Source organism: Paramesorhizobium leguminum (assembly GCF_003217235.1).
Taxonomy (GTDB): domain Bacteria; phylum Pseudomonadota; class Alphaproteobacteria; order Rhizobiales; family Rhizobiaceae; genus Paramesorhizobium; species Paramesorhizobium leguminum.
This window is the reverse complement of record NZ_QJTF01000021.1, coordinates 1-57,671: the sequence shown is the minus strand read 5'-3', so window position 1 is coordinate 57,671 and position 57,671 is coordinate 1. Positions and strand designations below refer to the sequence as shown.

At 55.9% G+C, this 57,671-nt stretch carries 52 protein-coding genes, 1 tRNA gene and 2 pseudogenes (1 of these 55 running past the window's edge); 21 read left to right on the top strand and 34 right to left on the bottom strand.

Annotated elements, in window-relative coordinates; all coding sequences use genetic code 11:
• The 4 genes in view from trbL to C7477_RS15390 are tightly spaced (each overlapping or abutting the next) and all read left to right on the top strand, a layout consistent with a single transcriptional unit that may run on beyond the window.
• Positions 1-10, top strand: the final stretch of a protein-coding gene (gene trbL / locus C7477_RS15405) for a P-type conjugative transfer protein TrbL (RefSeq protein WP_110753763.1). Its footprint begins 1,361 nt before the window's first position; the window shows 10 of its 1,371 coding nt (coding positions 1,362-1,371); its start codon lies beyond the left edge, outside the window; its stop codon occupies positions 8-10.
• Positions 7-696, top strand: a complete 690-nt coding sequence (trbF, locus tag C7477_RS15400; protein ID WP_110753762.1) for a conjugal transfer protein TrbF — start codon at positions 7-9, stop codon at positions 694-696. Before trbL ends, trbF begins: the two co-directional genes overlap by 4 nt.
• Positions 693-1,754, top strand: coding sequence for a P-type conjugative transfer protein TrbG (gene trbG, locus C7477_RS15395; RefSeq protein ID WP_110753761.1), 1,062 nt, complete (start codon positions 693-695; stop codon positions 1,752-1,754). Before trbF ends, trbG begins: the two co-directional genes overlap by 4 nt.
• Positions 1,751-2,956 carry a TraB/TrbI/VirB10 family type IV secretion system protein gene (locus tag C7477_RS15390; protein ID WP_110753759.1) on the top strand — a complete coding sequence of 402 codons (1,206 nt, stop codon included), beginning with the start codon at positions 1,751-1,753 and terminating at the stop codon, positions 2,954-2,956. Before trbG ends, C7477_RS15390 begins: the two co-directional genes overlap by 4 nt.
• Before the next feature lie 64 nt (positions 2,957-3,020).
• Here the strand turns inward: C7477_RS15390 and C7477_RS15385 are convergent, their stop codons facing one another.
• The 9 genes from C7477_RS15385 to C7477_RS15350 all read right to left on the bottom strand — a co-directional run bounded on the left by C7477_RS15385 (position 3,021) and on the right by C7477_RS15350 (position 11,420).
• Positions 3,021-3,728: an HAD family hydrolase gene (locus tag C7477_RS15385; protein ID WP_110753757.1), complete on the bottom strand. Its 708-nt coding sequence runs from the start codon at positions 3,726-3,728 to the stop codon at positions 3,021-3,023.
• A gap of 381 nt (positions 3,729-4,109) precedes the next feature.
• A complete protein-coding gene (locus C7477_RS15380; protein ID WP_110753756.1) occupies positions 4,110-5,171 on the bottom strand; it encodes a nucleotidyltransferase domain-containing protein in 1,062 nt (353 codons plus the stop codon).
• 52 nt (positions 5,172-5,223) lie between these two features.
• Positions 5,224-6,318, bottom strand: a complete 1,095-nt coding sequence (locus tag C7477_RS15375; protein ID WP_110753754.1) for a bis-aminopropyl spermidine synthase family protein — start codon at positions 6,316-6,318, stop codon at positions 5,224-5,226.
• Positions 6,315-6,731 carry an adenosylmethionine decarboxylase gene (gene speD, locus C7477_RS15370; protein WP_110753752.1) on the bottom strand — a complete coding sequence of 139 codons (417 nt, stop codon included), beginning with the start codon at positions 6,729-6,731 and terminating at the stop codon, positions 6,315-6,317. The genes C7477_RS15375 and speD overlap by 4 nt, the downstream gene beginning before the upstream one ends.
• Positions 6,732-6,756: 25 nt before the next feature.
• A complete protein-coding gene (locus C7477_RS15365; RefSeq protein ID WP_146226111.1) occupies positions 6,757-7,317 on the bottom strand; it encodes a hypothetical protein in 561 nt (186 codons plus the stop codon).
• Between the two features lie 52 nt (positions 7,318-7,369).
• Entirely contained in the window at positions 7,370-8,542 is a 1,173-nt protein-coding gene (locus C7477_RS18810; RefSeq protein WP_146226110.1) for a hypothetical protein, read from the bottom strand.
• A complete protein-coding gene (locus tag C7477_RS15360) occupies positions 8,535-9,449 on the bottom strand; it encodes a glycosyltransferase family 2 protein (RefSeq protein WP_245411859.1) in 915 nt (304 codons plus the stop codon). Before C7477_RS15360 ends, C7477_RS18810 begins: the two co-directional genes overlap by 8 nt.
• A gap of 431 nt (positions 9,450-9,880) precedes the next feature.
• Positions 9,881-10,321 (bottom strand): NUDIX domain-containing protein, encoded by a 441-nt coding sequence (locus C7477_RS15355; protein WP_110753747.1) that lies wholly within the window; start codon positions 10,319-10,321, stop codon positions 9,881-9,883.
• 43 nt (positions 10,322-10,364) lie between these two features.
• Positions 10,365-11,420: an aminoglycoside phosphotransferase family protein gene (locus tag C7477_RS15350; protein ID WP_110753745.1), complete on the bottom strand. Its 1,056-nt coding sequence runs from the start codon at positions 11,418-11,420 to the stop codon at positions 10,365-10,367.
• 758 nt (positions 11,421-12,178) lie between these two features.
• On the opposite strand from C7477_RS15350, the gene C7477_RS15345 reads away from it, so the two are divergent.
• The gene (locus tag C7477_RS15345; protein WP_181418444.1) at positions 12,179-14,293 is read left to right on the top strand and encodes a peptidase domain-containing ABC transporter; all 2,115 of its coding nucleotides are present in this window, start codon (positions 12,179-12,181) and stop codon (positions 14,291-14,293) included.
• A gap of 1 nt (position 14,294) precedes the next feature.
• On the top strand, positions 14,295-15,470 hold the full coding sequence (locus C7477_RS18805; protein WP_146226109.1) for a hypothetical protein: 1,176 nt from the start codon (positions 14,295-14,297) through the stop codon (positions 15,468-15,470).
• Between the two features lie 310 nt (positions 15,471-15,780).
• On the opposite strand, the gene C7477_RS15335 is transcribed toward C7477_RS18805, so the two are convergent.
• The 8 genes and pseudogenes from C7477_RS15335 to araD1 form a co-directional block, all read right to left on the bottom strand.
• Positions 15,781-17,739: a PhoX family protein gene (locus tag C7477_RS15335; RefSeq protein ID WP_110753739.1), complete on the bottom strand. Its 1,959-nt coding sequence runs from the start codon at positions 17,737-17,739 to the stop codon at positions 15,781-15,783.
• 247 nt (positions 17,740-17,986) lie between these two features.
• Positions 17,987-18,154 carry a hypothetical protein gene (locus tag C7477_RS19030; protein ID WP_181418443.1) on the bottom strand — a complete coding sequence of 56 codons (168 nt, stop codon included), beginning with the start codon at positions 18,152-18,154 and terminating at the stop codon, positions 17,987-17,989.
• 496 nt (positions 18,155-18,650) lie between these two features.
• On the bottom strand, positions 18,651-18,818 hold the full coding sequence (locus C7477_RS19025) for a hypothetical protein (protein ID WP_181418442.1): 168 nt from the start codon (positions 18,816-18,818) through the stop codon (positions 18,651-18,653).
• 156 nt (positions 18,819-18,974) lie between these two features.
• A pseudogene (locus tag C7477_RS19265) lies at positions 18,975-19,211 on the bottom strand (integrase); the annotation flags it as partial.
• A gap of 263 nt (positions 19,212-19,474) precedes the next feature.
• On the bottom strand, positions 19,475-19,636 hold the full coding sequence (locus tag C7477_RS19020) for a hypothetical protein (RefSeq protein ID WP_181418441.1): 162 nt from the start codon (positions 19,634-19,636) through the stop codon (positions 19,475-19,477).
• A 199-nt stretch (positions 19,637-19,835) separates the two neighbouring features.
• Positions 19,836-21,194 carry a tyrosine-type recombinase/integrase gene (locus C7477_RS15325; protein ID WP_110753737.1) on the bottom strand — a complete coding sequence of 453 codons (1,359 nt, stop codon included), beginning with the start codon at positions 21,192-21,194 and terminating at the stop codon, positions 19,836-19,838.
• A gap of 388 nt (positions 21,195-21,582) precedes the next feature.
• Entirely contained in the window at positions 21,583-22,002 is a 420-nt protein-coding gene (locus C7477_RS15320; RefSeq protein WP_110753735.1) for a hypothetical protein, read from the bottom strand.
• 108 nt (positions 22,003-22,110) lie between these two features.
• Positions 22,111-23,103: an AraD1 family protein gene (gene araD1 / locus C7477_RS15315; protein WP_110753773.1), complete on the bottom strand. Its 993-nt coding sequence runs from the start codon at positions 23,101-23,103 to the stop codon at positions 22,111-22,113.
• Positions 23,104-23,426: 323 nt separating this feature from the next.
• Between araD1 and C7477_RS15310 the strand changes: the two genes are divergently transcribed.
• From C7477_RS15310 to C7477_RS19260, 3 genes are all read left to right on the top strand, one after another.
• The gene (locus C7477_RS15310) at positions 23,427-24,572 is read left to right on the top strand and encodes an efflux RND transporter periplasmic adaptor subunit (RefSeq protein ID WP_110753733.1); all 1,146 of its coding nucleotides are present in this window, start codon (positions 23,427-23,429) and stop codon (positions 24,570-24,572) included.
• A 7-nt stretch (positions 24,573-24,579) separates the two neighbouring features.
• Positions 24,580-27,714, top strand: a complete 3,135-nt coding sequence (locus C7477_RS15305) for an efflux RND transporter permease subunit (RefSeq protein ID WP_110753731.1) — start codon at positions 24,580-24,582, stop codon at positions 27,712-27,714.
• Positions 27,715-27,784: 70 nt separating this feature from the next.
• Positions 27,785-28,177 carry a hypothetical protein gene (locus C7477_RS19260; protein ID WP_245411858.1) on the top strand — a complete coding sequence of 131 codons (393 nt, stop codon included), beginning with the start codon at positions 27,785-27,787 and terminating at the stop codon, positions 28,175-28,177.
• Positions 28,178-28,466: 289 nt separating this feature from the next.
• Here C7477_RS19260 and C7477_RS15295 read toward each other — a convergent pair whose 3' ends face one another.
• Positions 28,467-28,928 carry an SRPBCC family protein gene (locus C7477_RS15295; RefSeq protein ID WP_110753729.1) on the bottom strand — a complete coding sequence of 154 codons (462 nt, stop codon included), beginning with the start codon at positions 28,926-28,928 and terminating at the stop codon, positions 28,467-28,469.
• Between the two features lie 200 nt (positions 28,929-29,128).
• Between C7477_RS15295 and C7477_RS15290 the strand changes: the two genes are divergently transcribed.
• From C7477_RS15290 to C7477_RS15275, 4 genes are all read left to right on the top strand, one after another.
• Positions 29,129-30,928 (top strand): IlvD/Edd family dehydratase, encoded by a 1,800-nt coding sequence (locus tag C7477_RS15290; protein ID WP_110753727.1) that lies wholly within the window; start codon positions 29,129-29,131, stop codon positions 30,926-30,928.
• Positions 30,929-31,049: 121 nt separating this feature from the next.
• Positions 31,050-32,705 (top strand): glucose-6-phosphate isomerase, encoded by a 1,656-nt coding sequence (gene pgi / locus C7477_RS15285; RefSeq protein ID WP_110753725.1) that lies wholly within the window; start codon positions 31,050-31,052, stop codon positions 32,703-32,705.
• A gap of 147 nt (positions 32,706-32,852) precedes the next feature.
• Positions 32,853-33,914, top strand: a complete 1,062-nt coding sequence (locus tag C7477_RS15280) for a succinylglutamate desuccinylase/aspartoacylase family protein (protein ID WP_110753723.1) — start codon at positions 32,853-32,855, stop codon at positions 33,912-33,914.
• Positions 33,911-34,636 (top strand): HAD family hydrolase, encoded by a 726-nt coding sequence (locus C7477_RS15275; protein ID WP_110753721.1) that lies wholly within the window; start codon positions 33,911-33,913, stop codon positions 34,634-34,636. Before C7477_RS15280 ends, C7477_RS15275 begins: the two co-directional genes overlap by 4 nt.
• Positions 34,637-34,686: 50 nt before the next feature.
• On the opposite strand, the gene mazF is transcribed toward C7477_RS15275, so the two are convergent.
• The 3 genes from mazF to C7477_RS15260 form a co-directional block, all read right to left on the bottom strand.
• Complete coding sequence (mazF, locus tag C7477_RS15270) at positions 34,687-35,046, bottom strand: type II toxin-antitoxin system toxin MazF (RefSeq protein WP_110753719.1); 360 nt, start codon at positions 35,044-35,046, stop codon at positions 34,687-34,689.
• Positions 35,046-35,309 (bottom strand): type II toxin-antitoxin system antitoxin MazE, encoded by a 264-nt coding sequence (gene mazE / locus C7477_RS15265; protein ID WP_110753717.1) that lies wholly within the window; start codon positions 35,307-35,309, stop codon positions 35,046-35,048. Before mazE ends, mazF begins: the two co-directional genes overlap by 1 nt.
• Positions 35,310-35,431: 122 nt before the next feature.
• Positions 35,432-35,683, bottom strand: coding sequence for a helix-turn-helix domain-containing protein (locus C7477_RS15260; RefSeq protein ID WP_110753715.1), 252 nt, complete (start codon positions 35,681-35,683; stop codon positions 35,432-35,434).
• Positions 35,684-35,781: 98 nt separating this feature from the next.
• On the opposite strand from C7477_RS15260, the gene C7477_RS19015 reads away from it, so the two are divergent.
• Entirely contained in the window at positions 35,782-36,084 is a 303-nt protein-coding gene (locus C7477_RS19015; protein WP_181418440.1) for a hypothetical protein, read from the top strand.
• A gap of 125 nt (positions 36,085-36,209) precedes the next feature.
• On the opposite strand, the gene C7477_RS15250 is transcribed toward C7477_RS19015, so the two are convergent.
• Positions 36,210-37,940, bottom strand: a complete 1,731-nt coding sequence (locus C7477_RS15250; RefSeq protein WP_110753713.1) for a long-chain-fatty-acid--CoA ligase — start codon at positions 37,938-37,940, stop codon at positions 36,210-36,212.
• Positions 37,941-38,260: 320 nt separating this feature from the next.
• On the opposite strand from C7477_RS15250, the gene C7477_RS15245 reads away from it, so the two are divergent.
• Entirely contained in the window at positions 38,261-39,565 is a 1,305-nt protein-coding gene (locus C7477_RS15245) for an NAD(P)/FAD-dependent oxidoreductase (RefSeq protein ID WP_110753711.1), read from the top strand.
• Between the two features lie 444 nt (positions 39,566-40,009).
• On the opposite strand, the gene C7477_RS15235 is transcribed toward C7477_RS15245, so the two are convergent.
• Positions 40,010-40,303 (bottom strand): hypothetical protein, encoded by a 294-nt coding sequence (locus tag C7477_RS15235; protein ID WP_146226108.1) that lies wholly within the window; start codon positions 40,301-40,303, stop codon positions 40,010-40,012.
• A gap of 418 nt (positions 40,304-40,721) precedes the next feature.
• Between C7477_RS15235 and C7477_RS15230 the strand changes: the two genes are divergently transcribed.
• Entirely contained in the window at positions 40,722-41,318 is a 597-nt protein-coding gene (locus C7477_RS15230) for a peptide deformylase (RefSeq protein WP_210206156.1), read from the top strand.
• Between the two features lie 7 nt (positions 41,319-41,325).
• On the opposite strand, the gene C7477_RS15225 is transcribed toward C7477_RS15230, so the two are convergent.
• The 5 genes from C7477_RS15225 to C7477_RS15205 all read right to left on the bottom strand — a co-directional run bounded on the left by C7477_RS15225 (position 41,326) and on the right by C7477_RS15205 (position 44,574).
• Complete coding sequence (locus C7477_RS15225) at positions 41,326-41,991, bottom strand: disulfide bond formation protein B (protein ID WP_110753703.1); 666 nt, start codon at positions 41,989-41,991, stop codon at positions 41,326-41,328.
• Positions 41,988-42,236: a hypothetical protein gene (locus C7477_RS15220; protein ID WP_110753701.1), complete on the bottom strand. Its 249-nt coding sequence runs from the start codon at positions 42,234-42,236 to the stop codon at positions 41,988-41,990. The genes C7477_RS15225 and C7477_RS15220 overlap by 4 nt, the downstream gene beginning before the upstream one ends.
• A 128-nt stretch (positions 42,237-42,364) precedes the next feature.
• A complete protein-coding gene (locus tag C7477_RS15215) occupies positions 42,365-43,246 on the bottom strand; it encodes a hypothetical protein (RefSeq protein WP_110753699.1) in 882 nt (293 codons plus the stop codon).
• Between the two features lie 156 nt (positions 43,247-43,402).
• A tRNA-Thr gene (locus C7477_RS15210) sits at positions 43,403-43,478 on the bottom strand.
• Positions 43,479-43,611: 133 nt separating this feature from the next.
• A complete protein-coding gene (locus C7477_RS15205) occupies positions 43,612-44,574 on the bottom strand; it encodes an NAD(P)H-dependent flavin oxidoreductase (protein ID WP_110753697.1) in 963 nt (320 codons plus the stop codon).
• 194 nt (positions 44,575-44,768) lie between these two features.
• On the opposite strand from C7477_RS15205, the gene C7477_RS15200 reads away from it, so the two are divergent.
• Positions 44,769-45,806: a hypothetical protein gene (locus C7477_RS15200; protein ID WP_110753695.1), complete on the top strand. Its 1,038-nt coding sequence runs from the start codon at positions 44,769-44,771 to the stop codon at positions 45,804-45,806.
• A gap of 346 nt (positions 45,807-46,152) precedes the next feature.
• Here the strand turns inward: C7477_RS15200 and C7477_RS15195 are convergent, their stop codons facing one another.
• Both C7477_RS15195 and C7477_RS15190 read right to left on the bottom strand, forming a co-directional pair.
• Complete coding sequence (locus C7477_RS15195) at positions 46,153-47,778, bottom strand: cisplatin damage response ATP-dependent DNA ligase (protein WP_110753693.1); 1,626 nt, start codon at positions 47,776-47,778, stop codon at positions 46,153-46,155.
• A gap of 2 nt (positions 47,779-47,780) precedes the next feature.
• A complete protein-coding gene (locus C7477_RS15190) occupies positions 47,781-48,791 on the bottom strand; it encodes a ligase-associated DNA damage response exonuclease (protein ID WP_110753691.1) in 1,011 nt (336 codons plus the stop codon).
• A gap of 99 nt (positions 48,792-48,890) precedes the next feature.
• On the opposite strand from C7477_RS15190, the gene C7477_RS15185 reads away from it, so the two are divergent.
• The 3 genes from C7477_RS15185 (at position 48,891) to pdeM (ending at position 53,100) form a co-directional block, all read left to right on the top strand.
• Positions 48,891-49,808, top strand: coding sequence for a class I SAM-dependent methyltransferase (locus C7477_RS15185; protein ID WP_110753689.1), 918 nt, complete (start codon positions 48,891-48,893; stop codon positions 49,806-49,808).
• A gap of 62 nt (positions 49,809-49,870) precedes the next feature.
• Complete coding sequence (locus tag C7477_RS15180) at positions 49,871-52,396, top strand: ligase-associated DNA damage response DEXH box helicase (protein ID WP_110753687.1); 2,526 nt, start codon at positions 49,871-49,873, stop codon at positions 52,394-52,396.
• Positions 52,393-53,100, top strand: a complete 708-nt coding sequence (gene pdeM / locus C7477_RS15175) for a ligase-associated DNA damage response endonuclease PdeM (RefSeq protein WP_110753685.1) — start codon at positions 52,393-52,395, stop codon at positions 53,098-53,100. The genes C7477_RS15180 and pdeM overlap by 4 nt, the downstream gene beginning before the upstream one ends.
• 215 nt (positions 53,101-53,315) lie before the next feature.
• Here pdeM and C7477_RS15170 read toward each other — a convergent pair whose 3' ends face one another.
• From C7477_RS15170 to C7477_RS15160, 3 genes are all read right to left on the bottom strand, one after another.
• The gene (locus tag C7477_RS15170) at positions 53,316-54,152 is read right to left on the bottom strand and encodes a TIGR02186 family protein (RefSeq protein ID WP_110753683.1); all 837 of its coding nucleotides are present in this window, start codon (positions 54,150-54,152) and stop codon (positions 53,316-53,318) included.
• Positions 54,153-54,155: 3 nt separating this feature from the next.
• The gene (locus tag C7477_RS15165) at positions 54,156-55,037 is read right to left on the bottom strand and encodes a sulfite exporter TauE/SafE family protein (protein ID WP_181418446.1); all 882 of its coding nucleotides are present in this window, start codon (positions 55,035-55,037) and stop codon (positions 54,156-54,158) included.
• Positions 55,038-55,226: 189 nt separating this feature from the next.
• A complete protein-coding gene (locus C7477_RS15160; protein WP_110753679.1) occupies positions 55,227-56,519 on the bottom strand; it encodes an ATP-binding protein in 1,293 nt (430 codons plus the stop codon).
• Positions 56,520-56,808: 289 nt separating this feature from the next.
• On the opposite strand from C7477_RS15160, the gene C7477_RS15155 reads away from it, so the two are divergent.
• Entirely contained in the window at positions 56,809-57,219 is a 411-nt protein-coding gene (locus C7477_RS15155) for a tellurite resistance TerB family protein (protein ID WP_110753677.1), read from the top strand.
• Positions 57,220-57,465: 246 nt separating this feature from the next.
• Here the strand turns inward: C7477_RS15155 and C7477_RS15150 are convergent.
• Positions 57,466-57,671 (bottom strand): annotated as a pseudogene (locus C7477_RS15150) (IS110 family transposase); the annotation flags it as partial.

Sequence of the window (57,671 nt, the reverse complement as noted above, 5' to 3'; positions counted from 1 at the left end):
TCCATCATGAGCTTCTTCAAACGACCGGCAGCCCATTACGGCAAGACGCCACAACCCGAGACTCCCTATCAGAGAGCCGCGCAGGTTTGGGACGAGCGCATCGGTTCCGCGCGCGTCCAGGCCCGCAATTGGCGATACATGGCATTCGGTTGCCTCATTCTTTCGGCGGGTTTTGCTGCCGCGCTTGTATGGCAATCGGGCAGAGGAACAGTCGTGCCCTGGGTGGTGGAGGTCGACAAGCTTGGTCAGGCCCAGACTGTGGCCGCTGCCACGGCCAGCTATCAGCCAACCGATCCGCAAGTGGCTTGGCATCTGGCGAGGTTCGTCGAGCAGGTCCGGAGCATTCCCGCCGATCCGATCATTGTCCGCCAGAATTGGCTGCGCGCCTATGACTGGACGACCGACCGGGGCGCGGCGGCGCTTAACGATTATGCGCGCAGCAATGATCCTTTCACCAAGGTCGGCAAGCAGCAGATCGCTGTCGAAGTCTCATCCGTCATCCGAGCATCGCCGGACTCCTTCCGTGTGGCATGGATCGAGCGCCGTTATGAGAATGGCCAACTCTCCACCACCGAACGCTGGACGGCCATCCTGACCATCGTGATCCAGACGCCCCGCGACGCCGACAGGCTCAAGGCCAATCCGCTCGGCATCTACGTCAATGCCATCAACTGGTCGCGGGAGATGGGCCAATGATCGCTATGACCCGCATCTCCGCAATCCCGCCTTTCCGTAAATCCGCCTTCGCGCTTATCCTTCTTTCTGCGACTACTCTGGCCGGCTGCGCCACGCCGCAAAAGCCGCCGCAGATCAGCTATGACGCCAACGTCCCGCCCTTGCCGGCGGTGCCCACACCAGCCGTCGAGCACCGGCCGCGCCCGTTGCACGTTCCTCCGGCCTGGAAGGTGGCGCGGGGAGGGGCCGCGTCCGGCACGGCGACAGGCCGTGTCGAGAATGCTAACGCGGCGGCCCGCGTCGAGCCGCGCCGCGAAGGATACTACAACGCGATCCAGATCTATCCCTGGAGCGAAGGCGCGCTTTATCAGGTCTATGCCGCGCCGGGGCAGATCACCGATATCGCGCTCGAACCGGGCGAAAGCCTGACCGGCGCGGGACCGATCGCTGCCGGAGATACCGCTCGCTGGATCATCGGCGACACCGAGAGCGGCGGCGGCACGACGCGGCGCGTCCACATCCTTGTGAAGCCGACGCGGCCGGACATCTCCACCAACCTTGTCGTGACGACGGACCGGCGCGTCTACATGATCGAGCTGCGCTCAGGCGAGAAGCCCTATATGCCGTCGGTTGCCTGGGCCTATCCGCAGCCGCCCGCCAGCCAGCGCCGGGCCGTCCCCGCCACACCGGTTATCCCGACCGTCGCAGCAAGGAACTATCGCTACGGCCTGACTGGCGACAATCCGCCGTGGAGGCCCGTTTCCGTCTATGATGACGGGCGCCGCGTCTATGTCGAGTTTCCGCGCGGCATCGTGCAAGGCGAGCTTCCGCCGCTGTTCGTCATCGGACCGGAAGGCGAGGCCGAAATCGTCAACAGCCGCATCCATCAGAATGTCTTGATCGTCGACCGTCTGTTCGGTGCCGCTGAGCTGCGCCTGGGCGGCAAGCGGCAGCAGACCGTGAGGATCGTGCGCACCGATGGGACGGTGAGAGGCGGTCCACTCTCTTGGCTGCAAAGCTCCAGCGGAGTTTCGAAACCGGCGAACGCTTGGCATCATAGGGGAGGGCAGGGCAGATGACCGGCAATGATATTGAAAGGGAAGCCGTACCGACGCCAACCGGTTCAGTCGCGGACCCCGCCGCTCCTATGAGGCTGCGGGCCGAGACGCCGCGCGTCACCCGACTATCCCGCAAAGTGCTGACCGGCGTTGGTGTTATCGCTGGTCTCGGCATAGGCGGGGCATTGATCTACGCTCTTCAGACACGCAACTCGGGGTCCGGCGGTGAAGAACTGTATTCCACCGAGAACAGGCAAACGGCGGACGGGCTTGCAGCTCTGCCACGCGACTACACCGGTCCGGTACTCGGACCACCGCTGCCAGGAGATTTAGGACGGCCTATTCTCAACGCACAGAACCGTGGTCAGCCCGTGCCGCCGTCTCCCGTGACGACGCCCGCCGTAGATCCGGCCGAGCAGCGCAGACTGGCGGAGGAGGAAGCGGCCAGAACCTCCCGCGTCTTTTTTCAGACTGAAACCCCGCTCGCATCCGGCGGGACCGCACCGGACACCGCCACCCCATCGTCCAACCTCGCAGACCTCGATCTCACCGGCCAACTGGCCGCTATCCCGTCGGCGCAGGATCGTCAACTCGCGTTTCTCAATGCCGCCGCTGACCGCCGAACCGTCGCGCCCGATCGCGTCATGCCGCCCGCGTCTCCTTATGTGCTTCAGGCCGGCTCCGTCATCCCGGCCGCGCTCATCACCGGCATTCGCTCCGATCTGCCTGGGCAGATCACCGCGCAGGTCACGCAGCACATCTACGACAGCCCGACCGGCCGCATCCTGCTCGTGCCGCAGGGCACCCGCGTCATCGGCCAGTATGACAACAATGTCAGCTTCGGGCAGCGTCGTGTCCTTTTAGTCTGGAACCGGCTCATATTCCCGAACGGCCGTTCCATCGTCCTCGAACGCCAGCCAGGCGCCGACACACAGGGCTATGCCGGTCTTGAGGATGGCGTCGATTATCATTGGTGGGATCTGGCGAAGGCCGCCGGTCTCTCGACGCTGCTCGCTGTCGGTGCCGAGCTCGCCATGGACGACGAAGATCGATTGGTGCAGGCCATCCGCAATGGTGCGCAGGACACCTTCAACGACGCTGGCCAGCAGATTATTCGCCGCCAATTGCAGGTCGCGCCGACCCTGACGATCCGTCCGGGGTTTCCCATTCTCGTTGTCGTTACGCGCGATCTTGTCCTCGAACCCTATAGGAGCTTATTGTGATAATGTTGGCGGTTGCGGCAATCACTTTATAGGGGTGATGTTGCCAAGTTAAACGCTTGGTTCGTCAACAATTGAGTGTCGAAGCGTGTCTTCCAGAAGGAAGGAGTTCTCGAAGTGAACCAATAACGAAATCGGGGCGCATGGACAAGCACTGAATAGCATCGCCATATCCGTAGCTTACCCAACAACTTGCGATATTAGAAGCTCGCGCAAATGCGATATCAGCGAATGTATCGCCAATCATTATAAAACTTGAAAGCGGTATCCCCCCAAATAACGGGCGTACACGCCGAAAAAAAACTTCGGGGTTCGGCTTGGTGGGTTCATTCTGATCGGCTGGTAAAATTGCGGTAATAAGGTGCGTTAGATTAAACCTTTCGAGCCCTGTCTCCAGAGAGACACGCCCCTTATTGCTCAACACCACAATTTTACGGCCCTCGCGATGGAGCGCAGTAAGGGTCTCTTTCACGCCCTCGAATAAGACCGTCGTTTCTTGATCAATTTCGATATAAATTTCGCGATATCGAGAGACACAATTCCGAATATCTGTATTCGTGAATCCCGGCATTAATCTCGCAAATGCGTCTTCCAGTAACCCTCCACTTGCGATTACCGCTTCGATTGTTTCCATGGGGATAGTAGCAAACCGTTCGCGAAGCGTTTGAGAAAAACATTTAATGACTGCTGTTCTCGTAGCAGCTAAAGTTCCATCATAATCAAAAATAAATACGCCAAAACGAGATGTATATGAACTTTTAATTTTTGAAAGCATTATAACTGGCCTGTGTTAATCTGTAGTCACTTTACTGTAATAGAATTGGTGCGCAGTTTTTCTTCTGCTTCTCCCAATACATCACCTCATTTAGCGTTGCCTCGTACTTTGCGATTCGTTTATTTTTCTCGTTCTCGGGCAATGTTTGCCAGATAGCACTTCCAACATTCAGGTAAGGATGCAATGGGGGATGAGTGACTATTGTATTGACCATTTTACAGAATTCAGAATGGCGTTGCCGAAATAATGAATATAATTCCTGCGCATTCAACGGCAATATTAATGTATAACAGAATACGCACATCAAGCCTACAAGACGTCTCATTGCTTTGATCTCCCTATATATAGCAACGAAATATTCGCAGCGAATTCTATCAGAGGCTAGCTCGCATTTTTAGTTAGCAGCCCTAAATCAACCAGCTGATCGATACGAGAGGATAGAAACTTTATAGTATCGCTAGATGTAGCAAGAGCGGGAGAAATCAGCGAGAAGTAGTATGCAATATTATTAATATTTTGGCCGAGATGACAAATCATAAGTATAAACGACGATGTCTCGTCTATAACTCTGCTTTCTTTAGCGGTTTTCACGTACCATGTCTCATTTACACAATCCAAAAATAACAGACTTGGCGTAATAAAGGCCGAGCTATGAGTGTTATAGTCGGAGCAAATTAGATTTCCAATATCGGCATGATATTTCTTTATTAGAATTTGACATTGAATATACTGATGGAATCGCATGGCGTTCTCGATCCATTCAAAATTTGTAGAAAATTTATTGTTTATCATATTGAAATTATATTCAGTAAATCCGGACGTGACTTTCGGATCTAAATCCTTTATCAAGCCCGCACGGCGTAATAACCAACGTCTTCGGTCCCCAGTATCGCCAAATGTGCATAGTAGTGCCTCCAATTCAACCTGCAGGAGAAACCGGACAGCGTCTACTGCGTTGATATAATCGCCATCTACATAAAGTCCGACGAGATCGTCAAAAGACTTGGATGCAAGAGTTAAATTATCCCGCAACATCTGCGCAACGTACGTATCCCTATCGAACGATGTAAGGATGGCGTTCCATCGCTGCTCCCCAACGATGGGAATTGCTGTGGAAATCCTTTCGATGAATCTACGGTCTGAATAACCTAGATTATTGTACTTCTCCGCTTTTGTGCGAGCAAATCTCTCCTCTATAGTTCCAGGCGTTAAGATAAGAATTTCTGTTCTCCGACCAGAAATTAATTGTGTAAGGAAACTCATATCGCTCTGCGATAACCCCGAAGATGGCTTAATAAGCAGAACAAGATCTATATCAGATCGAGATGTGGCATATCCAAGAGCTTGAGAGCCGGCGAGGGCGATTGCCTCGCCCTCCTCGGAAAACTGTTCATAAAAAAAACGACGAATTTCTTCCGCGAATGGTGGATTGGAATTTAACATTTTGCCCCCCTCGTAGGAACGGCTCGCAGCCAGTCGTGACTGGGAGTGTTCATCAATCTTTTGGACTAAACTTCTCATACAGGCGGTTCCAGACTTCAGTTGGCTCTGTCTTCGATGCAGGGTCGTTCTCCAAGTTCTGGAGGCGCTGGAAGGCGCGATCTCCATAAAGGTCTTTTACCGAGGCATTGCTGTCGCCGACCGTCAAAGGATGTGTATCGCCAGTAGTGCCTAACCGAACAAGTGCCTCTACAAAGCTCACATCTTCACTTCCCCCGATCTCTCGAATAAGAGTATCTTGTCCCCCAACGAGTTCGGAATGTACCAACGCGTAACGGTTAAATGCTGGTATCATATCAAAAATTTGTAGTTTTAAATCCGTTGCAAGACGCTGGAATTCCAAGGTTGATGCCAAATAAGTTGGTCCGGCGAAGGTGTAGATTATTTGACCGGAACCAGGCTTTAGTAGCGTAACACAACGTGATAGGAATATTTGAAAAAGAGATGAGGACGGATCGCATAGAGCTACGTCGAAGGTACCCTTAAACGGTTCGGGAACGTCCTCTCTGCAGTTGTACTCCACGGTAGAGAAATGCGAGATCGCCAGCTGATCGGCTTGCCGCGCTAGGAATGAAACCAGCCGATCGTCGGCCTCGAAAACTACGATCTCACAATCTTGTCCGAGAAGTCCAATTGCCAAGCTTGTTAGATCATCATCTCCGAGAAGCGCAATTCGCTTTCCTATGAGATCTCCCCTCAACGCCATATAGAGCGCTCTATACCAAGACGTTTCGCGTGTAACTGGCCGTTGATTTAAAAGATATGTAAGCGTAGGTGCTGATGAACAGGCCTCGAGATAGCGTTCTTTAAGAGCATCTGCATGAGCAACCGGCACTGCGAGGCGACCTCTGCAACACGGACATTCAGGAACGACGGGTGCCGTTCCGTGGGGTGCCGCAACTAGCGAAATTTTATTCCCTATGCGCTCAAACTTTCCACTGCTCAGTCCTACAGAGATTGCGCTGAAAAGTGATTTGTCATAGGCGGGCACAATTTTTACTAATCCATCTAAATCCAAAGGGCCGAACATCGACAATGCTTTTACAATAGCGACGAATACCTCGTCCGTTCCAATTTTAATCTGCATCATTCTGCCGCTCCCTCGAACATCTTCTGTGACGATTCTAGATTTTGACCTTCTGTATAAATTAACCTATCAATTAGTTGCTCATTAATATCAGAGGGCGAAAGCAGTTTTATCACCTCCTCCGATACGCGTCGCGGGTCCATAGATAAGTTACATAATAAGACATCAATCGCGGCATACTTGTATTCGGGCCACGTCGTTATTATGACATGCGATTCTGCCAAAATATAAACTATCGTGGCGCCATGCGGCTGAAAATACTCTGTTGCCCTATTTCGGATTTGAGCGCCGACGCTCAAGATTCCCCGCTCGGCGACTGCTGCGATTTTGTCGACATCGGAAAGATCCATGTTACATCCATAAGCGTCGACGAAGAGCTGTCGGACACGAAACTCTCCTTCATTAACAAATTTCATCCTACTCCTCCTACTTGGATAGACTCTAATTTACGGCACGTTTAGCTGCGACTTTCTCGCTTAAATTGAGAAATTTACACACTTCGTCTACTCTTGACTTGATATCGCTGCTCGCTAAGCGGAGTTTTTTAATTTCCTTGCGTTCCCCAAACCAGGTCAGTTCTGGACGAAGGAGATCCTCATAGTATCGTTCATAAATCGCCAAAAATGACTCATCAAACCAAGGGTTTCCTTCAGCCGGCCACCCCCGTTTTCTGCTTTCTCTACGACTTGTAGCCACATCGGAAGGAATAATAATCAAGTGCGTTGGGCATTCTATTTCCTCTGTAAACAGAGTCCTATGCTGGTATTCATATATGGTGGGCGTGATGAATCTCTGCGTACGCGCGATGTCGTATGGCAAAGTGCTATAAATGAATCTATCGATGAACACGACGCTCTTAGCCGTCTTCATTGCAGAAGACTTCAGATAATCGTTACGAACAGCGGCGATCGTCCCATCGGTCGGGCATAGTTCATGTTGTGGTCTGACCCACTCTCTAACCGCCTCGCTGCCTGGGATATGCTTTGCCAATTCATTGATCAAGGTGGTTTTCCCGCCGCATGGGAGACCTTCAAAGACTACCGAAATTTTCCCATCAAGCATATTGTGCCCTCAGAGCTACATCCAAATCAAATACAGAACGGCTACGCAGTATTTTCGTTAAAGCCGGCTTCGATATACGTAAACGAAGGCACCTAACTGTCTTGGCAACTCTGGTCAGCACTTCGTCGCAATGAACCTGCAATTTTTCTGGATCGCGCCATGCACACTCCACAATTCCAAATGGATAGGTTCGATCTTCGGGGCACCGCAACTGTCGCTGAAATGCCGACATAGTTGCGGTAAATGGTTCTTCGGTAAACTCACAAAAGCTATCTGGGCCTTCTGCCAGCTCCGGAAAAATCACAGCAAAAAGTTCTTCTTTCGCCGATATTTTTACAGACAGTAGATTTTGGGCCTCTCCCGGCGTAAGGGCGTATTTGTCACTATCCAAAAAAGAGAGCTGCTCAGAAAATGTCTTACCGTAGTGCTGAAAGTATGCATTTGCCGTTTCCGGAAGGTGCTGCTCCCAAAAACCGTCGCTTGAATTAATTGCGCGGCAAGCGCCTAGGCCGATGTTAATTACCATTGGCCAAGGAATGATCTCATAGGTTCCATTGGTGGGCTTCAAAATTGCTCGGTCGCTGGATAGAAATCGACCGCCCAAACATCGAGCAACCGCTGTCGCAATAGACGTTTTGCCGGCACCGGAATCCCCAACAAACAAGTAACCTCGACCATCGATTGCCGCCGCACTGGCATGAAGAGAGAAGCCACCTTGCAGCTCTAGATTTCTCACGAACATCTCGCGAACTAGGCGTAACGAAGGTTTGTAAGATTCCGGAGCATCAGTGCCGTCGGTGACCACGACGAATTTGCCGTCACTGACAACAATGCAGTGCGGGCTTCCCTTCTTGGAAGAGAAAATTTTAAATGAATCAACGCATCGCAGATCGTAACTCGTATCAGGGTGATGTGTAATCTGTGTCCCGAGTGGAAGTTTATTGATCGCATTATATAATCCATCTGCGATATCTGCTCGATGAATTGCTTGTATAGTCGGTGTAACTTTTTCTATAATTGAATAACGGTATGGAAGGAAATATTCCGAAGCGATATTAATTTGCTCAGATTTATTGCTCTCAAGTCTAGCAGAGGTTGATGGAAGTGAAAAATTGTCAGCGTATTCTAACTGAATGCTGTAAAGTTTATCTAGGATGCTAAGCATTAGTCCATCTCTCCCTAGGATAACGTGTGCGAGAAAATACAAATTTTGCGAGGTACAGGAACGGACCGAAACAGTAATTTACTGCGTATAGAGGCGCCAAAAATGGTATTGCGAGTGCTACCGAGGGGCGAACCAATGCACTTTTTGTCCGTTCGGAGGAAGCAAAATCAGCCAGCGCCAACATAGTTATGTACATTAGCACTACTGGAAGAAGGTATGCGCTTATCGACAAAAGCAGCGTCACGGATGAAATCCCAAAGAGGAATGGCGCTAGTATCGAGACGGCAAGAACTGGGCCAGATGAAATCCAAAGAACACCCCGGAGAAGTCCCTGGAAGGCGAGAAACAAACGAGAAAGCGGAGAGCCAAATCCGCAGGAACCAGGATAGCGAAGATAGTCGAATAAGCCGCTGAACCATCTAGATTTTTGCTTAACATCCGTAATAAAGTCGCACGGATTACCGGTTTCCAGTGGCGGATTGAGGAGTTCTATGGGCACGCCAGCGGCGGATAGCCGGTAGCCAAGCTCGATATCCTCAGTCTGAAACTTTTCTGTAAAAAAACCAATCCGCTTCCATGTATCAAGCCTGATAAAAAACCCATTAGCGATAGACCACAACAAACAACGTGGACTGGAACGTCCTGATCTTTCAATCATTGTACGTTCAATTGCCAAGGTAAATCGTGTCTGCCATAACGCCCCCATAGCACCCCATATTGTGAAACGCGCAACACGACCACTGGTAGGGAAGTAAGTTGACAACTGTTGCACTACCTCGGGCCAAGGGCGATTTGCGGACATAAACGCCATAAGCGCAGTCAGAGTCATTTCATTTGGTCGCGCATCAACATCATAGACCGCAATGAGTACTCGTTTCCAATCATCCGGGCAGTCGCGCTCGATCATCCGGCGTATCGCCCAATTTAGCTGGTGGGGCTTCCACCCGACCTGGTTCGGATAATGCTCGTGGAATACCAGATCCCGCCCAGCAACGTTGTTAACTTCAACAATTGTCTCCCGCGCTATAACATTCGTTGATTTATAACCGCTAATTTGCTCCTTAGCGGTCGTTACTACAATGATCCGGACGTTAATCTCCCTCGGTGCAGCTTGAGCTATCTTTGCAAAGTACCGAATAGACTCAGCTGCAGCATCGTACTCATTTAACATCGGGAGGAAGAGCCAAATTTTTGCTGGCTCGGTTGTCGTTGAAGCATCGGTGACCGAGCATGAGGCGCGGGTTTCTGACGCCCTAATTTGCTTGGCTGAATGCCAGATTCGCATCCCCCCAAGTACGGCACTGCACATGAAGATACTAATTAAGGAAAACGCTATCACTACGAGAACCGCCCATAGTAAAATGTTGTTGGTGTTCCGGCGCTTTTGATTTCTGGTATAGTTTGCGTAACTTCAATGGGATATACTGTCCATTTATCAAGTGAGGATATTTTTACAAATTGCGCACTATATAATTCCCGGTCGTCCCTGATTATATTTTTTGACAATGCAGTGCATTTAAAAAACATCTCGACATTATGTGATGTATTGTCAATGAAATCACCGATTCCAGCCAAGTAATCAATGTTGCAGGTAAGTTGAAGTTCTTCAAACAATTCTCGTTTGAGGCAATCTTCAGGCTTTTCTCCACTTTCCATTCTGCCCCCAGGATAGCATGCCCAAATCTCTGATCCGCTCTTGTGTTCGACTATCAATATTTCGTCTTCATAAAAGACGATGCCGGCTACTCGAACGCGAATTGGTTTCTCATTTGCGGACATTAAATTAACCCTTACTCTAAATGCGTAAGCATCCTTCGATAACTCATGATGTGCATAAGTTTGCTGAAAGAATGTTATTCAAGGATGCCTTACTAGCCCTAGCGAATGGAATATCGTTGTTTTCCAACGCAAATCGTAGTGCACCAAGGTGACGAAGAAACGCGTAGAATTGGTGGCGTTGATGAAAGATCAGCCGCCCGGCCTCGTCGGTACCATAGCCAGTCCAAAACGCCTCCTCCCAATCCTGTTTGCCAGATATGGTATCATCCAACAGCCTCACGATATCGAATAATGGATCTCCAAAGATTGCGTGCTCGAAGTCAAATAACCCAATATATGCCCAGCTATCCCGGGCGGAGAGGGCGATATTTGCGGGTCGAAGGTCTCGATGGATCAACGAAGCTCGAGAGATATGAGCAACTGTCCTCACCATATCTTCATAAAAAACCATTATGAGACGTAGCTCTTCAAGAGATAAGACGTTTCTCTGTGAGATATATAAATAATAGTTAAAAAAGCTTTCTTCCAGATATTGTTCCCAATGAAGATACTGCGCGCCATCTTCTGAAATCGAGCCAAATTTATGGTTTTGGTGATCGTGGATCTTCCGAAGATGCCTTCCGAAATCAATAAATACATCGGAGGGAATATTACACGGTGGCCCCCACGGAGAATGCGGTAGATAGGACATGGCAATCCATAGTGTCCGCTCATCAGCACCACTCTTTTCTTCCAACACAGGGACGCCATTTCCGCCGAGAATCTCTAAGGCGCGAACCTCTGTGGTCCATGTTTTAGCGTTATGATAAATTTTTAACACTAGCGGCCCTGTCCGAGATTCCAAGAGAATAATGCGATTGCGTTGTCCGTGTTCATGTGCAATCGGAATTGCGCCTGTGACGTGTCGGTTCAACCCATCCAAAATACGCTCAAGGCTATTGTCAAACTGCGTTCGATTCATTATGCAAGTTTTAATGGAGTGAGGCGGTTCGTCAAGCCATCTTTGCGTGTCCGCTCCAAGAATGTTTGCGCTAATCGTCCAGCCTTTAAGCGGTACGTTTGCGTAACCTAGACTATAAGGTGATTGTGCGTCGTGCATTCTGCGCTAATGGTTAAAATTACGAGGTGACCGGGAAATCACATTCCTGGTTGTTGTTGATCGGCGCTTGATTTTGGCATTTCGCTCGAAGGGTCGATATCTGATCTTATATTATGCCTAGCTTTTATAAAGATGGACTTGACGAAGCACTCGTTTGGCATTTGAATCACGTTAATTATCATCCGCTAAGGGGGGTATTTCCGATATAAACATGGACGCAATAAGAGGTCGAACGTCATCCCTATTTCATAAAGCCGCGATCCAGGGAGCAAATGAAGCGCCATACGTTGATATTGTCCGTGCCTCTAGACAAAAAGCTCTCTTGTCGCCCTGGCTGTTAATGCCTGTCATATTCGCAACTATCGCTTCCCTCATCATTCTATTCCGCACAACAGTTCCTATTAGTTTCCGGTCGGAGCTATTTGTAAGTTCGGTTACGCCGCCAGTCGCAGGGCGTTGTAATGATGGCGAACTGAATCCTTTGCAAGTGTGGGAGAGTCGCGTCCCGCCTGAGTTCGCAACCACGATCCGTGTCGGGGATCGAGTAACTGTCCAATTCTCGCCGGTTTGGAAGATAAATTTAGCTGACGCTACTATAGCCGCGATACAGTCTCCACAGGTAGCCAGCAGCTTCTCTCTTGCTTTTATCTGCATGCCGATACGCTCTCTAGGAGAACATCCAGTATCCGGCCAAGCCCATGCTTTCTTTACGATCCGCCGGCTGCGGCTTATCGATCTATTGTTGGGAAAAAAGACTCTTGGATCCTGAGCTTGTATTTCAAGAAGACGCCGCTGACTGTGGCTTGGCTTGCCTTGCGATGATCGCCAAAAGGCACAATAGGAGCTATGAACTTAGCGCATTGAAGCATCGATTTCCCACTTCGGCAGAAGGGATGAGCCTAGCGCAGCTACTCGGAATAGCTGATCGACTCGGTTTTAGCGCTCGCGCAATCCGAGTCGAAATGGAGGCTCTCAAGAATATAAAGTTGCCAGCATTATTGCATTGGGGATTTAACCATTATGTGGTTCTTTCCGGACTAAAAAACGGCCTGTACACGATCTTAGATCCCGCGCAAGGTCGTTTCCGATTGAGAGAAAATGAATTATCACGATTCTTTACAGGTATTGCGGTCGAGTTTTCTTCAAACTCTGCTTTGTTAAATCTCTCGCAGCTCCATAAGATTCAGTTGAAGGATCTTTTCTTAAGCGCTCCACATGCGCAGTGCCGCATAATTCTAATTTTGGCGGTAGCACTTATAACGTCGATAAGCGTGTTTATTTTTCCAGTATATTTTAGAGCTATAATTGAAGCTGCCGTTGGGCCAAAGAACATCATATCAATATATATAATTCTGGCCATCACCTGTGTTATATTGTTTATGGTATTCGTATTTAGTTATGTAAAGCATAGGTTGACCAGAGACTTATCGAAGGACATTGAACATTCGATAGCAACCATATTGAATGATGCGATATTTAATACTTCATTTGCTTTTTTTGTCAGAAAAACACCAAGCATGATCGCTAGGTATTATCAGAATCTAAGGCGGGTTCGGCAAATAATATCTGAGGGAATTATTGATTCAATTGTTGATTTAATAATATTGCTAGTTCTCATGATTGCAACATTTGCATTTGATACGACATTTGGGTTGGCACTTGTATTTATTACGTTACTGTATTTCACGATTATATATAGACTTCAGCGTAACCGAATGGAGATGTTTAAACGTACTGCGGCAGCGGATAATCATGAAAATCTCACGTTGATGGATAATCTTAGAAATATTCAAGCCATTAAATTAAATGGGCTCGAAGGCGTACGCTCGGCTATTTGGCAAGTTGCATACCGTAGAGCGGCTTCAGCTCATGACGCTCTCAATGGACTTTCCGCTAAAACGGACCTCGTTGGAAATACGTGGCTGGGAGTAGGAAGGTGCGGACTTGTCGCGCTCGCCGCTTTTGAGGTTTTGCATGATAAAATGACCATTGAGAATTTTTTATCTTTGTCGCTGTTTCAAGCATTCTTGACTATGAGCCTGGCGAATCTCGCCCGTCGGCTTACCGGATTGCTAGATATCCAATATATGTTGTCCGATATGAGTACGTTAATTGCTGCGGAACGCGACCCTATGTTGATCGAACCTAATCGTGATCGGAAGAATCAAACTGTAGGAGACCTGTCGCACCTCCGTGGGGAGGGCTCCGAAATTCTACTGTGCAGAGACGTCGATTTCAGATTTGACCCAGCTTCTCGTCGGCTTTTAAAAAAAGTCAATATAGAAGTGCGTCGGCATGAAATTATAGCTATCACCGGGCGGACAGGTGCTGGGAAAAGCACTTTGCTTCGCGTCCTTACAGGTTTATTGCCCACGGAGGAAGGGAACATCACTTGGCTTGGGAAAGAGCTTCAGTCATGGTCGAGACAAAATCTCGTTCGGCATGTCGCCACGGTCATGCAGGAAGACCAGATTTTTAGCGGTACACTTCTTCAGAACATTGCCCATTTTAGCTCCGATCCGGACATGGAGCGTGTAAAGGAATCTTGCTCTGATGCATGTGTATCGGTTTTTTTAGATCGATTGCCGATGGGGCTGTATACGCCAGTTGCGTCAAACTCTGCAGTTCTCTCCGTGGGCGAGAAGCAACGTATTTTCCTAGCTCGCGCATTTTATACGCGCGCGGAGGTCCTATTGCTGGATGAGTTTACTGGGAACTTAGATATGGAAACAGAAGCACAAATATTCGAATCGCTTCGTCGCCTCAAGAAAACTATCATAATGACGGCGCACAGAGAATCGACCATTCAGCAGGCGGATCGAGTATATAATCTTGATCGCGACCACGGGACTTTAGTTGAAGTGAGCCATTAAAATGTCAAAAGAACAATACAAGTCTGAGAATGATATTCAAATTCCTTATCCAATTCACATTCCATTTGTTTTGGGATATCCGGTTTTTAGAACGTTCTTGCCCATGGAAGCGCGGGACGAAGGTGGTCGAACGCTCTTAGAAGGGAGATCTATTTTATACCCGACCGATCAGGCGGACTATAAAATATGTCCTTTTCGAGATTCTAGACATCATCACGAAAAGCCCATGAATTTTGGCGCTCTTCGGTATTTAACAGAGAATGCGGGTAGCGTCAAAATGTACCTTTCACATATATCAGCGCTCATACAGAAAGAAACTTTTCCGCAGAATAACGACTCGATCAGTCATTTGCTCAGACTTGGATATGTGGGTTATAAGGCGCCGCAGCCTTGGCTTCTTACAGAGTTGCATGGTCTGCCAAAGTCGCTTCCCCAGGAAGTAGCTGTCGCAGCAAAGCTTTCTCAGGGATTTATAGATCTTGGCTTTTTTGCCAATCAAGGAGATGCGAATCCGCCAGATGTGCAAACTCCCGAGATTCTCTATGCATATGTTGACTCACACGGGAAATTAATTGGCCAGAAAGAGGTTTGCGCAGGACCGCCTAATATGATCAAGCACTTTCTTGCGTCGGTGCTCAATCCGGATGATCATCAAAAAGAGGCGTTTATTTCCACTGATTTTGATATGCGCGCTTTGATTGATTATTCATCGCTCGCATGGGCGGCCGACCTTTTAGCTTTAATCTACAATTATGTGAGACTATCCTCCCTTATGGGGTTAGCAGGTGAAGTAGACATTCGGTCCGATCTTCGCGTTAGCTTTCCTAATTCGCTAAATATTTATGGTATTGTTAAGAGCAACATTAGATATATTGATACATCATTTATGACGTACAATAAAAAAATTTGGCATACAGAGCGCACGCGGGGGGTAATTGATGAGGTGAATAAGATAGTTGGATCAACATATCCGTTAGTTAGTAAAAATCCCGTTGAGGTAAGAATTAATTATGCAGTTTGGAGAGATTTTGCTGAAGAAATTTCAAGAGCGTTTGGATTAGTTAACTCTGGAATAAACGAACTAGATATTCTCCCGGTGCGTCATAATAATATAGATGTAGATACTCTAAGAATATTCTTTGGTCCAGACATAAGTGACGTGCTCCCATCCATTTAGGCCATTTGGAGGTTGAATTTTGGACTTATTGACGTAGTGAAGGGGGGACTTATTGGACTGGTTGAGATGTTGGCGCGGATTGAGCGCCGGCGCGCGTGGGGCGAGGAAGAGAAGCTTCGGAATTTGGAAGGCGGCGGCGGCGAGCGGCTCAGGCGTGGCCGATATTACGCGCCGGCACGATGTTGTTTCGCGACAGATTTATTCGTGCCGCAAGAAGCTCGGTAGGAGCGTGCGGCCGACTGCGCTAAGTGGATGCTTCTGCCAGTGGCGCTGATCGGGCCTGATGAGCGGGCGGAGCGGATATGGAGCCCTAAGCTAATTTCCCCCCGCCTAACTTTGTAACAACGACAACGGCCGGCCGAGCTGGAATATTTGGATCAAAATCAGGCCAGCGAGTGGATGGATATTCATATGTCGATGAACCGCCTTCGGCTGGGTGTTGAACGGAAAGAAATAGTGCTTCTCCATCCGGCGTAAAGCACGGGCCGCACATTTCGGCTCCTATAGGTACACGAAAGAACAACATTGAACGGCCTCGTTCAGGGCCCTCCGTCTCGACCGCCCACAACCCGTCAGTACGACCAGTCTTCTCCTTACTGTTTCCGTCGGTTGCAACCCAAAGCCGTCCATCTGTATCAATGGTGCCGTTATCCGGCATACCGAACCAGCCGTTCTCGCTGGTTGACGGTGAAAAGGTTGCGCCCACATGGGCTATCGACGGGTCGCCGCATTTGAGCAAAATTTCCCAGCGTGACGTCTTTGATGTAAAATCACCATCTGGCTCAGAGATTTCTATGATGTGGCCGAAGGCATTTTCGGAACGTGGATTCGCGGCATCCAAATTGTCGGCAGTCCGTCTGGTGTTGTTTGTTAGCATAACATACACTTTGCCAGTGGCGGGATTTGGTACGATATCCTCAGGGCGATCCATTTTTGTTGCGCCTAGAAGGTCCGCAGCTCGCCGAGTTTCAATCAACACGTCAGCTTGGCTCATAAATCCGTTCTCGGATTTTAGAGGCCCTCTGCCATACACAAGTGGCAACCAATCAACGGTGCCATCCACGTCAAATCTAGCAACATAGAGTGTCCCTTCATCTAAGAGATCTTTGTTCGACATTCGGTCGCTTGAATCGTAAACGCCCTTACTTACAAATTTATACACATACTCGAATCTTTCGTCATCTCCCGAATAGGCCACGACACGGCCACTTGGGCTCACAACGGTTTCACATCCTTCGTGTTTAAATCGCCCAAGAGCAGTCCTTTTCTTAGGTATAGAGGTTGGCTCGAAAGGATCAACTTCCACGATCCAGCCAAACCGGTTCGGTTCGAGAGGCTCCTTTGAAACATCAAAGCGATCATAAAAACTCCCCCAATCGTACCAAGCGTCGGGTATGCCCATACGACTATGATTTTGAAATTCCACGTGGCCGTCGGCTAGTCTACCGTTGAAATAACCATTGATATTTTCCTCTGCCATCAGATAGGTGCCCCATGGCGTTAGACCGCCAGCACAATTATTAAGCGTACCAAAAACCTTTTTCCCGGAAGGGTCAGCGTATGTCTTAACTCGATCGTGACCGGCTACCGGCCCCGAGAGTTCCATCTCTGTTGCCGCTGTGATCCTGCGATTATAATAACTATCTAGAACGGGATGCCAGTTGCTTTTGATTTTGCGTATCTCAATTATTGTGCCGCCGTGCGCAGCTATTTCAATGTCAACAAGATCTTTGGTATATCGTCCCAGCGATACTTCTCCATTTTCTATCTTGGCGAAATTCGGGAACATCAGTTCAGGATTTGTATATTCATGATTTACTACCAAGAGGCCGCGATCATTTGCGCCGTCTATTGGAATAAAGCCAACGAAATCATTGTTATAGCCAAACTGTTTTGCTTGAGCCGTTGCAGATTGACTAGCCGAATTGAAACTAGGCGAGCCAGGAAAGATTTTATCACCCCAGCGTAACAAAATATCTGCACGATAGCCGTTTGCGACATGGTGTGTTTCGTCAGACCCAGCTCCCAATTCTTCGAATTCAAAACTTGAGGCCTCCTTTGTCTGCGCGGTATTCCGTGCAATGAGTGCCAAGGGATCGATAATTGCGCCGATAGCAGCGACGGCTAACGACCCGCGTATCACGCTGCGTCTTGAATAACGACGAGCAATAACATCTCCCATCGTCGGATTGGCGCTTGCGTTCCGGCCGATATCTTCTGAATTTTCACGTCGTGTAGCTGGCGAAATAACGTCTTTATCGTATTGCATCGGCTTTCTTAAACCTACAAGCTAACAATATGCGCACCATTCCATGTGCTTTGAGAACTAGCAGGAGGACGTTATCGCATATGAAAAATAACCCTCCTCCTATAGAGATCGTGACTAGTAATCTCATCGGTGAATTGCCTTTGAAACTTTTGTCTAATATCTAATATGGAATTGTTGCTTTTGCATTTTATTTCAATGGGCAGCATCAAGCTGCCCATCAACTCAAGCTTGGATAAGCCTCTGCCTATCAACCGAGTCTGCCGCCGCCCACGCCGCCGCCACTGCGCTGGCCGCCGGAGATCAAAACCATCTCTTCCGGAGTTAGTTCGCGAATTAGGTTTTTATCCAACGAAGAGCAAGCGCTGTCCTTGGCTTCAACATGGCGGTCCGTCTTTCTGAGAATCTGCAAATTCATTTCATTTCTCCAAATTGCATGATGTGCTTATGATAGTGCCTACTGGCACGTCACAAGTATGCCCTATAAACGTGTGCCTCTCAAGGATTTTCAACTTCTATCTGGAGGCATGTAGACAACATTCCATTGTTGATCCGGGCGGTGTAACATCGCGTATTGCCCATTTCGCCAGAAGGCCCAAATCTTCCTTCCTGTTCAGCATGCCCCCTCTCGCTGTCCGCAGGAAACAGCCGGTCGGAAGCCATAGACGGATACAAGGAATGCCCAAAGCGCTTTGCGTGTAAAGTATAGAATGCGTGAAAACATCAGGGAGACGCGAAAGCTTAGGAGGGACGGCAAAGATCATTGAGTAAATTGTCCGCCCGAATTGTAAGGCATTTGGCGACGTACCAATCCAGAATTGAGGTGGACGACATATACTGGAACTTACTTGTCAACTTTCACATCGATCTCAATGGGCAGCTAAGCTGCCCATTGATCAGAATCGAATGAACTCTTAAGCATATCCGCCGCCGCAGCCACAACCGCCGCCGCGTTTTCCACCGGAAATTAGGACCATCTCTTCAGCAGTCAACTCACGAATCAAGTTTTTATCCAGTGACGAGCGGACGTTAGCTTCAGTCCTGGTATGGCTGTCGGTTTTTTTAAGAATCTGCAAATTCATTTTGTTTCTCCAAATATTGAGGTGCTCATGATTGTGCCGATGGCACTACACCAGAATGCCCGATTAGTGTATACCTTGCAAGCGCCTTCAACGAGCCAACCATGAGGCGATGTGAACAACAATGGACTATTTGTTGCTGTACGCTGACATTTCGTATCACTGACTGACCGACTGCCGCTGAGCCCGAAGGCGATTTTCAAGGAGTTTGTGTCGCGCAATATAGCCGGCGTTGACACCGGGAATGGCATGGTTCGTCAGCAAGCACGCGTCGAACTCCGAGACGCCGGCAGGGGTTGCAAGAGTTCGAAACGTCTGACGCAGGTCGTTACCCCATTTCGCCAAAATGGCTCGGTCCTCTTTCTGCTCAGCTAAATGCCCACTCTCGCCGTCCGCGAGGGGGGCAGCATCAGAGCCACAGGCGGATACAAGGAACGCGAAAAAAACGCATTTGCTTGTAAAGTATAGAACGCTGTAAACAGCAGCCAGACATAAAGATTTATATATCATTAAGTAAATTGTCTGTCTTACTTGTGAGACGTTCGGTAGGCGATAATTTAAAGTTGGGGCCGAAAACCTATTCTGGAACTTATCTTTTAAATTACAAATTGATCTCAATGGGCAGCTCAGCTGCCCATTGATCGGAATCGAATGAATTCTTAGTGTACCCCACAGCCACCACAGCCGCCACGCTGTCCACCCGAAATTAGTACCATCTCTTCAGCAGTCAACTCACGAATCAGGTTTTTATCCAGTGACGAGCGGACGTTGGTTTCAGTCCGGGCATCGCGGTCGGTCTTTTTCAGAATCTGCAAATTCATCTTGTTTCTCCAAATATTGAGGTGCTCATGATTGTGCCGATAGGCACTACACCAGAATGCCCTATTAGCGTATACCTTGCAAGCGCCCTCAGCTAGCCAACCATGAGGCGATGTGAACAACAATGGACTATTTGTTGCTGTACGCTCACATTTTGTTACCGGAATTGGCAGCGGCAACTGGCTTGTCGCTTGAGATCTTCTATGCGACGTTCCCAGGTGCCTTGCTTTCATTTCCCTGCTTAGCGGCCTCTATTGCGTGTTTTGTAACATTCCGGCCGAGCCAGAAGCGAACAGCGTTATCCTCCGCGATCAAATCACCCAGGGCACCGAATATCGTATCACTGATTGATTGCTGCTGAGCCCGAAGATGATTTTCAAGGAGTTTGTGGCGCGATATATAGCCGGCGTTGACACCGGGAATGGCATGGTTCATCAACAAGCGCGCGTCGAATTCCGAGACGCCGGCTGGGGTTGCAAGAGTTCGAAACGTCTGACGCAGGTCGTTACCCCATTTGGCCAAAATGGCTCGATCCTCCTTCTGTTCAGCTAGATGTCCACTATCGCTATCCGCAGGGAACAGCCAGTCAGGGGCTCCGGAAGGGTAGAGGCGACGCGCAAAGCGGATCGCTCGCGCAAGGCACAAAATCATCTGGCGCGATAGTGGAATATCGAATGCTCGGTCGGCACCGCCCTTTGGACGTGGGATGTGCAATACGCGGCGACGCAGGTCAAGATGCTGTGGCTTAGCCTCCATCAAGGCTGTCGGGCGGCATCCTGAGAGCAGAGAAAATAGATGGAATTCTCGCCGGATCGGGTTTGGCAGTGCTGCGACTTGCTGAAACCAACTGGGCAGATCATCCAATCCCATCGCGGTGTTTCGACGTTTTTCTGAGTTCCAATCAACCATGCTGGCCGGATTGTCAGTCGGGAGATGACGGTGCGCCTTGCGGGCATGATTATAGATGGCGCGCAGGGTCCGCATACTACCATTGGCAATGTATGGACCATGCTCCGTGGTAATCTCGTCATGTTTGGCGATTATTTGGCCGGGATCGTTGGCCAATTCCAGCAAAGATGTATCGAGCCAGCCCTTGAAGAGACGTTCGACGTGGTCTTTATATCCTTCAATTGTTCCTTCACTCCGGCCCTTTCGAACGAGGTGTGAATCGCGATATCGTTCCCATGCTTCACGTAAAGTAACCCCTTTCGGGAAGGCGTCCGCGTTACGCGGCATTGTCTCGTCTTCATTTTTCCTAGAGTTCTCGGTAGGTTTCGGATTGGGATGCTCACCCTTTGATATCTGCGCGAGGTATTTCTTAGCGATCGCGCGCGCCTCACGCGTAGACATTGCTTCGGCATCTCCGATCCGAACGGAAATCGACGCGGCACGCTTGCCATCCTTCCTCAAGTCTCCCTGAACCACGAATACCTTGGTCCGCTTACCCACTACGACGTGGAATCCTTTAAGTTGGGTATCACGGGCGCGGTACTGCCCAGAAATGGGCCGTCCCAGCTCACTGATTGATCTATCGTTAAGGAGGATACGGATGTCGGCCATAGCGCATTTCCTGTAAGTCTGGCGGCAAAAAATGAAAAATTCAGCCGGTTTTTCAGCCGGTAATAGACTCGCATAGAATTAAGCGGTATGTCTACGCCAAATTGCGACCCTTATGCCATATGATTGAAAAATAACAAAAATATTCTATAGGAGGAAACACTTGGATACAGATGGCGGAAGATAAAGATAAACTACGAATCTGGGGGTCAGAGGTTCGAATCCTTTCGGGCGCGCCATACCATTCCGGTCCATACCGGACACATGGGTTACGGTTTATTCCTGAGATATAGGTAACCTTTTTGGCCCGAACGGGTTTGGAAGTGGTTCCAATCTGCATGTCCCACCATCGAAATCCCGGATCGCAATGCATGAAGCTGGCGAGGCCTATTCACGCCTCTGGCCGGTCCTCCTGATCAAGATGTAGTTCATATTCAAAATATGATCTGGCGGAAGTCAGGCGGCGCGAGGTTTTGTCCCGCGATTTGGCTTCGTCAAAATAAACGACCGTCCAGTCAGGAAGAGCGGACTTGACCGCTAGCGCGATATCGTACCCCTCCGCGGAGTTAGCGATATAGTCCCGGATGAGGCTTTCGTCGTCGTCGGAAAGCTCCTCGTCATAATACCGATCGACAATACGATCGTGCCATTCCTGCCATTTGTAAATGCGGTCCATGAGTTCGCGCGAAATGGCGAGTTCTTCCGGCTCACGACTAACGCCATCCTTGTCCCATACGCCTTCGGCGCCATAGTCGCACATGACGCGGACCCATTTTTCCCGCGCGAGACAATCGTCCTCCCCGTTTTCCATATTGCCACCGCCCCCCCCCCCAAGATATTCCGTATTGTAACCTTACAGAAAAAAGGCGTGCGGCCTCCACAGGGCGCACGCCTCGTTCCAGCTTGAAGCCACGTAGGCCTAAAGCGCCTTGATCTTCACCTTCTCCGCCTTCGAAGCGCGCAAGGGGGTGCGCAGGGCCAGGCCGAAATCCTTGGCTTCGATCTCGAAGACATCGCCCGGCTCGGCGCGGATGCCGTCGGCGAAGGAGAGCGTCGCCGTGCCGAACATGTGGATGTGGATATCGCCCGGCTGGCGGAACACTTCGTATTTGAAGTGGTGATACTCCAGATTGGCGATGGTGTGGGACATGTTGTCCTCGCCCGAGAGGAACGGCTTTTCCCAGAGCGTCTTGCCATCTCGCAGAATGCGCGATGCGCCGTCGATGTGATCAGGCAGTTTGCCAATGCGCAATTCCGGTCCGATCGCGCAAGGGCGCAACTTCGAATGGGCGAGGTAAAGATAGTTGACCCGCTCCATCACATGGTCGGAAAATTCATTCGCGAGCGCGAAGCCGAGGCGGAAGGGCGTGCCGTCGGGGCCGATGACATAGATGCCGGCGATTTCAGGCTCTTCGCCGCCGTCATCCGCGAAGGATGGCGAAACGAGCGCTGCGCCGGGGGCTACCAGCATCGTGCCGTTGCCCTTGTAGAACCATTCGGGCTGCACGCCGGTTTCGCCCTTCGCGGGCTTGCCGTCCTTAAGGCCCATCTGGAACATCTTCATGGAATCGGTGAGGCTCTCGTCCTTTTCGGCGGAAGCCTTTTTATGCATGGCGTCGCGCGTCGCAGCCGAGCCAAGATGGGTGAGACCCGTTCCGGTCAGGTGGATATGCGCCGGGTCCGGTGCATCGATCGGCGGCAGCAGGCGCCCATCCGCATAGGCGGCTTCCACATCGGCCGGCTTGCCCAGTCCACGCTCTTCAATGATGGCGTCGATCGACGTTTCGTCCTCGATAGCCTCATGCGCGATTTCCAGCACCGAACGGGTGCCGCGCACGATGCGGAAGCCATCTTCCGTGCGGGCCGCGACCTGCCGTTTGCCTTTTTCGCTGATCAGCTGAACCAGATTCATCATAACCCTCCCAATTCGACAGGTTTTCATCCCATGGACGGGATGGTCGTTGAAGCTCGCGGTTTAAAAGTCATACTGTATGAGCAATGACAAGAGGCTTCTTGTTCGCTAAGGATGTTGATTACATAAATTTAATTGGACGTGCCACGCGGCTGCGGACAAATTGCCATCACGCCCAAGTGATTTGCGCCTGGGCGGCTCGACTGTCTCGCCGGACTTCGGTCGCGAGCGCGTGGATCGAAACTGTTAATCGCTTTGTCAGATGCCCCATATGCCCTCCGGCCCGTCGAGGGTATGATGTGTTTCCTCAACTGGAGTTATGGATGAAAGTCTGGAAGCAGATCATCCTCGTTGCGCTTCTCCTGCTGGCGATTTTCGCCGCCTGGATGTATTTTTATCATGACGCAAGCGATGGCGGAGGAGAGCCCGCGCCTCGGAACGCGGCGAGCGGTCAAGGCGGTGGCGGCCGTGGCGGTGGCCAAGGGCCGACATTGGTTGTTACCGCGCCTGCTCAAACCGAGACGATCAATACCCGGCTTACGGCCATCGGCACGGGTCGCGCGCTGGAGTCCGTTTCTGTCACGCCCTATACCGGCGGGATGATGACCAAGCTTCTGGTGCAGGCGGGAGCGCTGGTAAAGGCTGGACAGCCGATTGCCGAACTCGATGCCGCCAATGAACAGATTGCCAACGACAAGGCGTCAATCGCTTTGCAGAATGCGCAAAATACATTGCGCCGCATCACTACGCTGCGCGCGACCAATACGGTGACCGAGGTGCAGGTGGTCGATGCCCAGCTCGCCGTCGCCAATGCCAAGCTCGCGTCGGAGGAGGCGGCCCTTGCGCTTCAACGCCGCACGGTCACCGCGCCTATCGCGGGGGTCATCGGCATTCTGCCAGTGAATGCCGGCAATTTCGTCACCTCTGATACGTCTATCGCGACCATCGACGACCGGTCGCAGGTTCTCATCGATATCTGGGTGCCGGAACGCTACGCCCCGCAGGTCAAGGTCGGCCAGCCGGTCACCGCGACGGCGGTAGCGCTGCCGGGCCGGGAATTCGAGGGCAAGATCAGCGCCGTCGACAATGCCATCGACGAGGCGAGCCGGACCTTGCGGGTACGCGCGCGCATCCCTAATCCGGACGATGCCTTGCGTCCCGGCATGTCCTTCGAGGTGACGTTGCTGTTCCCGGGCGATAGCTATCCTTCGGTCGATCCGCTGGCGATCCAGTGGGGCGCGGATGGCGCGTTCGTCTGGCGTATTGTCGATGGAAAGGCGGAGAGGGTGCCCGTACGCATCATTCAGCGCAACACCACGAGCATTCTGGTCGATGCGCCGCTGAAGCCCGGCGATACCATCGTCACGCAAGGCGTGCAGACCGTGCGTCCCGGCGCTCCGGTTACCATCGTGAACAGCGACGGCGCGCCCGTCGGTTCGCAGCCCGCCGCCACGCCGAACGCTGGATGAGCCTGCTATGAGCGATCACTCTTCCTCACCCAGCGCGTCCGATGAAGGCGGCTTCACCGCGCTTTTCATCCGCCGGCCGGTCTTCGCTTTCGTTCTCAATGTTCTCATCGTCGTTGCGGGCCTCGCCGCCTTTACGGGCGTAGATATTCGCGAGCTTCCCGATGTGGATCGCCCCATCATCACCATCCGCACCGATTTCGACGGCGCGTCGGCTGAAACCATCGATCGTGAGCTGACGCAGGTTCTGGAAAACGCGGTGGCGCGTGTTCCGGGCGTCAAGTCGATCTCTTCGGCCTCTTCCTTCGGGCGCAGCCGCGTCACGGTGGAATTTGACGATGGCGTCGATTTGAACGTCGCCGCCGCCGACATGCGCGACGCCATTTCGCGCGTGACCAACAGTCTCCCCGATGAAGCGGACGCGCCGCAAATCATCAAGGCCGATGCGAATGCCGATCCGGTGATGCGCCTTGCAGTGACATCGAATTCCATGTCGATCCAGGACATGACCGTTCTGGTCGAGGATCATATCGAGGATGTGCTGGCAGCAGTTCCGGGCGTCGCCGATGTGCAGGTCTATGGCGATCGCGACAAGATTTTCCGCATCGATATCGACCAGACGAAGCTTGCAAGCTATGGCCTGACGATAGCTGATGTCGCCAACGCGCTTTCCGATATGGCGCTCGATGCGCCGGCCGGTTCGCTCCGCAGCAACGACCAGTCCATCGTCGTACGCGCGACGGCGACTGTGACGACGCCGCAGGCCTTCGAGGATATCGTCATCAAGGGCCGCACCAAGATCGGCGACGTCGCCAATGTGACGCTGGGGCCGGATATCGAAACCTCCTCGGTGAGCTCAAACGGCAAGACGGCCATCGGGCTCGGCATTATCCGTCAGGCGCAGTCCAATACGCTCGACATTTCCAAGGGCGTGCGCGCGGCAATCGAGCAATTGCAGAAGAATGTGCCGCCGGGCGTTTCCATCCATGTCACGAGCGACGATGCCAATTTTATCGACGGCGCCATCCATGAGGTGGAAATCGCGCTCATTGCCTCGGTCGCAATCGTCGTGTTGATCATCTTTATGTTCCTGTGGGACATTCGCGCAACGCTCATTCCGGCTATTTCCATGCCGGTGGCGCTGATCGGCACCATCGCGGCCATCTATCTGGCGGGCTTTTCGGTCAATATCCTGACATTGCTGGCGCTGGTGCTCGCGACCGGCCTCGTCGTTGATGACGCCATCGTCGTGCTCGAAAACATCGTGCGCCGGCGCAACCAGGGCATGGGGCCGCGCGCGGCGGCCGTGCTCGGTACGCAGGAAGTGTTCTTCGCCGTCATCGCCACCACGCTGACGCTCGCCGCCGTGTTCGTCCCCATCTCGTTCCTGCCGGGGCAGATGGGCGGCCTGTTCCGCGAATTCGGCTTCGTGCTGGCGATTTCGGTTCTGCTCTCGTCTATCGTCGCGCTCACGTTCTGCCCCATGCTCGCTTCGCGCTTTCTATCCGAGGCGGCGGCGCATCATCAGGATATCAATCATTCGCCGGGTGGCATACGCCGCTTCGGCGGCTTTTTGGCCACTCTCTATCGCCGTAGCCTTCATGCCTGCCTTGCCGCGCCGCTGATCGTGGTTGCCGTGGCGGTGCTCTTCGCCGCCGCGTCCTATGTGGGCTATGGAACGCTGCGCCAGGAATTGACGCCCACGGAGGACCGCGCCCAGGCGATCTTGCGCCTCAGCGGGCCGCAGGGCATCAGCCTGGAATTCATGGAAAGTCAGATCGACAGGATCGAGGCGCTGTTGCAGCCCTTGCGCGATTCCGGCGAAGTTCGGAGCACGCTCGCCATTGCCGGCACCGGGGGCGCCCCGAACACCGGCGTCATCGTGATGACACTGGCTCCCTGGGGTGAGCGCGCCCGCAGCCAGCAGGAGATCATGGCCGATGTGTTGCAGCGGTTGAAGGTTGTTACCGGCGTGCGGGTATTCGCGTCCCAGCCGAACAGTTTAGGGATACGCGGAGCGGGCAACGGGCTGCAATTCGCGGTGCTCGGCAATGATTATGATCAGCTCCGGACTGCGGCGCAGAATATCGTCGAGGCGCTGGCGAAGGATCCGCGTTATCAGCAGCCGCGCCTGACCATCGATCCGACACAGCCGCAGCTTGCCGTCAATATCGATCGCGAACGCGCTTCCGATCTTGGTATCGACATCACCGGCCTCGCGAATGCCATCCAGTCCGTCCTCGACGGACGCAAGATCGGCTCCGTCTATATCGGCGACCGCAGTTATGATGTGAAACTGGTTTCAACCACCAATCCGATCAACGATCCGACCGATCTTGAAAATATCTTCATGAAGACGAGCGATGGTCGCTACGTCCCCATGTCGTCCATCGCCACCGTTACCGAACAGGCGGTGCCGCCGGAACTCGACCGCGAGCAGCGGATGCGCTCCGTCGCGATCACCGCAGGTCTCAGCCCGGATTTCGCCCTCGGCAATGCTTACACGGAAGCACTCACAATCGCCGCGCCCTTTCTGCCCGCCGGCGCGCGCATCATTCCGCTGGCGGAAGCACAGACGCTGGGCGACACCTCCAGGGGCCTCGCAATCACCTTCGGCTTTGCCATTATCATCATTCTTCTGGTGCTCGCAGCGCAGTTCGAAAGCTTCGTCAGCGCGTTCATCGTCATGGCAACCGTGCCGCTCGGCCTGGGTTGCGCCGTGTTCGCGATGCTGATCAGCGGAACGAGCCTCAACGTCTATAGCCAGATCGGTCTTGTCCTGCTTGTCGGCATCATGGCCAAGAACGGCATTCTGATCGTGGAATTCGCTGACCAGCTACGCGACAAGGGCATGAGCGTGCGCGAGGCGGTGGAAGAGGCGGCGAATATCCGCCTACGTCCGGTGACGATGACCATGATCTGCGCCGTTCTGGGCGGCGTGCCGCTGGTTCTGGCACAAGGCGCCGGCGCCGAGGCCCGCGTCGCGCTTGGCTGGGTCATCGTCGGCGGCCTCGGCCTTGCCACCATCGCGACGCTCTACATCACCCCCGTCGCCTATCTCCTGCTCGGGCGCTTCACCAAGCCGAAGGTGGAGGAGCACAACCGCCTGAAGCGTGAACTGGCGGATGCGCTGCGGAAGCCTTGAGGTGGGAGGCTTGATTTGCCACCATTAAGGTGATGAAGTCCTTGGGCGATATTGTCCGAGGGAGTTGGTCATGCCGATAAAGACTCTTCCCGATACGATGGTTTCTCCGGTAACCGGCGAAACGCTGCGGCGCGGCGTGCGTCCCTTTGCGGTGAGCTACAAAGGCAGGAGCGTAACCGTCCAACTCCCCGGTTATTATCCCGATCATGGCGATGACGGTGTGCTTGTCGGCGACGATATGGCTGTCACCGATGCCGCGCTTCGGACGCTAAAGGACCAAGCCGAAGGCGCTGGGTTCCCTACCGAGCGTAGACATGACCGGGAGTATACTCTCGAAGAGTTAGGCCAACTCATTGATGAATCCAGAAAGAGTGGCATAAGCACTCAGTCGGTCGATGAAATTTTTGCTGAGGCAGAGCGGATATTTGCCGCGCGTTATGGCGGGCAACCGCGCAAAAGCTAAAGCATTTCACCTTTTAGATAGAAACGGTTGGCTCATTCTTTTACCGTTGCGGCCGCACCATTGTAGAGGAATGGATCCCAGTGACAAGCACTGGGATGACGATTGCTTTACTGTTAGCACGCCAAACTCCAACCTCTCCGCTTGGCAGAAGCATATCCGGTAGTGAAAAGACATCTCCACCCCGTCATCCCAGTGCTTGTCACTGGGATCCATTCCTCTACCCCTCCATGACAGCAACGGTCCCAAAACAGAGTTCAGGCGATTCCGTCAAAATATGAACCGCTCCAATTCAAGATGCGGCGGGCTTGCCTCCACCGCTCGCCGCCTCGCCAATATTCGCGAAAAACCGGTCCGCCAGCTTGCGCGCGCTTGAGCTGAGAAGCCTCGTTCCGATCTGCGCGATTCCGCCGCCCGCGTCTCCCCTGACGATATAAGTCAGCACGGTTTCGTTACCGCTTTCGGTCAGCACCACGTCGGTGCTGCCATGCACGAAGCCGGCGATGCTGCCCTTGCCTGCGCCCGAAATCGTATAGGAGACCGGCGGATTGAGATTGGAGAGTTCCAATTCGCCGTGGAACCTGACTTTTATCGGGCCGAACCGCATGGCGAGAGCCGCCTCCAGCTGGGTTGCGTTACGCCATTCCAGCGCCTCGCATCCGGGAATCGCCGCCTTCAGCGTCTCGATATCGTTCAGCGCCCGCCATACCGCCTCGCGCGGCGCGGCGATACGCTCCTCTCCGGTCAGGTCCATGTCCGCTCCTTTATTCATGTCAGGTAATGTAGATTTTATCGCCGGATTTTGCCATGCGTCACCGAAACGGCCTTTTCCGCGTCCAAATGGCGCGCGACGATCCAAAAGTCATTTAGTAATACTTGTTGCCGATTCCCCCTGTTTCGCCTATGCCATGAGGCAAAGGAAAAGGCTGGGGAACCGGTGAGGAAAGCAAAATCATGAGCGAAAAGAAGACCAGAACACTCCGTTCTCAGGAATGGTTCGACAATCCCGAAAATCCGGGCATGACCGCGCTCTATCTGGAGCGCTATTTAAATTTCGGGTTGACGAGCCGCGAATTGCGTTCGGGCAAGCCGATCATCGGCATCGCACAGACGGGCTCGGACCTCTCCCCCTGCAACCGCCACCATGTCGAGCTTGCCAAGCGCGTGCGCGACGGCATCGCGGCGGCGGGCGGCGTGGCGCTGGAGTTTCCGGTCCATCCCATCCAGGAGACCGGCAAGCGCCCCACCGCCGGGCTTGATCGCAATCTCGCTTATCTCGGTCTCGTCGAGGTGCTCTTCGGCTATCCGCTTGACGGCGTTGTGCTGACGATCGGCTGCGACAAGACGACGCCCGCCATGCTGATGGGCGCGGCCACCGTCAACCTCCCGGCCATCGCCCTTTCCGTCGGCCCGATGCTCAATGGCTGGCATCGCGGCGAGCGCACCGGTTCCGGCACCATCGTGTGGAAATCGCGCGAGCGGCTTGCCGCCGGTGAGATCGATTACGAAGAGTTCATCGATATCGTCGCCTCTTCCGCCCCCTCCGTCGGCTATTGCAACACGATGGGCACGGCCACAACAATGAACTCGCTGGCCGAAGCGCTTGGCATGGAGCTTCCGGGCGGCGCGGCCATCCCGGCGCCTTACCGCGAGCGCGGCCAGATCGCCTATGAGACGGGCGTCCGCGCCGTCGAGATGGTGCGCGAGAATTTGCGTCCGTCCGATATCATGACGCGCGAAGCTTTCGAGAACGCCATCGTCGTCAATTCGGCCATTGGCGGCTCGACCAACGCGCCGATCCATTTGAACGCCATTGCCCGTCATCTCGGCATCAAGCTCGACAATGACGATTGGCAGGCGGTCGGCCACGATATCCCGCTGCTGGTCAATCTGCAGCCGGCGGGCGAGTATCTGGGCGAGGACTACCACCACGCCGGCGGCGTGCCCGCGGTCGTCAACGAGTTGATGAAGGCCGGCAGACTGCCGCATCCGGATGCGCTCACCGTCAACGGCAAGAGCATCGGCGAGAATTGCAAGAACGCGGAAAACCTCGACACCAAGGTCATCCGCCCGTTCGGCGATCCGCTGAAGGAGAAGGCCGGCTTCATCAATCTGAAGGGCAATCTCTTCGATAGCGCCATCATGAAGACCAGCGTCATCTCGCCGGAGTTCCGCGACCGCTATCTGTCGAACCCTGCTGATCCGGACGCCTTCGAAGGCACCGCGCGCGTCTTCGACGGGCCGGAGGATTATCACGCCCGCATCGACGATCCGGCGCTCGGCATCGATGAAAACACCATTCTGATCATGCGTGGCGCCGGTCCGATCGGCTATCCGGGCGCGGCGGAAGTGGTCAACATGCAGCCGCCCGCCTACCTCATCAAGAAGGGCATTCACGCGCTGCCATGCGTCGGCGACGGCCGCCAGTCCGGCACGTCGGGCTCGCCGTCCATCCTCAACGCTTCGCCCGAAGCCGCCGCCAATGGCGGGCTGGCGCTGGTGAAGACAGGCGACCGCCTGCGCATCGACCTGAAGAAGGGCACGGCCGACATCCTCATCTCCAGCGAGGAACTGGCAGAGCGCCGCGCCGAACTGGAAGCTGCCGGCGGCTATCCATACCCCGCCGACCAGACCCCATGGCAGGAAATCCAGCGCAGCATGGTCGATCAGCTCTCGGATGGCATGGTGCTGAAGCCGGCGGTGAAATACCAGCGCATCGCCCAGACCATGGGCCTGCCGCGCGATAACCACTAATCGCGTATCGATTGATCGCTAATGCAAGGCGGGGGCGGGGAGATTTCCTTGCTCCCGCCTTACACTTTTCGTCTTCCCGCTCTAGTCTCGCAAAACCCTTTTCGATTCGGGAGTATGCGTCATGAGCAGGAACGAGATTGAAGTCGCCAAGGCCGTCGCCGCATTGAAAAGCCATTGGCTGGATGGCGCGCCGAAGGACATGCGCGCCGCCTTCGTCTCTGACCCCGCCCGTTTCTCACGCTTTTCCCTCTCGCTCGACGATCTGCTGCTCGACTGGTCGAAATGCCTCGTCAATGACGAGACGATGCGCCTTTTGAAAAACTTGAGCCTGGCCGCCGATGTGGAAGGCCGCCGTGCCGCCATGTTCGCTGGCAAGCCGATCAACAATTCGGAAAACCGCGCGGTGCTGCATGTCGCGCTGCGCGATAGCACATCGAAGGAAATCCTGGTCGATGGCGAGAATGTCCTGCCCGCCGTCCGCGAGGTTCTGGACCGCATGGCCGCATTCTCGGGTGGGCTGCGCGATGGCTCGATCAAGGGGGCGACGGGCAAGCCGATCGCCGACATCGTCAATATCGGCATCGGCGGCTCCGATCTCGGTCCCGTCATGGCGACGCTGGCGCTCTCGCCATATCATGACGGCCCGCGCACCCATTTCGTCTCCAATATCGACGGCGCCCATATCGCTGATACGCTGAAGCCCCTCGATCCGGCGACGACGCTTGTCATCGTCGCGTCCAAGACCTTCACCACCATCGAGACCATGACCAATGCGCAGACCGCGCGCAGATGGGTGGCCGAGGCGCTGGGCGAGGCGGCGGTGGGGGCGCATTTCGCCGCCGTTTCCACCGCGCTCGAAAAGGTCGCCGCCTTCGGCATCGCGCCGGACCGGGTGTTCGGTTTCTGGGATTGGGTCGGCGGGCGCTATTCCATATGGTCAGCCATCGGCCTGCCGCTGATGATCGCCGTCGGGCCGGAGAATTTCCGCCGCTTCCTCGAAGGCGCCCATGCGATGGATGTGCATTTCCGCGATGCGCCTGTGGAACAGAACTTGGCCGTGACGCTGGGCCTCATCGGCTATTGGCACCGCGCCATTTGCGACTATGGCAGCCATGCCGTCATCCCCTATGAGCAGCGCCTTGCCCGGCTTCCCGCCTATCTCCAGCAGCTCGACATGGAATCGAACGGCAAGAGCGTCACGCTCGATGGCAAGCCCGTGTCAGGCCCAACCGGGCCGGTGGTGTGGGGCGAGCCGGGCACCAATGGCCAGCACGCTTTTTTCCAGCTTCTGCATCAGGGAACCGACGTTATCCCGGTGGAGTTCATCGCGGCGGTGAAGGGCCACGAGCCGCACCTCGTCAACCAGCATGAGATGCTGCTCGCCAATTGCCTGGCGCAGTCTGAGGCGCTGATGAAAGGCCGCACGCTGGCTGAAGCTAAGGCGCAACTGATCGCCAAGGGAATGGATGAGACGGAGGCCGACCGCATCGCGCCGCACCGCGTCTTCTCCGGCAATCGGCCGTCGATCACCATCATCGACGATCTGCTTGACCCCTATGCGCTCGGCCGGCTCGTGGCGCTTTATGAGCACCGCGTCTTCGTCGAGGCGCAGCTTTTCGGCATCAATGCCTTCGACCAATGGGGCGTGGAACTGGGCAAGGAACTGGCGACGGAGCTTTTGCCCGTCGTCGAGGGCGAAAAATCCGCCGAAGGCCGCGACGCCTCCACGCAAGGACTTGTCGCGCATTTGCTGGAGCGACGCCAGGCAATCGGATAAGCTGGCTAGAGCATGATCCCGAAAAGTTGCAGACTTTTCGGATTAGATCATGCGGCTAAAACAAAGATTTAGAGCGGGATGCCTGATTCCGCTTAATTGCATACAGCTCTAAAGGCTGGTCTGGAATGCGAATTCGAAGAAATAAGAATGAAAACTGAAATAATCACTCTTCCCGGCGATGTGCCGGGAAATACAATCGAATTGCGCGTCCTGCGTTTCGAAGGCAGCGATGCAAATGCGCCCACGGCCTATCTGCAAGCGGCGCTGCACGGCGCGGAGCTTCCCGGACAGGCGGCGTTGCATTTCCTCGTGCCACTCTTGCAAAAAGCGGAAGGCGAAGGCCGCATCGCCGGCGATATCACCATTGTCCCGCAGGCCAACCCCATCGGTTCGAACCAGTGGCAGGCCTATCAGCATCTGGGCCGTTTCGAATCCTTCAGCCAGGTCAACTTCAACCGCGCTTTTCCGCTTCTGCCGGATTTCGATACATCGGATTTGCCCGCAACCGACGCGCCGATATCACTCGCGCAACGGCTGAAGGCTGCGCTGCTGCGCCTCGCGCTTCCGCATGAAATCGTGCTCGACCTGCACTGCGACGACCAGAGCGAGAACTATCTTTACGTCCACAAGGATTTCCTCCCCGATATGCATGATCTCGCCGCCGCGCTGGGCTCGAAAGCGATCCTCGCCTGGGATTCCACCGCCGACGCCGCCTTCGAGGAAGCGTGCGCCCATCCCGTGCTGCAATTGCCGCGCGAAAAGCGCGACATGAAGCGCCGCGCCGTCACCACGGTGGAGTTTCGCGGGCAAACCGATGTCGGTTTCGATACGGGGCAAGCGGATGCGCAAGGCCTTTACCGCTTCCTCGTCCATCGCGGCGTGGTGAAAGACGATGGCGAGGTGCTTTCGGCTGTCTTCGACGGCCCGGTGACGCCGCTTGAGAATGTCGAGATGGTGCGCGCGCCGACCGGCGGCATGGTGCTTTATCATGTCGCTCCGGGCGACGAGGTGGGGGAGGGCGATAGCCTCGTCACGGTCGTGACGCGTCCGGGAGACCCCTCCGGCGATATCACCCTGACCGCACCCCAAGCGGGCCACATCCTGACCCGGCGCAGCCTGCGCTATGTCAGGCGCGGCGACGATCTGTTGAAACTTTTGGGGTCGCGACCCTCGGCTGTCGCCAAACGCCCCGGCACGCTGGAGGCATGATGGCGCTAAGGTCTCTTGGCGCTATCAAGGCCATTCTCTTCGACAAGGACGGCACGCTCGTCGATTTCGACCGCACATGGTTCGGCATATCGAAGGAACTCGCGCGCCGTTCTTCTGGTGGCGACGAGGCGAAGGCCCGCGCTCTTCTCGACAAGGGCGGCTACGATTGGGCCGCACGGCATTTCCGCGCCAATTCGGTAATCGCGGCGGGCACGGTCGAGGATATCGTCGATCTCTGGCATCCGGATGTGAGCCGCGACGACAGGGCGGCGCTGATCCGCGAATATAACGACTACTGCGTCCATGAAGGCGCGCGGGCCGCAGTGGCGGTCGATGGATTGCGCGAGACGCTGGAAGCCTTGCGCGACCAGGGCTATTCCCTCGGCATCGCCACCAACGATTCCGAAGCCGGCGCACGGGCGACGGCGGAAGCGCTGGGGCTGACCGCGCTGTTTCATAGCTTCATCGGCTACGACACGGTCCCGCGCCCCAAACCGCATCCAGATCCGCTCTTGTTTTTTGCTGAGAAGCTAGGGCTGGAACCCCGCCAAATCGCCATGGTGGGCGACAATCTGCATGATCTGGAGACGGCCCACGCGGCAGGCGCCGGCCTCGCCGTCGGCGTATTATCGGGAAACAGCCCGCGCGACGCGCTGGAGCCGCATGCGGATGTGGTGCTGGATTCGGTGGCGGATTTGCCGGGGTTGTTTGCGGCAGGTTAGAGGCCCATGGCTTTGCAGAAGCGGTGCTTCCGGCGAATTCTGAAGGCAGGTTAAGCGGGGTCGATCATGCTGACCACTCTGGCGACAATTTCGTCAGTTGTGGAGGTGTCTAGCGTATCGACAAGCTTGGCCGTCTTGCGTTTCACCCGTTCCATAAGATCGAGCGCTCTCACCTGATTGCACAAAGCGACCCCGGTCGTTTTATGACCTGAGATGTTGACGGCAAGCCCGGCTTTGCGCGTGAACCCGCCCCCCGTCGTAATCGGCACGGTGAGGCACATTCCGACAAGATTAATTTCGCGAGGGGTGATCACAACACATCGATGATCATCCCTCATTTCGTTTCCAACGACGGGATTTAGATCGACCAGAAAGACGTCGCCACGCTTCGGAACGTTGCTCCGGACCATCAGAACACTTCGTTACCGACAGGCGAGCCAGCATTCCAAGCGGCGGCCTGCTTGTTCAAATCAGCCATTTCATCTGCTCCTTCGAGCAGCTCCGCCAGTGTATATCTTTTCCTCGCCTGCTTCGGCGTCGCCACAAGAGACCCATTATCGACAACCAAGGTCAACTCCGTGCCGACTTCAGCGCCGAGCATTTTCAAAAGTGCGGGAGGAATGCTAAAAACGGTTGCGCCGCCCTGACGACGAATCTTCGCTGTGTTAGTCATCTGAGTGCCTCTAATTTGTGCTACATAAATAGCACATTTTTCGCGCGAGACAAGGTGTATCCCAAAGTTCTCGATCTGCAATCTATCGATGCGTCCGAAGGCGCATCAAGGAAGCCCCTCACTCAGTCGAGATGTTCAATGGCTTCCAAAATACGTGCAAAAAGCGCATCGGGTTTGATTTCCAATGCCTGGGAAAGCGCTATGAACTCCACCATATCTAGACGCCGTTCACCGCCCTCAATCTTTGCAACATACGACTGAGGCTTCCGTAACCTCTCCGCGACAATTTGCTGTGTAAGTCCTTTGTCACGGCGCGCCTCAATTAACACCGTGAGCAAGATGGCATAGGATTCAGAATGAAAGGAATTCGTCATGTGCCCCTGCCAAAACCGGAGCACAACGACTAATTTCACTTTCGGATTATCCCAGAATAGGATATCTATCCGACAAGAGGAACGCGGTCCGTTGGGATATGGAATCTTATAATTTCTGGCAGGATTTCTTCGATACATACCAATCACTGCCGGACTGGCTGAAGGCGCTATGGCTGATTATCCCGCCCGCTTTCATTCTGGGACTGGTTGGATTAATCGCTCGCTTGAAAACGGATCGCGAGCTTATAAATCCAAAAACGCATGGTGAATTGGTTTATTTGATTTACCAGGACGATAAAGTTCGTCTCTATAGCGTGAGCCATGAGGGGCACGCGGAGTCACCCCCCTCTGCCCTGCCGGGCATCTCCCCCTCAAGGGGGGAGATTGGCCTTCATCGATGATGGCACCCAATCCTGCAACGTTGGCGATTGGCGAAAGAGGAACTCTCAGCCAATCTCCCCCCTTGAGGGGGAGATGCCCGGCAGGGCAGAGGGGGGTGGCTCCGCGAGGCTGCAAAACAAAGAATCTACCCCCGCAGCTCCCGCCGCAAAATCTTCCCCACATTCGTCTTCGGCAGTTCAGTGCGAAATTCCACCATGCGCGGGCGCTTGTAGTTGGTCAGCCGCTCGGCGCAGAAGGCTTTGACCTCTTCTTCGGTCAGGTTCGGATCGCGGCGCACGACGAATAGCTTCACCACCTCGCCGGAATGCTCGTTGGGTATGCCGACAGCCGCCGCCTCGACGATGCCGGGGTGACCTGCCGCCACTTCCTCGATCTCGTTGGGATAGACGTTGAAGCCGGAAACGAGGATCATATCCTTCTTGCGGTCGACGATCTTGGTCAGCCCGCGCTCGTCCATGAAGCCCATGTCGCCGGTGCGGAAGAAGCCGTCGCCGTAAAAGGCCGATTGCGTCTCGTCCGCCCTGTTCCAGTAGCCGCGCATCACCTGCGGGCCGCGAATGCAGATCTCGCCCACTTCGCCCAGCGGAAGGTCATGGCCTTCCTCGTCGCGGATCGCCAGATCGGTCGAGGGGAGCGGCAGGCCGATGGTGCCGGTATATTCGGTCGCGTCGAGGCTATTGGCGGTCGCCACCGGCGCCGTCTCGGAAAGGCCGTACCCTTCGGTAATGTGGCAACCGGTCAATTCCCGCCAGCGGTCCGCGACGGGACGCTGCACGGCCATGCCGCCGCCAAGTGTCAGGATCATCGGCTTGAAATCGAGCTTGCGGAAATCCTCATTGTTGAGGAGCGCGTTGAACAGCGTGTTGAGGCCGGGGAAGATATGGGCCGGATATTTCTGCAATTCCTTTACGAAAGCCGGAATATCGCGGGGATTGGGGATCAGCACGTTGCGCGCGCCCTGTTGGATGCCCATCATCGCGTTCACGGTGAGCGCGAAGATATGGTAGAGCGGCAGCGCGCAGATGAAGTTCGTCTCCTTCGGCTTGCCCTTGAGCCGATAGGCGACATCGATCCACACGCGCATCTGCTCGACATTGGCGAGGATGTTGCTGTGAAGCAGTGTCGCGCCCTTGGAAATGCCCGTCGTACCGCCCGTATATTGCAGGAAGGCGACATCGGACGGCGCCACATCGACCGGTGAAAAGCCCTTTGCCGCGCCTTGTGCCAGCGCTGCCTTGAACGGCACATGGCCCGGCAGGCTCCAGACTGGGACCATCTTCTTGACCTTGCGCACGACCAGATTGACCAGATGCCCCTTGAGGCCCAGCATGTCGCCCATGGCGGCAACGATGACATGCTTGACCTGCGTTTTGGGCAGCACCTTCTCCAGCGTTGTGGCGAAATTTTCCAGGATGATGATCGCCTTGGCGCCGGCATCGTTCAACTGGTGCTCAAGCTCGCGCGGCGTATAGAGCGGGTTGACGTTGACCACGACCAGCCCCGCCCGCAGCACGGCGGCAATGGCGACCGGATATTGCAATACGTTCGGCATCATCAGCGCCACGCGGTCGCCCTTGGCAAGCCCGCTCGATTGCAGGAAGGCGGCGAGCGATGCCGAATGCTTCTCCAGTTCCGCATAGGTCAGCGATTTGCCCATGCTGGTGAAGGAAGGCCGGTCCGCGAATTTGCGGCAGGACGAGACGATGAGATCGCCGATGGAGGAATAGGCGGGCGTAACAATCTGTGGCTCCACGCCGGGGGCGTAGGATTTGAGCCAGATGCGCTCGGCGGCAATGGAAGGCGTCTGTTCCGCCGTCTCGCTTGCCTGCACTGCGACGGTCTTCGACGCGGACATGTCCGCGGATGTCTCTTCCTGTGCCAAATCTGCCTCCCTTGATTCTGTTAAGTGCGTCGACCGTCTCGCGGTTCACCCATTCCTCGGCCTTGGCCTCAAACGGGATATCGCGGTCGGTTCTCTTCCTCCATCCTTATCTACGGCCAGTTCACGCTCTCACGCAAGAGTGACATTGACGTAAGCGTAAAAATCCTCGACGGAGTCAAGGTTCTCAACCTTTCCGCCACGCTGACCGAAATAATTATCTTTCATTGATCCGTGATTTTATTAATCTACATTGGTATTTATTGAAAGTAACGGGCAAAAAGCGGGAGTATTCCTTGGCTGAGCAGCATGTCGTCGTGGTCGGCGGGGGATTCGGCGGTATCGAAACCGTTCGCTCGCTGGCGGGGGCTCCGGTTCGCATCACGATTATCGATCAGCGCAACCATCATCTGTTTCAGCCGCTGCTCTATCAGGTGGCGACAGCGATGCTCGCGACTTCGGAAATCGCCTGGCCGATCCGCCATCTCTTTCGCAACCGTCCGGAGGTGGAAACACTCCTTGCCACGGTAAGAGGCGTGGATTCGAAAAAGCGCGAGGTGCTTTTACACGATGGCCATCTTGTACCCTATGATACGCTGGTTCTCGCCACGGGGGCGACCCACGCCTATTTCGGCCACGACGAATGGGAAAAATTCGCTCCAGGCCTGAAGAATCTCGAGGATGCCACCACGATCCGCCGCCGGATGCTTGTGGCTTTCGAACGCGCCGAGCGCGAAACCGATCCGGCGCGGCGGCAGGCGTTTTTAACCTTCGTGATCATCGGCGGCGGCCCGACGGGCGTGGAGCTAGCCGGCGCCATCGCCGAACTAGCCCATGTGACGCTCGTCAAGGAGTTTCGCAATATTGATCCGCATCTGACCAAGGTGGTGTTGATCGAGGCGGCCCCGCGCATCCTGCTCGCCTTTAGCGAGGATCTTTCCGCCTATGCCCAGAAGGCGCTGGAGCGGCTTGGCGTCGAGGTTCGCACCGGCGCGCCGGTGACGGAGTGCGCGGACGGCTATGTGGTCTTCGGCAAGGAAAAGTTGGCGACGGCAACTGTCTTGTGGGCAGCCGGCGTCAAGGCATCCCCTGCCGCGCAATGGCTTAACGCACCGGCTGACCGCGCGGGCAGGGTCGAGGTCGAGCCGGACCTGACTGTTCCTGATCACCCGGAGATATTCGTCATCGGCGACACCGCTGCCGTCCTCGCGCCGGATGGCAGTCCAGTTCCGGGCATCGCTCCCGCCGCCAAGCAGCAGGGCAGCTATGTCGCAACCGTCATCAAGGCGCGGCTGGCGGGGAGGCCGGAGCCAGGGCCTTTCCGCTACAAGCACACCGGTAGCTTGGCGACTATCGGCAAGCGCGCCGCGGTTATCGATTTCGGCTGGATCAAGCTGCGCGGCTGGCTTGCCTGGTGGATATGGTGCGTCGCCCATATCTTTTTTCTCATCGGCACGCGCAACCGCATTGCTGTTGGCTTGAGCTGGCTATGGATCTATGTGACCGGCCATCGCAGCGCCCGCCTCATCACACAGGGACAGGCTCGCGAGGAGACCAGCATGATATCCGCCCCGCGTCCAGAGAAGCGGCGGCGCCATTAGAGCGGGATGCGATTAAGTTGAATCGAGTGCCCCGCTCTAAGTCTTTGTTGTAGCCGCATGATCTTATCCGAAAAGTCTGCAACTTTTCGGGATCATGCTCTAGCTGGTCACTATTTCTGCGGGCTTTTTGCCGGTGGATACCGGCGCCGGCAGCGGGAATAACCGCCTTTCGCCAGCCGTAATACATCGGAAATGCGCGTTCGATCTGCCGACGGCTTGGGCATTTCCGTACGGATTTTCTGGATTATATGCGACGGAGCCGGGCGGCGCTCTTTGGGCCAGCCCATTGAAATCTCACTCATTGTTACCTCCCTCAAACGATGATGCTGTCCGCCGAACAAGGAGGCCAGCATTTCATTGTCTGAATGAAAGTATATTTAGCGCGCCGCGCCAGAAAATCAAGGAATAGACGGGTTTGCCTGCAATCCGACCATTGTTATCCGCCTATTTTGCTAGAATAGGCGGCTCCACTGGAATTTCTGCTTCCGTCTCTTGCTGGACATGCTGTAGCGCGCCGAGCAGATACATCGCATCCGGCAGGGGAATGTGGAATGTCTGGATTGCGGAGCTGCCGTCCTGTAGGCGGATCTCGATCATCGGCTCCTGCGGCGCCAGTCCGTAGACGAAGCGAAAGCCCAGTACGTGCTTCTTTTCATCTTCAAGCAGTGCCGGGCCGTCGCCCGCATATTGCGGGAAAATGATGTCGGCGGGGTCCGGCCGGCTTTCTCTTTCAGGCATTTTATTCTCCTCGATCTGGAACGGCGGCATCCGGCCGATTGCGGGCAATCATGGATGAGCGGCGGGCGGAGCGCTACTCCAATAAGTTGCTATCCCGCTTGGAGCGCGGCGCCTCCAATTGGACGCGCAAAACACGCTCCAAAACTTTTGAATGCTGTATGATTTTATCCCTGAATCGATTTCGGCAGGAGCGTGGCCAGCGGCACTTCTCGAGGATTGATACGAGAAGAAGAGGAGGCCCGGCGCGGAAAGGGGGCGTCCGCGCCAGGCCCCCAGCCGGGCGCACAGGTCCAGCCGCATTGCTATACTGTACGAGTCGGGCGGCCTGATCGATCCCAATAAAGAGGTAAAACAAGCGAAACTTTTCGCTGCGCTGTAGATGGCATATACTGCACTCCCGAAAACTGAGGAGAATGCCATGTCTTTGCGTCTTCAAGTAACCACGGTTGGCGATCCTGTCCTCCGTCAGGTCGGGCGAGACCTTACGGTAGACGAAATCAGGTCATCGGACATACAGCGCTTGATCGAACTGATGCGAGAAACCATCCGCAACGCAGGGGTGGGGTTGGCGGCGCCGCAGGTCGGCCAGTCACTGCAACTCGCCGTCATTGAGGATCGGGCTGAATATCATAAGGGGATATCCGAGGAAGATCTTGCCCGGCGCGGACGAGCTCCCGTACCGTTCCACGTCGTCATCAATCCCAGGATACGGCTTCTGCCCGGACCGGAAGCGGTCTTCTTCGAGGGCTGTTTGAGCCTTCCGGGGTTCTCGGCGCTCGTGCCGCGCGCGACGCGCGTCGAGGTAGATTGCCTCGACCAGAATGGCGAGCCTATCCACATCAAGGCTGAGGGCTGGCACGCCCGCATATTGCAGCATGAGATCGACCACATCAACGGAACGCTCTATACCGACCGTATGCTCGGTCAAAGCTTCACCACGATGGAAAACTACGCCCGGTTCTGGAAGGACAAACCGGCGGAAGACATCGAGGCGCTGGCTTCCTGCCGACCCTAAGACACTACTATTGCAGCAGCTTGTAGCTGAAGGTGTGGCATTCATCGAGGCCGCACTGCAGTATCACTGAGCCGAAATTGATCAGGACGATGGCGACCATATAGAGGCCGAGCACGAGCGCCAGCGCGCGTATCAGCGGGTGATCCGCAAGGCGCGCATTGCGCACCTCATCGGCATTTCCGAAGATAATGAGTTTGAACGCATAGGCGATGAGCAGGGCAATCGCGATCAGGATCGACCATACCGGCATATGCAGGCCCAATATGGCGCTGCCGATATATTCGTGTCCGGGACGCGGATAGATATCGAGCAGCGTCTGCCGCACCGATACGACCAGAAGGAAGATTGCGAAAAGCAGGCTAAGCCCCGTGTTCCGGAAGGAAAAGCCGCTATGGAACTGTTGCATGATGCCGAAGGCGACGCCGAAGAGCGCCGCCCGCTGCAACAGGCAGAGCGGGCAGGGCAGTTCGCCCCGAACATATTGCATCACCATCGCCGCGGTGAGGATGGCGGCGATGACCGCCAGCATGGCCAGTAGATAAAGGTAATGCAACGTGGCAAGGCGCGGCTCTGCAGGCACCGGCTCAGGGCTGGTCGCAAGCGTCGCCGGGGTTTGTTTGGGGCTGGTCCGACGGGGAGCCGTACGAGGGGAATTGGTGCGATGAGGACTCATGCCAATGCTCCCTGGATTATCAAGCGATGGTCAGCTGTGAGGTGGGGCGCTACGGGTGGAGCCTTCATGAACCGGGTCTGGAGCCACGGCATGCGATACCCATAGGAGGAGCTATGGATTTCCCACAGGAACTCCTTCAATGCCACGACAAGAAAGAAAATGATGAAGACCAGTGCGATGTCACGCCGGCCGAACCAGCCAAACAGCAACGCTAGCGCCAGCAATGTAAAAACGGCGGCCATCATGGCTTGATCTCCTGAGTATTCGCGAAAAATCAAGTATAAATCAAGGGCTCATTTAAAATGAAAAATGTAAATTGAGTGATAATTTAATAATAATTTGTATTTGCTTTGATTTATTCAATCGCTTCCGTTTAATTACGTCCCACATTAGCAATCCATAGGCGTGAACAAAGCCGGATTGTTGCTTGTATCTGGTGGCCTACGTCTGGGATCGTCCCGGCGCTCATGATTGAGTCGGGGACAAAGAGCTTAATGTCGACATCCTTTTCATAATCTTCACCCACGCGAGCGACAGTTACCGTAATTTCCGTGATGCGCTGTCCCAGCACCTCCAAGCTGTATGGCCGTACAGCTTTTACAGGCCCAAGAATTGAATAGAAACTCGGCGGTGCGTCCTTCAAGGCTAGGATCATCGCAGCTTTGTTGAAATATAGGAGCTTGGTCTCTGTGCCATCTCCAGAAAAACGATCGGGAACCTCAATGGGCGGCGGAGTGCCGATTTCTAACCAATATGGGACTCCGTATAACGCGATCTCGTGGATACTGCCTTCGCCGTGCCATTGCCGGTCAGAGATAAAGGACGGTTCGAAAACAGAAATTGCCACGTCATCGGCAATGGTGCCATGGAGAATCCCCATCCCGCGATTTTTCGATAGTGTTATTGATTCCAGTGCAAACCGATGTTGCACACCTTCGCTGAAGTAGACGGATGCGCCATCCACGGTCATTTGATTATTCACGTTCACTAGCGATACTACGATTCCACTGCGAAAAATGTTCGGATGGCCGAGTAGCGCGCCTTTGGGTTCTCCGAGGGGAGGAGGCTGCATTTCCGAAATTGCACGACCGCCGAAGCCAGGGTGCAGGAGACCCATTTTGGTCGCTTCCCCCACCAAAGCCAACGCCCGGTCACGGTCTTCGATTCCAAATGCATCAAACATATTGAAGAATTCAAATGCCTCTTCATCAACCGATGCAATGGCTGAAAAATTCCCTGCAGGTTTTTTGTCCATGTGCCCCCCGTTTGCCCAAAAGCCGTCGTCGGTTTGTGCCAAAGGTAACACCAGACCACAACAATAAACCGCTACAGAGGATGGTTTTTAAAAACACAATTGAAATGCAGTGCGGGCACCACACCAAACTAATATCAACAATTTCATTGGGAAAAATGGTGCCGCTTAGGTGACTCGAACACCTGACCCCATCATTACGAATGATGTGCTCTACCAACTGAGCTAAAGCGGCAAGGGGAATACCCCGAGCGTCCGAAAAATCATCCCGGACCGACTGTTTGCGCTGATACCTAACTCGCGACTGAAATGCAAGGGTGCAAATCGGATGATTTGCAAAGAATGGAGCTTCAACGAGAGCGTATTACCTATCCTCTGATGAGAGCGGCCTTTGCCACGGTGTATTCTTTTTCCAGCCGCGCGACCAGCTCCGCCACTGGCGCGATTTCCTTGACCGCGGCGATACCCTGTCCGCAGCCCCATATTTCCTTCCAGGCCTTGGGGCCCGCTGTCGCCTTGTCGAAATCCATCTTGGAAGCATCGGCTTCCGGCAGATTGTCCGGGTCCATGCCCGCTGCCGCTATGGAGGGTTTCAGGTAATTGCCATGAACGCCGGTGAAATAATTGGAATAGACAATGTCTGAAGCAGCCGATTCGACGATCGCCTGCTTGTATTCATCCGCGGCGCGCGCCTCATGCGTGGCGATGAAGGGCGAGCCGATATAGGCCAGATCAGCCCCCATCGCCTGGGCAGCGAGAATCGAGCGCCCGTTGGCGATCGCTCCCGACAGGAGCAGCGGTCCATCGAACCATTCGCGGATTTCCTGAATGAGGGCGAAAGGCGAGAGTGTACCGGCATGTCCGCCCGCGCCCGCCGCTACCGCGATCAACCCATCGGCGCCCTTGCGGATGGCGGAATTGGCATGGCGGTTGTTTATGACATCGTGCAGCACGATGCCGCCATAGGAATGGATCGCGGCATTGACTTCGGGAACCGCGCCTAGCGAGGAAATGACGATCGGCACCTTGTATTTCACGCAAAGTCCCAGATCATGCTCCAGCCGCTTGTTGGAGTGATGGACGATCTGGTTGACAGCAAAAGGCGCGGCGGGGCTTTCCGGATGCTTCGCGTCATGGTCGCGCAGCGTCTCGGTGATTTCAGCCAGCCATTCGTCCAACTGGGATTCAGGCCGCGCGTTGAGCGCCGGGAAGGAGCCGACGATTCCGGCCTTGCATTGCGCCAGAACGAGCGCGGGATGGGAGATGATGAAGAGCGGCGCGCCGACAACAGGAATGCGCAGCTTGCTTTTCAAAATTTCGGGCAATGCCATGTGTTTTCTCCCACTCACGCGTTTGGAAAATTATATGCCGGATTTTGACGTTTCCGTAAACGGAAGTTTGGTGGCGAGACGCGCGTACTTTAAGAAAAAGTGTAAATGCTTGATTAACCGCCCATATCCTCTAGAGCATGGAGCCATCATGCTCTAATTTGCCTTCGTTCTGGCGTTGTAAGAGGAAATCCGAGTTGGAAGGCATAGAACGCGCGATACGCAATGCATTCGCCAAGGGCGATGCCGCCAATCCCGCCACGCGTCAGCGGATTTACGAATCGGCCTGGAGCGCGCATGAGCATGCGCTTGCCGCCAACGCGTCGCTGAGCGAGGCGCAGAAGACGCAGCGCCGCGACCGCCTCAAGGCGACGATCTCGCATATCGAGACGGAGTTTCGCCCGGCGATGCCCGCTGCCCCCGCTTCAGGCGCGCGCGTTGAGCCATCTTTGCGGCCCGCCGAGCATCGCCAGGAAGGGCGCAATGGGTCTATGTCGGCAAAGGGCGCTTCGCTTGCCGATGGACCATCGCTCGACCGGGACGATATGCGCCCTACGGCCAAGAAGAAGCAGCGCGATGCTGATTTTGGCTTCGAAGGCGGCGCGCCGCGTCGTGATGTGGAAAAAAAGCCGCGCTCGGCCTTTCTTTCCTATGTGCTGCCCGCGCTCATCCTTCTGGTGTTCGCTTTGATGGGCTGGTCGCTTTATAACAGCTTCACCGACGTCATGGGGCCGTCGCGCACGACGGCGCTGCTGAATGGCGCACCTGCCCGGGAGGGGGAGGATGTCCTGGATGGCAAGTGGATCAATATTTTCAGCCCTTCCGAGCCGACGCGTATCGCGGTGCGGGGCAGTGCGACAGCGGAAATCGCAAACCAGGGTTCGGTCAGCGTCGCGCGGGTGAAAACCCTCGGCAGCGACGATGAAGTCGTATTTGATGTGGGCGAGGGGATCCTCAAGCAGATCGCCGGCAAGAAGGCGACCTTCGACATCGTCGCTCGCAGCGACGACGGCAAGCCGACCCAGATGGCGGTTAGTTGCGATTTCGGCGCATTGGGCGATTGCGGCCGCAAGCGCTACGATGTCGCCGATGCCCGAAGCGACTTCCTGTTCGACGCGGATTTCTCCGGCGGCAAGACGCCAAATGCCCCCGGCACCATCACCATCAACAGCGATGTCAGCGGCACGGGCAAGGCCGTTGATATCTATGCGATAAGGGTTAGCGTCGCGGAGTAGCTCCGTGCACATCCTTGAAAGGCGCGGGCTTTCCCTTTATATTATTGGAGTGACCTTGGGAGGGCTAACTCCCAAGGCCGCTTTGCTGCTAGTTGTTAAGTCCAACCCGGACGGTGATTATCCAGCCCGTCCGGGTTTTCCTTACCTGCAGCGTGATCCTGATTGGTAGTATTGGATACCACATCATTCTCACCTCCATTATTTCGAAAGCGAGGCACTCGCCTATGCCGGTGTAGCCCGTCTTCACCGGTGCGCCGGCTGGTCCCGACGCGTGCTGCTTCCGCTTTCGAATTTGCAATTTGTAGCAGGGTTTTCGCGCTCTGGTAGATAGCAAAATTGCGAAAATTCAAGCTTGTTCCAGCAGTTTCTCCAGCGCCTCCAGCCGGTCCGCCTCTCTCGGTGGCTTGTCCCAGCGCAGCCTTGAAAACCGGGGAAACCGCATAGCCACGCCGGATTTATGCCGGGTAGAGCGGTTGAGGCCTTCGAACGCCACCTCCACAACCAAACCGTGATCCGGCTCAGCCCGCACCGCGCGCACGGGTCCGAAGCGCTCAGTCGTGTTCTCGCGAACGAAGCGGTCGAGCAGCAGCAATTCCTCGTCCGTGAAGCCAAAATACGCTTTGCCGACCGGCACGAGCATGGGAGCATCCTCCGGCCCGGTCCAGACAGCGAAGGTGAAATCCGAATAATAGCTCGACCTTTTGCCATGGCCGCGCTGGGCATAGACCACGACCGCATCCACGGTAAACGGATCACGCTTCCATTTGAACCACGGCCCCTTGGGACGTCCCGGCAGATAGGGGCTGTCATGGCGTTTCAGCATGACGCCTTCTATTATCGGATGCGGCGGCGCACCGCGAAATGCCGCCAGTTCCTCGAAGTCGTTAAACACGATCAGCGGCGAAAGATCGAAGCGCTGCGGATCAAGCCCGGCGATGAAGGCTTCGAGGCGCATCCGCCGCTCGCGGAAGGGCAGGGGTCGGAGATCCGCTCCGCCGGCCTGGCTGCCTTCCTGCAACAAATCATATGCGCGCACAAAGGCGGGAAAATCCGACAGTTGTTTAGCGGTCACTATCTTGCGATTCAGCCGCTGCTGCAAATCGCCGAACGTCCCGGCGGCAATGCCGTTTTCGCCAAGGCGTCCAACCAGAAGTTCGCCGTCGATGGCGCCTTCAAAATCCATGGCCTCCAGAATGTCGGGAAAGGCGTGGGAAATATCGTCACCGATGCGCGAATAGATGCGCCGGACGCCATCCTCCGCCACGGCTTGTACGCGGATGCCGTCCCATTTCCACTCCGCCGCATAGTCGCTCGCATCGAGCTTGGCAAAATCCGCCTCGTCCAGCGCTGTCGCCAGCATGACGGGGCGAAAAGGCGCTGCCGCAAGGCTGGCGGGGCGCGGTCCGCGCCCTTCGAGCCAGGCGAACAGGTTTTCATAAGGCGGGGCCAGCCCATGCCAGAGTTCCTCGATTTCGGTCACGTCCACCTGGCCGAAATCCGCCAGCGCCTGCTTGGCGAGCCTCGCGGAAACGCCGATGCGCAGGCCGCCGGTGACGAGCTTCAGAAGCGCGTAGCGTCCCGACGCGTCGAGGTCATCCAGCCACCGCGCAACCAGCAACGGCCCCTCCCGCCGCGACGCCTGCGACAAGGCTTCGACGATCTCGGAAAGCAGGGGAGGGCGGTTCGCGCGCCTCTGTTCGGGGGCCGGCCAGATCAGCGATATGGTTTCGGCGAGATCGCCGACATAATCATAGGAATAGGCGAAGAGCTCAGGATCGACCCTCTCGATGATCAGCGCGCGCAGCATGGCGGGCTTTACGCTTGCGAGATCCAGGTCGCGCGTGATGGCGGCAAGCGCAAACCCGCGCTCCGGGTCGGGAGTCGCGCGGAAATAATCGACAAGCAGCCTGATCTTGCCGTTGCGCTGCGGCGTCAGCACCAGCCGGTCGAGCAGTTCGGCGAAGGCTTCCACCCTTAATCTCCCTCGTCCTCATAGCCGACAAGATGCAGCGGGCGCGCCGGAATGCCAGCAAGCGCGCACCACCGCACCAGCGCTTCCTCGCGCCCATGCGTCACCCAGACCTCGCCAGGCGCAACCTCGCCGATCGTGGCGGTCAGTTCGTCCCAGTCGCAATGATCGGAGATGATGAGCGGCAACTCCACGCCGCGCTGCTTTGCCCTCTGGCGAATACGCATCCAGCCCGAGGCGAAGCAGGCGAGCGGATCGGGAAAGCGCCGCGCCCAGCGGTCGACGAAGGCCGAAGGCGGACCGATGACGATTGCCCCCGCAAAATCGTTCGGGCTCCCATCTTCAAGCGTCGCCGGCTGCAAATCGCCAAGGTCGATACCTTGGAACTGATAGTACTCGCAAAGCTTCTGCAGCGCGCCGTGGATATAGATCGGCCTGTCGTAGCCTGCTTGCCGGATGAGGCTGATGACGCGCTGCGCCTTGCCCAGCGCATAGGCGCCGACGAGATGGCTTCGCTCCGGAAACTGCGCCACCGATTTGAGCAGCAGGGCGATCTCATGGCTGGCATCGGGATGGCGGAAGATCGGCAGGGCGAAGGTCGCCTCGGTGATGAAGACATCGCAGGCGACCGGCTCGAAGCCCCGGCAGGTCGGGTCTCTTTGGCGCTTGTAATCGCCCGACGCGACGATCCGCATTCCGTTTTGCTCCACGGCGATCTGGGCCGAACCCAGCACGTGCCCCGCCGAGTGAAAGCGCACCGTGACGCCGTTGATAGTAACAGTTTCGCCAAAACTGACGGCCTGCGTCGATCCCGCAAAACCCTCACCGTAGCGCAGCCGCATGATATCGAGCGTTTCCTGCGTGGCGAGCACATGCCCGTGCCCGGCACGGGCGTGGTCGGCATGGCCGTGGGTGATGAGGGCACGCGCCACGGGCCGCACCGGGTCGATATGGAAATCGCCCGGCGGGCAGCAAAGGCCTTGCGGCATGGGGCGAAGAAGTTCCTCTGGGCGCATTTATGCAAGATAGGGAGGAACGTGACGGGAGAAAAGCCTTGCCAAAGCTCGGGTTGAAGATCATATGCCGCGCACCTCAATCATAAAAATCCGGTTTTCATGACACGCGCATTCCTTTCCTCGGGCGATCTCATCGCCGACCGCCGTGCCCATTATGCCGAGATGATGTTCGAGGCGGGCGATCATGCGGGTGCGGCGGACCTCATGCGGCAGGCGCTGGAAATCACGCCGGATTGGGTGGCGGGTCTTTTCCGCCTGGGCGAGATGGAGGAAAAGGCCGGTCATCTGGAAGCCGCTGCCAAGGCATGGCGCGGAGTGCTCGCCGCCGATGCGAACGACCGGTTCGGCGCGAGCCTGAAGCTGGCAAGCCTTGGCCTGACGGCCCAGCCTGATACGCCGCCGGTTGCTTACGTAGAAACCTTGTTCGACGCCTATGCGCCCACTTTCGAAACGGCCCTTCTCGACAAGCTCGACTATCGCGTTCCTGAACTTCTTGCTGAGGCCATCGCTCGGGTAGGGGTAAACCGCCGCTATCGCCGCGTGATCGATCTAGGCTGCGGAACCGGCCTGATGGGTGAGCGGCTGCGCGCTTCGGCGGATTTTCTGGAAGGCATCGATCTCTCGGACGCCATGCTGCGCAAGGCGGAAGAAAAAGGCTTCTACGACCGCCTCGCAAAAGGCGACGTCAATGAATTGAAAAAGCCCGATAACCCGGTCGATCTCGTGGTTGCTGCGGATGTGTTCGTCTATGTCGGAGCTCTCGACCGCGCTTTCGCCAATATCGCAACCATAATGGAGCCGGGCGGCCTGTTCGCGTTTTCCGTCGAGACGCATGAAGACGCGTCGCAGGAAGAACTCGTCCTGCAACCCTCGCTGCGCTTCACTCATTCGGTGGTCTATGTCCGCCGCCTTCTGGACCAGCACGGCTTCGAGCCGCTCGAAATGAACAAGGCCACGATCCGCCATGACCGCGGCGAGCCACTCACCGGCATCATCACCGTCGCGCGGCGAATCTAAAACAAGAACAAAAGTGAACAAAATCCTTGGCGGCGGCGCGGTGACGCATTAACTTCCCCCGCGTGACCCTGAACGCGAAGCCTGCGCCTGCCGAAAAGCCCTTCCCCCTGCCGGAGCCATTCCTTGAATGGTTCCGCGCGAAGGGCTGGCAGCCGCGTCCGCATCAACTGGAGCTTCTGGCCGAGGCCGAACGGGGTCGCTCGATGCTGCTGATCGCCCCCACCGGCGCCGGCAAGACGCTCGCCGGCTTCCTGCCCTCGCTGGTCGATCTGGCAGGACGCGTGGGCCGCCGCAACAGGCCGGGTGTCGCGAGGCAAGGCATCCACACGCTCTATATCTCGCCGCTGAAGGCGCTTGCCGTCGATATCCATCGCAATCTCGGTATTCCCGTCGAAGAGATGCAACTGCCCATCACTGTCGAGACGCGCACCGGCGATACGCCTGCGCACAAGCGCCAGCGCCAGAAGCTCGCGCCGCCCGATATCCTCCTGACGACGCCCGAACAGCTCGCCCTGCTCATCGCCTCCAAGGATGCGGAGCGGTTTTTCGCCGGACTGCGCTATGTTGTGCTCGACGAACTCCACTCGCTGGTCATTTCCAAGCGTGGCCATCTCCTCTCGCTGGGGCTGGCGCGCTTGAGACAATTGAAGCCCGACATGCAGACCATCGGCTTGTCGGCGACGGTGGCGGAACCGGATGAATTGCGGCGCTGGCTGGTCGGGCAGGACGAGACGCAGCCGATGGCAGGTCTGATCACGGTCGAGGGCGGGGCGAAGCCGGAGATTTCCATTCTCAAATCCGCCGAGCACATCCCTTGGGCCGGGCATTCCGCGCGCTATGCGCTGCCCGATATCTACGAGGCGATCCGCCGCCACCGCACCACGCTGCTCTTCGTCAATACGCGCAGCCAGGCGGAAATGCTGTTCCAGGAGCTATGGCGCATCAACGAGGATACGTTGCCGATTGCGCTCCACCATGGCTCGCTCGATGCCGGCCAGCGCCGCAAGGTCGAGCAGGCGATGGCGGGAAACAGCTTGCGCGCCGTGGTCGCCACCTCCACGCTCGATCTCGGCATCGACTGGGGCGATGTCGATCTGGTGATCCATGTCGGCGCGCCGAAGGGCGCAAGCCGCCTTGCCCAGCGCATCGGCCGCGCCAATCACCGCATGGACGAGCCAAGCCACGCCATCCTGGTTCCGGCCAACCGCTTCGAGGTGATGGAATGCCAGGCCGCGCTCGATGCCAATTATCTGGGCGCACAGGACACGCCGCCGCTTGTCGAAGGCGCACTCGATGTGCTCGCCCAGCACGTGCTGGGCATGGCCTGCGCCGCGCCGTTCAACGCCGACCTGCTCTACCGCGAAATCCGCTCCGCCGCGCCCTATGCCGATCTGCCGCGCGAAACCTTCGACCATATCCTCGAATTCGTCGCGACCGGCGGCTATGCGCTGAAGAGCTATGAGCGCTTCGCCAAGATCCGCAAGACCGCCGACGGCACATGGCGCGTCAGCCATCCGCGCATCGCTCAAGCATACAGGCTCAATATCGGCACCATCGTCGAGGCGCCGGAACTGAACGTGCGGCTTACCAGAAGCGGGCGCGGCAAGGCCTATGGCGGGCGGGTGCTGGGCAAGATCGAGGAATATTTCCTCGAAACCATGGCGCCGGGCGATACATTCCTGTTCGCCGGCAAGGTGCTGCGCTTCGAAGGCATCCGCGACAATGAATGCATCGCCTCCAATGCGGCGGGACAGGATGCCAAGATCCCGGTCTATGCCGGTGGCAGGTTCCCGCTTTCCACCTACCTCGCAGGCGAGGTCCGCGCCATGCTGGCCGATCCTGAGCGCTGGGATGCGCTGCCCGATCAGGTTCATGAATGGCTGGAAATCCAGCGACGGAAATCCGTCCTGCCCAAGGCGGGCGAGCTTCTGGTCGAGACCTTTCCGCGTGGCAGCCGCTATTACATGGTGGCCTACCCCTTCGAGGGCAGGCTCGCCCATCAGACCCTCGGCATGCTGCTGACGCGGCGGCTGGAGCGGGCGAAGGCTCGGCCATTAGGCTTCGTCGCCACCGATTATTCCATCGGCGTCTGGGCCTTGCGCGATCTGGGCGCGATGTTCCGCAGTGGCGAACTGCCGCTCGGGGCATTGTTCGATGAGGACATGCTGGGCGACGATCTGGAGGCATGGCTTGATGAAAGCTATCTCCTGAAACGCACGTTCCGCAATTGCGCCGTGATTTCCGGGCTGATCGAACGACGTCATCCGGGCCAGGAGAAGACCGGCCGCCAGGTGACGGTTTCGACCGACCTGATCTATGACGTGCTGCGCACCCACGAGCCGGACCATATCCTGCTCAAGGCCACCCGCGCCGATGCCGCCACCGGCCTTCTCGACATTCGCCGCCTGGGCGATATGCTCTCGCGCATCAAGGGACGAATCGTGCATCGCAGTCTCACGCAGGTCTCGCCGCTGGCCCTTCCGGTGATGCTCGATATCGGCAGGGAATCGGTGGCAGGCGAGGCCAATGATGTGCTTCTGGCGGAAGCCGCCGATGAATTGATCCGTGAAGTAATGGGAGAGAAATGACTATAGCGTTACACGCGAATAGCGGCATGGCAAACGCGGCCATCGCCGGAGTAGAGGCCCTCTGCGATTCCACCGGCGCGCTCTATTTGCCCGAAATGCGGCTGCTTGTGGTCTCCGACCTGCATATGGAGAAGGGCTCCTCTTTTGCCCGGCGCGGCATGATGCTGCCGCCCTATGATACCGCCGCAACGCTTGATCTCCTCGCCGCCGTCATCACCCGTTATAACCCCGCCACGGTGGTCAGCCTCGGCGACAGTTTCCATGATGCCAAAGCCTCCGCCCGCCTGCCCACGCTCTATGCGTTGCGACTCAAAGCCCTGATAGCGGGGCGCGAGTGGGTATGGATCACCGGCAACCACGATCCGGAAAACCCGGTCGACTTGCCGGGCGATGTGGCAAGCGAACTGGCCATCGGCCCGCTCATCTTACGTCACGAGCCGCAATCAGGCTGCGTGCCGGGCGAAATCGCCGGGCATCTGCACCCGGCTGCGCGCATCGTCCGCCGCGGGCGCTCGGTGCGCCGTTCCTGTTTCGCCAGCGATGGCAACCGGCTGATCATGCCCGCCTTCGGCGCCTATACCGGCGCGCTCAACGTGCTGGACCGGGCATTTCGCGGGCTCTTCGATGAAGCGCGGCTTTTGGCCTTCATGCTTGGCGCTGACCGCGTCTATCCCGTCGGGCGCTCGGCGCTGTTTTCGGGTTAGATGTGAGCGGCTTACTGTTTAATAGAAACAGCATTGATCGCCGGCGGAGCCCTTCATCCTCGCCCTTCGAGGCTCGCTTCGCTCGCACCTCAGGATGAGGATGAAGGGCGCAGCGTCTCAGTAGCCCTCATCCTGAGGTGTGTAGTGGAGCGAAGCGGAATGGAGCCTCGAAGGACGAGGGCGTACGCATCGATTCCATCAAAATGCGAAAAGCTCTAATCCCTGCGGAACAACAGCCTCCCGAACCAGCCGGTAACGACGGCGAGCAATACGGCGAACAAGCCGTAGAGCAGGCTATGGTTCTGCGCCGCGTCGTAGATGCGGTATTCAAGGCCGGCCTTGACGATCTGCAGGCTGGTATTCGCCTCGCGCAGGAAGGTCCCGTTACGAAACAGCAGCGCCCTTGCTTTATGCCGCCCCACTGGAACATTCGTTGGCAGCGACAGCGTTGCGCGGAACAAGGTTGGCGAAATAAACTCCACGCCGCCGATGCGCTGGGTGTAGAGGCCGTCCTGTGTTTTAATTTCCCGCAACTCCTGGCCGAATTGCTTGATGTCCTGCGGGGAGTTTTCGGAAATCACCGCCGTCAGATGGAAATTGTCGACGCCGAGCGAGAGCTGGCGATATGCCTCCGGATCGGTGATATCCTGCAGGCTGCGGGTCGAGGCGAGCGAATAGGAAAGCGGAACGCCGAGAAAGGTCTGCGATTCCGCATTCACCCACACGCCGAGATAGCGCTGCTTCTTGCGCATCACAAGGTCGCGATCCGGCCCTTGCAGGACGACGACGATGTCGTAGCGCCCCTGCCGTCTGGTCAGCGGGTCGGCATTGTCGAGCGCCCCGAAGATGGTGAGGTCGGTCCCCCGGAAATTCGAAGTGATGGCGATGGTTTCGGTAGAAAGCCCGATCTCGATCGTTTCTGCTTGGGCAGTCGATGCTTCGATTGTCTCGCCCGGCGGCGCCGTCTGGGCGAGGGAGGGCGAGGCGCCAAGGAAAAGGCTGCCTGCGAGGACTATTTGCCATATCGAATGCGGGTAGCGCCGGGAAACCATGGCTCATCCGTCCGCAAGCGATATCGAAAAGAGATTATCCGGCCTGATGAAAAGTCCGAAGGCAAGGCGAAGCGCAACCGCAAGCACCAGAAGCGCCAGCAACAGCCGAAGCTGCTCGCCGCGCAATTTCTGCCCGACGCGCGCGCCATATTGCGCGCCGATCACCCCGCCGATCATCAGCAGCAGCGCCAGCACGATGTCCACCGAATGGTTGGTCATCGCCTGCATGACAGTGGCGAAGGCGGTGACGAAGGTGACTTGAAACAGCGATGTGCCGATGACCACGTTGGTCGGCACGCGCAGGAGGTAGATCAGCGCCGGCACCATGATGAAGCCGCCGCCCACACCCATGATTGCGGCGAGGATGCCGATGAAAAAGCCGATGCCGAGCACGGGTATGACGCTGACATAGATTTTCGAGGCGCGGAAACGCATCTTCAGCGGCAGGCGGTGCACCCAATTGTGCTGCCCGGGCCGCTTCAGGTTGACGGCCTGCCCGCGGCGAACCCGTTGCAGCGCGCGAAAGCTCTCGATAAGCATCAGACCGCCGACCGTGCCGAGCAGCAGCACATAGAGCAGAGAAACAATCAGGTCGAGCTGGCCGAGTTCACGCAGCAGCGAGAAGAGTGAAATGCCGATCAGCGAACCTAGAAGACCGCCCGCCACCAGTAGGAGCCCGAGTTTGATATCGAGCGTGCGCCGCTTGAAATGGGCGAGCGCGCCGGACACGGAAGAAGCGATGACCTGGTTGACGCCCGTCGCCACCGCGACCACCGGCGGGATGTTATAAAATATGAGTAGGGGGGTGATGAGAAAGCCGCCGCTGACGCCGAACATCCCAGAAAGAAAGCCGACCGCTGCCCCCATGCCCAGAATAACCAGCATGTTGACAGAGATTTCGGCGATGGGGAGATAGATACCCAATTTCGATTCCGGTGAAACCCAAGCGATGCGCGATCCGCCGATGGGCGGCCCTCAAGAAAGGGTTACTGGTATAATGTTGTTTGAAAAAGGCGGATTCGCTGGAGAATTCTTTTTGTGGCGGCCTGAGGCAGAATGAACACACGGCACCCCTCAGCCTTTTGTTTCCAGTGCCGTAAAGCGAACGATGAATGTCGATCCCTGGCCCGCCTGCGAGCGAATCACGAGCCGGCCCCGATGGCGTGTCAGGATGTGCTTGACGATCGCGAGGCCCAAACCTGTCCCCTTCTGCGCGCGGCTTGTTTCCACATCGACACGATAGAAACGTTCGGTGAGGCGCGGCAGGTGCTCCGATGGAATGCCCGGACCGAAATCCTCGATCGAGGCCACGACTTCCTTGCCGTCCGGCCCGTTTTCCTCCTCCAGGCGCATGATGACGCGCTTGCCCGACTGACCGTATTTGCACGCGTTTTCAGCCAGGTTCTGAAACACCTGGATCAGCTCGTCGCGATCGCCCAGCACTTTGACGGGATGAGCCGGGATCTGCCGTTCGATCGTTATCTCCAGCCCGTTGGCAAGCGGGGTGAGTGAATCCGCCACATGGTTCATGACGTTGGCGAGATCGATGCTTTGCGTTACCGCAATATGAGCCCTCATTTCGATGCGGGAAAGCGAGAGCAGGTCATCGATGAGACGCGCCATGCGCTCGGCCTGCTTCTGCATGATCTGGAGAAATTTCTCCCGCGCCGCCGCATCGTTGCGGGCAGGCCCTTGAAGTGTTTCGATGAAGCCGCGCAACGAGGCGAGCGGCGTGCGCAATTCATGGCTGGCGTTGGCAATGAAATCCGACCGCATCCGGTCGATCCTGCGCATCTCGGTCTGGTCGCGAAAAAGCAGCACGAAGGATGCCGGATGGCCCTCGCCGGCATCGAGCGCCATGACCATGGCCTTGTACCAGCGGTCAAGCGGCAGGCGCTCGAAATAATCGATGGCGCGGGGTTCGCCATCGGTGATCACCCCCTGGATCAGTCCGTGCATCTCCGGCGCGCGAAAGCGCAGATAAAGCGTGGTATCCTCGGTGAGAGGCTGAAACGCCTCCCGGGCTACCTTGTTGGCATAGAGCACCATGCCGCCGGCATCGAAGATGATCATCGGATCGGGTAGTTGCTCGGCCAGATGTTCGCCGGAAATGCGCGACAGGCCGCTTTCCGGCCCTCCGCCAGAGCTTGCAAGGGCTTCTTCCACGCGCGGAGCAGGCATGAAAGCCGCTACCGCCAACAGCAGGACAATGCTGCAAACCGCCATGACCGGCAGGGAGGCCCCCGATACGAGCACCAGAAGCAGTGCCAAAAACGCGATACCTAGAATATGGCGGGCGCGAACGATGCGCCCGCTAACCCGTGCCAGAACCCCTGATTTCGTTAGATGCTTATAGATTTCGCTCATCCTGCCCCAAGGATACCCAAACGCCTGATCATGCTTCATAGCATGAATTCCGGTTTCATGCTGTACATGACAGTGAGGCGCCTTGAATGACAGTTTGACGACAAAGCACAGGAATGCCGGCTGAGACCGTGCGGCCGCAAGGAAAATTCCTTGCGCCTGGGCGGTGGTCCTTCTAGGTTCGCGTCGGCTTTAAACTATTGTAGCCGCATGGTCTTATCCGGAAAGCCCGCAATTTTTTGCCGGCGCTGACCTTCGGCCGAGGACCGTGCCAAAGATGCGAGGAAAAGGCATGTCGAAGATTTCGCCGCAGGATGCGCTTGTTTATATCATGGTCACGACTTCGGCGGCCGATACCCGAATGACCGATGCCGAGCTTTCCTCCATCGGTAATATCGTCACCCGCCTTCCCGTATTCCGTGGCTTCGATTCGAGCCGGCTCCCGGAACTTGCCGCCCGCTGCTATGCGCTGCTGGAAGATGAGGACGGACTTGATCGCATCCTCGACATCGCCCATGGAGCACTGCCCGAACGGCTATATGATACCGCCTATGCGCTGGCGGTCGAGATTGCGGCGGCCGATCTGCATGTAGAGCAGGAAGAATTGCTTTTCCTGCAAATGCTGCGAGACCGCTGGACCCTCGATGAGCTTACCGTGGCCGCTATAGAACGAAGCGCCCGGGTTCGCTTCCGCAAGCTCTAATTTCCGGTTTTTACGCAATCCAAACGGAAGCCGCTTCCCGCCCTTTCCTGGATTTGCCTTTGATAGCTTCCTCTTTTGATGGAATCGCTTGGTGTCCTTTTGCGCCGTTGTCGTGAATGGATAGGTTGAGGCATGGATTCCTATGACAAGCACAGGAATGACGGAAGGAGAGGGTTCTTCGCCTGAAACTTCATCGTCTTGCAGGCAGAAATGTTTGGGCTGGTGTCAAAAGCCATATTGCCGTCATCAAGTCAGTTGCGGCTTGGGAGCGATTTGGTCACGGATGCGGGCGTTTGCGCGGATGATGATCTTTCGCATGATGGCTGCAAGAGCGAGGCGCTTTGGCTTCCCGGCTTTGAGGAATGCCTTGTATGCCGCGGCCAGATCATTTTTGCCGCGGATGGCGGTCAGGGCTGCGATGAAGAGCATCGGCCTGATGTGACGGCGCCCGC

Bases quoted from the DNA above. Each gene is read 5' to 3' on its own strand.
- trbF (WP_110753762.1), top strand. From the start codon at position 7: ATGAGCTTCTTCAAACGACCGGCAGCCCATTACGGCAAGACGCCACAA.
- trbG (WP_110753761.1), top strand. From the start codon at position 693: ATGATCGCTATGACCCGCATCTCCGCAATCCCGCCTTTCCGTAAATCC.
- C7477_RS15390 (WP_110753759.1), top strand. From the start codon at position 1,751: ATGACCGGCAATGATATTGAAAGGGAAGCCGTACCGACGCCAACCGGT.
- C7477_RS15385 (WP_110753757.1), bottom strand. From the start codon at position 3,728: ATGCTTTCAAAAATTAAAAGTTCATATACATCTCGTTTTGGCGTATTT.
- C7477_RS15380 (WP_110753756.1), bottom strand. From the start codon at position 5,171: ATGTTAAATTCCAATCCACCATTCGCGGAAGAAATTCGTCGTTTTTTT.
- C7477_RS15375 (WP_110753754.1), bottom strand. From the start codon at position 6,318: ATGATGCAGATTAAAATTGGAACGGACGAGGTATTCGTCGCTATTGTA.
- speD (WP_110753752.1), bottom strand. From the start codon at position 6,731: ATGAAATTTGTTAATGAAGGAGAGTTTCGTGTCCGACAGCTCTTCGTC.
- C7477_RS18810 (WP_146226110.1), bottom strand. From the start codon at position 8,542: ATGCTTAGCATCCTAGATAAACTTTACAGCATTCAGTTAGAATACGCT.
- C7477_RS15360 (WP_245411859.1), bottom strand. From the start codon at position 9,449: ATGATCGAGCGCGACTGCCCGGATGATTGGAAACGAGTACTCATTGCG.
- C7477_RS15355 (WP_110753747.1), bottom strand. From the start codon at position 10,321: ATGTCCGCAAATGAGAAACCAATTCGCGTTCGAGTAGCCGGCATCGTC.
- C7477_RS15350 (WP_110753745.1), bottom strand. From the start codon at position 11,420: ATGCACGACGCACAATCACCTTATAGTCTAGGTTACGCAAACGTACCG.
- C7477_RS18805 (WP_146226109.1), top strand. From the start codon at position 14,295: ATGTCAAAAGAACAATACAAGTCTGAGAATGATATTCAAATTCCTTAT.
- C7477_RS15335 (WP_110753739.1), bottom strand. From the start codon at position 17,739: ATGCAATACGATAAAGACGTTATTTCGCCAGCTACACGACGTGAAAAT.
- C7477_RS19030 (WP_181418443.1), bottom strand. From the start codon at position 18,154: ATGAATTTGCAGATTCTCAGAAAGACGGACCGCCATGTTGAAGCCAAG.
- C7477_RS19025 (WP_181418442.1), bottom strand. From the start codon at position 18,818: ATGAATTTGCAGATTCTTAAAAAAACCGACAGCCATACCAGGACTGAA.
- C7477_RS19020 (WP_181418441.1), bottom strand. From the start codon at position 19,636: ATGAATTTGCAGATTCTGAAAAAGACCGACCGCGATGCCCGGACTGAA.
- C7477_RS15325 (WP_110753737.1), bottom strand. From the start codon at position 21,194: ATGGCCGACATCCGTATCCTCCTTAACGATAGATCAATCAGTGAGCTG.
- C7477_RS15320 (WP_110753735.1), bottom strand. From the start codon at position 22,002: ATGGAAAACGGGGAGGACGATTGTCTCGCGCGGGAAAAATGGGTCCGC.
- araD1 (WP_110753773.1), bottom strand. From the start codon at position 23,103: ATGAATCTGGTTCAGCTGATCAGCGAAAAAGGCAAACGGCAGGTCGCG.
- C7477_RS15310 (WP_110753733.1), top strand. From the start codon at position 23,427: ATGAAAGTCTGGAAGCAGATCATCCTCGTTGCGCTTCTCCTGCTGGCG.
- C7477_RS15305 (WP_110753731.1), top strand. From the start codon at position 24,580: ATGAGCGATCACTCTTCCTCACCCAGCGCGTCCGATGAAGGCGGCTTC.
- C7477_RS19260 (WP_245411858.1), top strand. From the start codon at position 27,785: ATGCCGATAAAGACTCTTCCCGATACGATGGTTTCTCCGGTAACCGGC.
- C7477_RS15295 (WP_110753729.1), bottom strand. From the start codon at position 28,928: ATGGACCTGACCGGAGAGGAGCGTATCGCCGCGCCGCGCGAGGCGGTA.
- C7477_RS15290 (WP_110753727.1), top strand. From the start codon at position 29,129: ATGAGCGAAAAGAAGACCAGAACACTCCGTTCTCAGGAATGGTTCGAC.
- pgi (WP_110753725.1), top strand. From the start codon at position 31,050: ATGAGCAGGAACGAGATTGAAGTCGCCAAGGCCGTCGCCGCATTGAAA.
- C7477_RS15280 (WP_110753723.1), top strand. From the start codon at position 32,853: ATGAAAACTGAAATAATCACTCTTCCCGGCGATGTGCCGGGAAATACA.
- C7477_RS15275 (WP_110753721.1), top strand. From the start codon at position 33,911: ATGATGGCGCTAAGGTCTCTTGGCGCTATCAAGGCCATTCTCTTCGAC.
- mazF (WP_110753719.1), bottom strand. From the start codon at position 35,046: ATGGTCCGGAGCAACGTTCCGAAGCGTGGCGACGTCTTTCTGGTCGAT.
- mazE (WP_110753717.1), bottom strand. From the start codon at position 35,309: ATGACTAACACAGCGAAGATTCGTCGTCAGGGCGGCGCAACCGTTTTT.
- C7477_RS15260 (WP_110753715.1), bottom strand. From the start codon at position 35,683: ATGACGAATTCCTTTCATTCTGAATCCTATGCCATCTTGCTCACGGTG.
- C7477_RS19015 (WP_181418440.1), top strand. From the start codon at position 35,782: ATGGAATCTTATAATTTCTGGCAGGATTTCTTCGATACATACCAATCA.
- C7477_RS15250 (WP_110753713.1), bottom strand. From the start codon at position 37,940: ATGTCCGCGTCGAAGACCGTCGCAGTGCAGGCAAGCGAGACGGCGGAA.
- C7477_RS15235 (WP_146226108.1), bottom strand. From the start codon at position 40,303: ATGCCTGAAAGAGAAAGCCGGCCGGACCCCGCCGACATCATTTTCCCG.
- C7477_RS15230 (WP_210206156.1), top strand. From the start codon at position 40,722: ATGTCTTTGCGTCTTCAAGTAACCACGGTTGGCGATCCTGTCCTCCGT.
- C7477_RS15225 (WP_110753703.1), bottom strand. From the start codon at position 41,991: ATGAGTCCTCATCGCACCAATTCCCCTCGTACGGCTCCCCGTCGGACC.
- C7477_RS15220 (WP_110753701.1), bottom strand. From the start codon at position 42,236: ATGATGGCCGCCGTTTTTACATTGCTGGCGCTAGCGTTGCTGTTTGGC.
- C7477_RS15215 (WP_110753699.1), bottom strand. From the start codon at position 43,246: ATGGACAAAAAACCTGCAGGGAATTTTTCAGCCATTGCATCGGTTGAT.
- C7477_RS15205 (WP_110753697.1), bottom strand. From the start codon at position 44,574: ATGGCATTGCCCGAAATTTTGAAAAGCAAGCTGCGCATTCCTGTTGTC.
- C7477_RS15190 (WP_110753691.1), bottom strand. From the start codon at position 48,791: ATGCGCCCAGAGGAACTTCTTCGCCCCATGCCGCAAGGCCTTTGCTGC.
- C7477_RS15185 (WP_110753689.1), top strand. From the start codon at position 48,891: ATGACACGCGCATTCCTTTCCTCGGGCGATCTCATCGCCGACCGCCGT.
- pdeM (WP_110753685.1), top strand. From the start codon at position 52,393: ATGACTATAGCGTTACACGCGAATAGCGGCATGGCAAACGCGGCCATC.
- C7477_RS15170 (WP_110753683.1), bottom strand. From the start codon at position 54,152: ATGGTTTCCCGGCGCTACCCGCATTCGATATGGCAAATAGTCCTCGCA.
- C7477_RS15165 (WP_181418446.1), bottom strand. From the start codon at position 55,037: ATGCTGGTTATTCTGGGCATGGGGGCAGCGGTCGGCTTTCTTTCTGGG.
- C7477_RS15160 (WP_110753679.1), bottom strand. From the start codon at position 56,519: ATGAGCGAAATCTATAAGCATCTAACGAAATCAGGGGTTCTGGCACGG.
- C7477_RS15155 (WP_110753677.1), top strand. From the start codon at position 56,809: ATGTCGAAGATTTCGCCGCAGGATGCGCTTGTTTATATCATGGTCACG.